The 57421-nt window shown below is 59.5% G+C and carries 54 protein-coding genes (1 of these 54 only partly in view); 27 read left to right on the plus strand and 27 right to left on the minus strand.

Annotation, left to right across the window (positions count from 1 at the left end; translation table 11 throughout):
• The 4 genes from V6607_RS11500 to V6607_RS11515 form a co-directional block, all read right to left on the minus strand.
• Positions 1–301: the start of an NAD(P)/FAD-dependent oxidoreductase gene (locus V6607_RS11500; protein ID WP_338743864.1), read on the minus strand. Its footprint begins 1388 nt before the window's first position; only the first 301 of its 1689 coding nucleotides appear in the window; its start codon is at positions 299–301; its stop codon lies beyond the left edge, outside the window.
• A gap of 26 nt (positions 302–327) precedes the next feature.
• Entirely contained in the window at positions 328–588 is a 261-nt protein-coding gene (locus V6607_RS11505) for a hypothetical protein (RefSeq protein ID WP_338743865.1), read from the minus strand.
• A 28-nt stretch (positions 589–616) separates the two neighbouring features.
• Positions 617–1531, minus strand: coding sequence for a transporter (locus tag V6607_RS11510; RefSeq protein ID WP_338743866.1), 915 nt, complete (start codon positions 1529–1531; stop codon positions 617–619).
• 63 nt (positions 1532–1594) lie between these two features.
• On the minus strand, positions 1595–2545 hold the full coding sequence (locus tag V6607_RS11515; protein WP_338743868.1) for an alpha/beta hydrolase: 951 nt from the start codon (positions 2543–2545) through the stop codon (positions 1595–1597).
• A 249-nt stretch (positions 2546–2794) separates the two neighbouring features.
• On the opposite strand from V6607_RS11515, the gene V6607_RS11520 reads away from it, so the two are divergent.
• From V6607_RS11520 to V6607_RS11560, 9 genes are all read left to right on the plus strand, one after another.
• Entirely contained in the window at positions 2795–4495 is a 1701-nt protein-coding gene (locus V6607_RS11520; protein WP_338743869.1) for a sigma 54-interacting transcriptional regulator, read from the plus strand.
• A 261-nt stretch (positions 4496–4756) separates the two neighbouring features.
• Positions 4757–5011, plus strand: a complete 255-nt coding sequence (locus V6607_RS11525) for a phenol hydroxylase subunit (protein ID WP_338743871.1) — start codon at positions 4757–4759, stop codon at positions 5009–5011.
• 47 nt (positions 5012–5058) lie between these two features.
• Positions 5059–6054 (plus strand): aromatic/alkene monooxygenase hydroxylase subunit beta, encoded by a 996-nt coding sequence (locus V6607_RS11530; RefSeq protein WP_338743872.1) that lies wholly within the window; start codon positions 5059–5061, stop codon positions 6052–6054.
• Positions 6051–6323 carry an MmoB/DmpM family protein gene (locus V6607_RS11535; protein WP_338743873.1) on the plus strand — a complete coding sequence of 91 codons (273 nt, stop codon included), beginning with the start codon at positions 6051–6053 and terminating at the stop codon, positions 6321–6323. Before V6607_RS11530 ends, V6607_RS11535 begins: the two co-directional genes overlap by 4 nt.
• Before the next feature lie 53 nt (positions 6324–6376).
• Positions 6377–7933: an aromatic/alkene/methane monooxygenase hydroxylase/oxygenase subunit alpha gene (locus tag V6607_RS11540; RefSeq protein WP_338743875.1), complete on the plus strand. Its 1557-nt coding sequence runs from the start codon at positions 6377–6379 to the stop codon at positions 7931–7933.
• Between the two features lie 74 nt (positions 7934–8007).
• Entirely contained in the window at positions 8008–8367 is a 360-nt protein-coding gene (locus tag V6607_RS11545; RefSeq protein ID WP_338743876.1) for a phenol hydroxylase subunit P4, read from the plus strand.
• Positions 8368–8377: 10 nt separating this feature from the next.
• Positions 8378–9439 carry a phenol 2-monooxygenase domain-containing protein gene (locus V6607_RS11550; protein WP_338743877.1) on the plus strand — a complete coding sequence of 354 codons (1062 nt, stop codon included), beginning with the start codon at positions 8378–8380 and terminating at the stop codon, positions 9437–9439.
• A 292-nt stretch (positions 9440–9731) separates the two neighbouring features.
• Positions 9732–11390, plus strand: a complete 1659-nt coding sequence (locus V6607_RS11555) for a tannase/feruloyl esterase family alpha/beta hydrolase (RefSeq protein WP_338743879.1) — start codon at positions 9732–9734, stop codon at positions 11388–11390.
• 460 nt (positions 11391–11850) lie between these two features.
• Positions 11851–13134 carry an OprD family porin gene (locus tag V6607_RS11560; RefSeq protein WP_338743880.1) on the plus strand — a complete coding sequence of 428 codons (1284 nt, stop codon included), beginning with the start codon at positions 11851–11853 and terminating at the stop codon, positions 13132–13134.
• 24 nt (positions 13135–13158) lie between these two features.
• Here V6607_RS11560 and V6607_RS11565 read toward each other — a convergent pair whose 3' ends face one another.
• Positions 13159–13719: a TetR/AcrR family transcriptional regulator gene (locus V6607_RS11565; RefSeq protein ID WP_338743882.1), complete on the minus strand. Its 561-nt coding sequence runs from the start codon at positions 13717–13719 to the stop codon at positions 13159–13161.
• 291 nt (positions 13720–14010) lie between these two features.
• On the opposite strand from V6607_RS11565, the gene V6607_RS11570 reads away from it, so the two are divergent.
• The 14 genes from V6607_RS11570 to V6607_RS11635 all read left to right on the plus strand — a co-directional run bounded on the left by V6607_RS11570 (position 14011) and on the right by V6607_RS11635 (position 26559).
• Positions 14011–14826 (plus strand): alpha/beta hydrolase, encoded by an 816-nt coding sequence (locus V6607_RS11570; RefSeq protein ID WP_338743883.1) that lies wholly within the window; start codon positions 14011–14013, stop codon positions 14824–14826.
• 4 nt (positions 14827–14830) lie between these two features.
• Positions 14831–15127: an extradiol ring-cleavage dioxygenase gene (locus V6607_RS11575; protein WP_338743884.1), complete on the plus strand. Its 297-nt coding sequence runs from the start codon at positions 14831–14833 to the stop codon at positions 15125–15127.
• A 7-nt stretch (positions 15128–15134) separates the two neighbouring features.
• Positions 15135–15992 (plus strand): protocatechuate 3,4-dioxygenase, encoded by an 858-nt coding sequence (locus V6607_RS11580; protein WP_338743885.1) that lies wholly within the window; start codon positions 15135–15137, stop codon positions 15990–15992.
• On the plus strand, positions 15985–16338 hold the full coding sequence (locus V6607_RS11585) for a non-heme iron oxygenase ferredoxin subunit (protein WP_338743886.1): 354 nt from the start codon (positions 15985–15987) through the stop codon (positions 16336–16338). The genes V6607_RS11580 and V6607_RS11585 overlap by 8 nt, the downstream gene beginning before the upstream one ends.
• A 39-nt stretch (positions 16339–16377) precedes the next feature.
• The gene (locus V6607_RS11590) at positions 16378–17721 is read left to right on the plus strand and encodes an aromatic ring-hydroxylating dioxygenase subunit alpha (protein ID WP_338743887.1); all 1344 of its coding nucleotides are present in this window, start codon (positions 16378–16380) and stop codon (positions 17719–17721) included.
• Positions 17722–17734: 13 nt separating this feature from the next.
• Positions 17735–18262, plus strand: a complete 528-nt coding sequence (locus V6607_RS11595; RefSeq protein ID WP_338743888.1) for a 3-phenylpropionate/cinnamic acid dioxygenase subunit beta — start codon at positions 17735–17737, stop codon at positions 18260–18262.
• A gap of 9 nt (positions 18263–18271) precedes the next feature.
• Entirely contained in the window at positions 18272–19063 is a 792-nt protein-coding gene (gene hcaB, locus V6607_RS11600; RefSeq protein WP_338743889.1) for a 3-(cis-5,6-dihydroxycyclohexa-1,3-dien-1-yl)propanoate dehydrogenase, read from the plus strand.
• Between the two features lie 51 nt (positions 19064–19114).
• Positions 19115–20128 (plus strand): nitronate monooxygenase, encoded by a 1014-nt coding sequence (locus tag V6607_RS11605; RefSeq protein ID WP_338743891.1) that lies wholly within the window; start codon positions 19115–19117, stop codon positions 20126–20128.
• Positions 20125–20913 carry a fumarylacetoacetate hydrolase family protein gene (locus tag V6607_RS11610; RefSeq protein ID WP_338743892.1) on the plus strand — a complete coding sequence of 263 codons (789 nt, stop codon included), beginning with the start codon at positions 20125–20127 and terminating at the stop codon, positions 20911–20913. Before V6607_RS11605 ends, V6607_RS11610 begins: the two co-directional genes overlap by 4 nt.
• Before the next feature lie 107 nt (positions 20914–21020).
• A complete protein-coding gene (locus V6607_RS11615; protein WP_338743893.1) occupies positions 21021–22886 on the plus strand; it encodes a feruloyl-CoA synthase in 1866 nt (621 codons plus the stop codon).
• Positions 22876–23823 carry an acetaldehyde dehydrogenase (acetylating) gene (locus tag V6607_RS11620; RefSeq protein ID WP_338743894.1) on the plus strand — a complete coding sequence of 316 codons (948 nt, stop codon included), beginning with the start codon at positions 22876–22878 and terminating at the stop codon, positions 23821–23823. Before V6607_RS11615 ends, V6607_RS11620 begins: the two co-directional genes overlap by 11 nt.
• 11 nt (positions 23824–23834) lie before the next feature.
• Positions 23835–24866 (plus strand): 4-hydroxy-2-oxovalerate aldolase, encoded by a 1032-nt coding sequence (gene dmpG / locus V6607_RS11625; RefSeq protein ID WP_338743895.1) that lies wholly within the window; start codon positions 23835–23837, stop codon positions 24864–24866.
• A complete protein-coding gene (locus V6607_RS11630; protein ID WP_338743896.1) occupies positions 24863–25864 on the plus strand; it encodes a CDP-6-deoxy-delta-3,4-glucoseen reductase in 1002 nt (333 codons plus the stop codon). Before dmpG ends, V6607_RS11630 begins: the two co-directional genes overlap by 4 nt.
• 29 nt (positions 25865–25893) lie before the next feature.
• Complete coding sequence (locus V6607_RS11635; RefSeq protein ID WP_338743897.1) at positions 25894–26559, plus strand: flavin reductase family protein; 666 nt, start codon at positions 25894–25896, stop codon at positions 26557–26559.
• A gap of 132 nt (positions 26560–26691) precedes the next feature.
• On the opposite strand, the gene V6607_RS11640 is transcribed toward V6607_RS11635, so the two are convergent.
• The 3 genes from V6607_RS11640 to V6607_RS11650 are packed head-to-tail and all read right to left on the minus strand — an operon-like array spanning position 26692 to position 29612.
• Positions 26692–27153 (minus strand): lipocalin-like domain-containing protein, encoded by a 462-nt coding sequence (locus tag V6607_RS11640; RefSeq protein ID WP_338743898.1) that lies wholly within the window; start codon positions 27151–27153, stop codon positions 26692–26694.
• 14 nt (positions 27154–27167) lie between these two features.
• Positions 27168–28658 carry a CoA transferase gene (locus V6607_RS11645; RefSeq protein WP_338743899.1) on the minus strand — a complete coding sequence of 497 codons (1491 nt, stop codon included), beginning with the start codon at positions 28656–28658 and terminating at the stop codon, positions 27168–27170.
• A 15-nt stretch (positions 28659–28673) separates the two neighbouring features.
• The gene (locus V6607_RS11650) at positions 28674–29612 is read right to left on the minus strand and encodes a 3-hydroxyacyl-CoA dehydrogenase NAD-binding domain-containing protein (protein WP_338743901.1); all 939 of its coding nucleotides are present in this window, start codon (positions 29610–29612) and stop codon (positions 28674–28676) included.
• A 140-nt stretch (positions 29613–29752) separates the two neighbouring features.
• Here V6607_RS11650 and V6607_RS11655 point away from each other — a divergent pair, with 140 nt between their 5' ends.
• The gene (locus V6607_RS11655) at positions 29753–30619 is read left to right on the plus strand and encodes a LysR substrate-binding domain-containing protein (RefSeq protein ID WP_338743903.1); all 867 of its coding nucleotides are present in this window, start codon (positions 29753–29755) and stop codon (positions 30617–30619) included.
• A 154-nt stretch (positions 30620–30773) separates the two neighbouring features.
• Here V6607_RS11655 and V6607_RS11660 read toward each other — a convergent pair whose 3' ends face one another.
• The 18 genes from V6607_RS11660 to paaF all read right to left on the minus strand — a co-directional run bounded on the left by V6607_RS11660 (position 30774) and on the right by paaF (position 50774).
• Positions 30774–32147 (minus strand): outer membrane protein transport protein, encoded by a 1374-nt coding sequence (locus V6607_RS11660; RefSeq protein WP_338743905.1) that lies wholly within the window; start codon positions 32145–32147, stop codon positions 30774–30776.
• Between the two features lie 132 nt (positions 32148–32279).
• The gene (styC, locus tag V6607_RS11665; RefSeq protein WP_338743906.1) at positions 32280–32789 is read right to left on the minus strand and encodes a styrene-oxide isomerase StyC; all 510 of its coding nucleotides are present in this window, start codon (positions 32787–32789) and stop codon (positions 32280–32282) included.
• 89 nt (positions 32790–32878) lie between these two features.
• Positions 32879–33391 carry a styrene monooxygenase NADH-dependent flavin reductase subunit StyB gene (gene styB / locus V6607_RS11670; protein WP_338743907.1) on the minus strand — a complete coding sequence of 171 codons (513 nt, stop codon included), beginning with the start codon at positions 33389–33391 and terminating at the stop codon, positions 32879–32881.
• A gap of 60 nt (positions 33392–33451) precedes the next feature.
• Positions 33452–34699, minus strand: a complete 1248-nt coding sequence (gene styA, locus V6607_RS11675) for a styrene monooxygenase subunit StyA (protein ID WP_338743908.1) — start codon at positions 34697–34699, stop codon at positions 33452–33454.
• Between the two features lie 176 nt (positions 34700–34875).
• On the minus strand, positions 34876–35505 hold the full coding sequence (locus V6607_RS11680; protein WP_338743909.1) for a response regulator: 630 nt from the start codon (positions 35503–35505) through the stop codon (positions 34876–34878).
• The gene (locus V6607_RS11685; RefSeq protein ID WP_338743910.1) at positions 35502–38390 is read right to left on the minus strand and encodes an ATP-binding protein; all 2889 of its coding nucleotides are present in this window, start codon (positions 38388–38390) and stop codon (positions 35502–35504) included. The genes V6607_RS11680 and V6607_RS11685 overlap by 4 nt, the downstream gene beginning before the upstream one ends.
• Positions 38391–38687: 297 nt before the next feature.
• Positions 38688–40739, minus strand: coding sequence for a phenylacetic acid degradation bifunctional protein PaaZ (gene paaZ / locus V6607_RS11690; protein ID WP_338743911.1), 2052 nt, complete (start codon positions 40737–40739; stop codon positions 38688–38690).
• 146 nt (positions 40740–40885) lie between these two features.
• Positions 40886–41962: a 1,2-phenylacetyl-CoA epoxidase subunit PaaE gene (gene paaE, locus V6607_RS11695; RefSeq protein WP_338743912.1), complete on the minus strand. Its 1077-nt coding sequence runs from the start codon at positions 41960–41962 to the stop codon at positions 40886–40888.
• Positions 41963–41983: 21 nt separating this feature from the next.
• Positions 41984–42517: a 1,2-phenylacetyl-CoA epoxidase subunit PaaD gene (gene paaD, locus V6607_RS11700; protein ID WP_338743913.1), complete on the minus strand. Its 534-nt coding sequence runs from the start codon at positions 42515–42517 to the stop codon at positions 41984–41986.
• Entirely contained in the window at positions 42504–43271 is a 768-nt protein-coding gene (paaC, locus tag V6607_RS11705; RefSeq protein ID WP_338743914.1) for a 1,2-phenylacetyl-CoA epoxidase subunit PaaC, read from the minus strand. Before paaC ends, paaD begins: the two co-directional genes overlap by 14 nt.
• An 8-nt stretch (positions 43272–43279) precedes the next feature.
• Positions 43280–43561, minus strand: coding sequence for a 1,2-phenylacetyl-CoA epoxidase subunit PaaB (paaB, locus tag V6607_RS11710; RefSeq protein WP_338743915.1), 282 nt, complete (start codon positions 43559–43561; stop codon positions 43280–43282).
• A 16-nt stretch (positions 43562–43577) separates the two neighbouring features.
• Positions 43578–44567: a 1,2-phenylacetyl-CoA epoxidase subunit PaaA gene (gene paaA, locus V6607_RS11715; RefSeq protein ID WP_338743916.1), complete on the minus strand. Its 990-nt coding sequence runs from the start codon at positions 44565–44567 to the stop codon at positions 43578–43580.
• Between the two features lie 96 nt (positions 44568–44663).
• The gene (gene paaK, locus V6607_RS11720; RefSeq protein WP_338743917.1) at positions 44664–45974 is read right to left on the minus strand and encodes a phenylacetate--CoA ligase PaaK; all 1311 of its coding nucleotides are present in this window, start codon (positions 45972–45974) and stop codon (positions 44664–44666) included.
• A gap of 43 nt (positions 45975–46017) precedes the next feature.
• On the minus strand, positions 46018–47223 hold the full coding sequence (gene pcaF, locus V6607_RS11725) for a 3-oxoadipyl-CoA thiolase (protein ID WP_338743918.1): 1206 nt from the start codon (positions 47221–47223) through the stop codon (positions 46018–46020).
• On the minus strand, positions 47220–47666 hold the full coding sequence (gene paaI / locus V6607_RS11730) for a hydroxyphenylacetyl-CoA thioesterase PaaI (protein ID WP_338743919.1): 447 nt from the start codon (positions 47664–47666) through the stop codon (positions 47220–47222). The genes pcaF and paaI overlap by 4 nt, the downstream gene beginning before the upstream one ends.
• Positions 47659–49176 carry a 3-hydroxyacyl-CoA dehydrogenase PaaH gene (gene paaH, locus V6607_RS11735; RefSeq protein WP_338743920.1) on the minus strand — a complete coding sequence of 506 codons (1518 nt, stop codon included), beginning with the start codon at positions 49174–49176 and terminating at the stop codon, positions 47659–47661. The genes paaI and paaH overlap by 8 nt, the downstream gene beginning before the upstream one ends.
• Positions 49177–49178: 2 nt before the next feature.
• The gene (gene paaG, locus V6607_RS11740; protein WP_338743921.1) at positions 49179–49970 is read right to left on the minus strand and encodes a 2-(1,2-epoxy-1,2-dihydrophenyl)acetyl-CoA isomerase PaaG; all 792 of its coding nucleotides are present in this window, start codon (positions 49968–49970) and stop codon (positions 49179–49181) included.
• Between the two features lie 33 nt (positions 49971–50003).
• The gene (gene paaF, locus V6607_RS11745) at positions 50004–50774 is read right to left on the minus strand and encodes a 2,3-dehydroadipyl-CoA hydratase PaaF (RefSeq protein WP_338743922.1); all 771 of its coding nucleotides are present in this window, start codon (positions 50772–50774) and stop codon (positions 50004–50006) included.
• 238 nt (positions 50775–51012) lie between these two features.
• On the opposite strand from paaF, the gene V6607_RS11750 reads away from it, so the two are divergent.
• From V6607_RS11750 to V6607_RS11760, 3 genes are all read left to right on the plus strand, one after another.
• Entirely contained in the window at positions 51013–52512 is a 1500-nt protein-coding gene (locus V6607_RS11750) for an aldehyde dehydrogenase family protein (RefSeq protein WP_338743923.1), read from the plus strand.
• Positions 52513–52593: 81 nt separating this feature from the next.
• Positions 52594–54777 (plus strand): PQQ-dependent dehydrogenase, methanol/ethanol family, encoded by a 2184-nt coding sequence (locus V6607_RS11755; protein WP_338743924.1) that lies wholly within the window; start codon positions 52594–52596, stop codon positions 54775–54777.
• Positions 54778–54791: 14 nt separating this feature from the next.
• Positions 54792–56153: a cytochrome c gene (locus V6607_RS11760; RefSeq protein WP_338743925.1), complete on the plus strand. Its 1362-nt coding sequence runs from the start codon at positions 54792–54794 to the stop codon at positions 56151–56153.
• 123 nt (positions 56154–56276) lie between these two features.
• Here the strand turns inward: V6607_RS11760 and feaR are convergent, their stop codons facing one another.
• Positions 56277–57191 carry a transcriptional regulator FeaR gene (gene feaR / locus V6607_RS11765; RefSeq protein ID WP_338743927.1) on the minus strand — a complete coding sequence of 305 codons (915 nt, stop codon included), beginning with the start codon at positions 57189–57191 and terminating at the stop codon, positions 56277–56279.
• Positions 57192–57421 lie beyond the last annotated feature (230 nt).

Below are 57421 nucleotides of genomic sequence, written 5' to 3' on the forward strand. Positions count from 1 at the left end.
GATAGCTAAGGATTTCCGGTTGTGCGGCGTACTTCTCGGACCAGGTCCAGTCCTGTTGAAGTTCTTCCGAGAACGAATACGAATAGTGGTGACTTGGGATATCGCATCGAGCCCCGGGGTAGCGGTTCCAGTACCAGGTTCCACCTACGCCATCAGCGGCTTCATAAACCTGGGTATCGAGTTCTAGTTTGTCGCGAAGCAGATGGAGCATATAGAGACCGGCAAAGCCTGCGCCTACAACCACGGCATCGATTTCTTTTCGAGGGTGGGGTATGTGGTGGGTTGGGTTGCTGATGGACATGGGACTCACCTTTTATTGTTGTGGGGTTATGTCTGCTTGCTCAACCACGGCGACCGATCGTTTTGCGGTTTACCGCAGCTGCGGTGAGTGGATTTTTTCACCGGCTGATATTGCGTTTGCAAACCCTGTGCCAGGCTTAATAAGTCATTAAATATCAGGCAGTTATATGGTTTTTTAGAGTGAGAAAATTCTGGCTGAGCAAAGTGTTTCTGAAATGATGGAATGAGCAAGCGCTGTTTTAACCATTTCATGAAGACCGCAGAAAAGTGGCGATAAAAAAAAGGCACCAAAGGCGCCTTAAAAAGGAGCCAAGATCTACAGCGGTACGGCGAACTCGAACCACAGTGAATTACCCTTTGGGCCATTCTTGACGGACGTTTCTGCCAGCCATTTGAATACGATGGCCGTCGCCGGATTGAAGTAGTAAACAGCCTGAGGGCCAACAGCGAATTTGCTCAGACGGCTTCCGCCAGGGACATCATGACCTTCAAACTGATCATCGGTGAACTGCTTGGTGTAGTGGCCGGCCAGGCCCACTTGCCATTTCGGATTCATCGGCAGCCGATAGCCGGCATTGAAGTCGATATCTAAAATATTGCCTGACTTATAGTGGGTGTCATCATTTTTCTGATTGAAAGAAACGGTAGGGGAAACCGAGAATTCCCAAGCCGGAGTGGGCAACCAGGTCAAGCCGAACTCCTGGACATAGGACGCGTAGTTGCTGGTGGTATTAATCAGGTCTTTTCGATCGTAATTTCCCACAGGAATGAACGCGCTGAAACCTGTAAGCAGATAGAATTCAGGCGTTGGCGACCACGTCAGATAGAGAGGGGTTAAGTAAAGCTGGTTAAGGCCGCTTTTATGATCCTTGAGACCTGCTACTTCCAAAGAATTGCGGCCTCCCGAGAGAATCGCTCCCGAACTGAACCCTACCCCGGAGTCGGTTTTCAGATTCCAGGTATGCACCACTCGCAATGCCTGGACAAATACATCCAGTTTGAAGTCGGGTAAGGATGACTTTCCGTCGTTGCCTCGAAAGGTATCGGCGAAATAATAAGCCGTGTAACTGTAGAGTTCAGTGGCACCTGGAGGTGGAAGTATCGCGGGAATTACTGTGTTCACTCCCAGGGGCCAGTTAGTTCCACCATTTTCGGAAGCAATACTGAGGCTGGTCTGGCCTAACGCCAGAAGGGTAAAAAAAACACGGCAGAATGTAATGAATCGAGTCATTTTTTTTATTCCTTATTCTTGGTAGACTCTGAGTGGCGTGCTAGATTGTGGGCAATCTGATGGTTATACCGTAATGGATTTCAAGCTTTTCAAACGTGCTTTTATGCCGTCGGTGATATACTTACGAGCGCAAACACTTTCCGGTAGCACATTCAAAAGCGTAAAAAATCCATGCATCTGCCCGGTGAATTGACGCCATTGGACGTCAATGCCGGCGTCCACTAGCTTCAATGCGTACGCTTGTCCTTCATCGCACAACACGTCATGTTCAGCCGTGATCAACAGCGTGTGCGGAAGTCCATTCACGTCCACCGCCAACAGGGGAGAGGCTTGGGGGGCATGACGGGCTTGCACGTCCGTCAGGTAATGATTCCAGAACCATTCCATGGACCGCTTACCCAACAGCCCTTGGTTTTCTGGGTTCAGGTAACTCTGGCCATTGGTGTCAGGCTGCACGACCGGGTAAATCAGAATCTGTTGCGCAAGTATCGGCTGCGCTGCTAGTCCAGCCTTTTGCGCGACGACTGCAGCCAGGTTGCCCCCGGCACTGTCCCCCATGACAAGCAACGGACAGTGGGTGGAGCCGCCCACGGCGAATCGATTGTTGTCGGCCCACACCAGTGCTGCCCAGGCGTCGTCAATCGCGGCCGGGTAGGGGTGTTCGGGGGCTAGCCGATAATCGACCAGTATTACCGTACACCCGGTTTCCTCAGCAAGAAAGCGACCTAGACTGTCATAATCTTCAATGCCCATCAGGCACCAGCCACCGCCATGGAAGTAGACGATAATACCTGTGGAAATGGCTGTTGGGCTCAGCATCCGCAGGCGTATTTCATGCCCAGCCGATTCGATGGTTGTCTCGCTGACTTGATATAGATCCGGGCCTGGCCCGATCGTTGCGCGCATGCCAGACATGAAGCCTCTGGCTTGTGAAATATCCATTTGATTAAATGGAGCGATCCCTTGATCAGCCAGTTGCCCAAGCAATGATAGGTTTGCAGCATCGAGTGTCATATGTCACCTCTACGGTTATTATTGTTGTTGAGGTGCACATAGCAACAGCTGTGCCATACGTGATCTCAAGTCTCCACCAAGTCCTAAATGATTGAAAAAACACAATAAAAATAACCGAATGAGTACAGATCAGCACCTTGGCCGAAGCTATCGAAGCGCGACTTCATGATTTGCGACACGCAGTTCAGCAAATCAGCAAATTCAGCCCGGATGCGCCGACGATCAGCACTCCTGACATGCAGGTTCTCGATGCCTACTGCCCTCGATCCAAAGTTTCCAACCAGTCGCGATCTGGTTTCGCAAATCAGCTTCGATACCGACCAGGGTAAAATCTGGATGCAGGAGCAACGGATGCTCCTGGTCCACAGCAGCCTGTTCGCCAACTTGCGCAAGGAATTGATCAACACTCTGGGAATCCCCCGCGCCCGAGGTTTGATGATGCGCCTGGGCTACCATTCCGGGTGGCGCGATGCCAATCTTGCCCGGGCATTGCGCCCCGACCTTTCGACGTCAGATTGTTTTTTCGCAGGGCCTCAATTGGCATTGATCAAGGGCATGGTCAATGTCAAGCCATTGAAGCTGGAGTTCGATATAGGCAAAGGAAGTTTCTATGCTGAGTTCCAATGGCAGGATGCCTGCGAAGCGGAGTTGCACTTAAAGGAGCACGGACCTGTCAACGATCCGGTGTGCTGGCTTCTCACCGGGTACTCCAGCGGTTTTACTACCTATTACATGGGACAGAGCATCTTCTACAAGGAGGTGGACTGTCTGGGATGCGGGGCCAGTCACTGCCGAATCGTTGGAAAGCCTGCCGGTGAATGGGAGGACCGGGAAGAGATCGAACGGCTTCTGCAACCCGACTCGATGGCCGATGAATTATTGGCTCTGCAGAGCCAGCTGAGTCACTTGCAAGATAACGTCCGCGACAACGCCGAGCATGACGCCCTGATCGCCAATTCAGTGGGTCGCTCTGCAAGTTTTCGTCAGGCCAGCAAGTTGCTTCAGCGTGCGGCCTCAGGCCCGGTCAGTGTTTTGCTGCAGGGCGAAACCGGGGTCGGCAAGGAAATTTTTGCCCGTGGCTTGCACCTGCAATCAACCAGGTCCTCCAAGCCATTCGTTGCCTTGAACTGTGCCTGTATCTCGCCTGAGTTGATAGAAGCTGAACTGTTTGGCGTCGAGAAAGGCGCCTACACCGGGGCGCACACCAGTCGTGAAGGCAAGTTCGAGCGGGCTAACGGCGGAACGCTGTTCCTCGACGAGGTGGCGGAACTGACGCCCCGCGCGCAGGCCGCGTTGTTGAGGGTGCTGCAGGAAGGTGAGTTGGAAAGGGTCGGGGCGACGAACACGATCAAGGTCGATGTCCGTCTTGTGGCCGCTAGCCATACCGATCTGGCCGAGGCAGTCAAACTGGGCCGTTTTCGCGCGGACTTGTTCTACCGTCTCAACGTGTACCCAGTCCACATTCCCGCGTTGCGTGAGCGCAAGGAAGACATCCCATTGTTGGTGGATCACTTCCTCGGCAAGTACCGGACACTTTACAACAAGCGAATTTCAGGGGTTTCCGACAAGGCGATGCTGGCGCTGATGGATCACGCTTGGCCGGGAAACATCCGCGAGCTGGAAAATATGATTGAACGGGGCGTCATCCTCACCGATAACAATCAGATGATAGATCTGCACGGGCTATTCTCGACGGTGCATGAGCCAGGCCGCTCAATGAATCATATCGACACCCAAGGGCACCTGAAGTCCGCACCTGCGCCGGTCTCGGCCGATGTCGATCCGATTTGCGATGCATTGCTCAGCGATGCCTTCAACCTCGAAGAGTTTGAGGCGCGTCTACTGCGCACGGCGATGAAAAAAGTGGATGGCAACGTTTCCAAGGCGGCTCGGGTGCTGGGGTTGACCCGTGCCCAGTTGGCTTACCGACTGGAGAAAAAAGACAGTTGAACAGGCACTCTTCCGGCATCGCGAGTTGGCGGGTGGCGTGCCGGGCCGGATAGAGCAAATGCTGAAAAACGCTTCATCAAATGCTGAAATACGCTGATGACTCACTTTGCTGTAAGCCCGCAGCGATCGCCATTCATCTGGTCAGGAAATTAAAATAAATTGTTGTTAATCAATGGTCTATAAATAACAACCTACCCCAGCAATGGACTCTGGCACAGCCATTGCTCTGTTCTGCATCAGCCCCAACCAGGAGCCAGATGCATGAACCCATCACCCACTGCTTTCAATGATATGCCGCGCTACGTTCGCGTGCGCAGTTCCAGCGTTGATCCTTTCGTCGAATTCGACTTCGCGATTGGCGATCCCGAGCTCTACGTCGAGCTGGTACTGCCGCGATTGGCCTTTGAACAGTTCTGCGCCAACAACCGCGTACAGCACATGAACGCGCAGATGTCCGCGGCCATTGATTCAGACATGCAGAAGTGGCGCTACGGCGAGACAGATCCGAGCTGTTGAGCCCTGGCACGTCGCCCCCTATAACAACAATGACAGGACGCACGCCCATGAGCGTTGAAATCAAGACGACTACCGCCCAGACCCTACGCAACACCTTCAGCCACACCCGTCGCCGGTTTGGCGACAAGGTTGCCAGTCGTTATCAAGAAGCCAGTTTCGACCTGGAATCGGCGACCAACTTTCATTACCGGCCATTGTGGCAGCCGGACAAACTGCTCAACGATGCCACCCGTACCGCAGTGGTCATGGCCGACTGGTACGCGGTCAGCGACCCACGCCAGTACTACTACGGCGCTTATGTGCAGGCCCGGGCCAAGATGCAGGAAAATGCCGAGCACGATTACGCCTTCTGCGAAAAGCGCGACATGCTCGCCGGTCTGTCCGGCGCCAATATTCAGCTGATCAGCAAGCTGTTGTTGCCGCTGCGCCACGCCGAGATGGGCGCCAACATGAACAACAGCAATATTGCCGCCGACGGCTTTGGTACCAGCGTCACCCAGATGCATATGTTCCATGCCGTAGACCGCCTGGGCATCGCCCAGTACCTGTCGCGAATCGGCCTGATGCTCGATGACGGCGACGTGTTGTTGCTGGCTCAGGCCAAACAGCAGTGGCTGAGTGATCCGGTTTGGCAGGGCATGCGCCGCTACGTCGAGGACACCCTGGTGGTGCGTGACTGGTTCGAATTGACCGTGGCGCAGAACCTGGTCAGCGACGGCCTGGTGTACCCGCTGCTGTTCCACAAGCTTGACGAGCAACTGTCGGCCAACGGCGCGGGCCAAGTCGGCATGCTGACCGAGTTCATGCGCCTGTGGTTTGCCGAAAGCCAGCGCTGGGTCGATGCGATGCTCAAGACGGTGATCATTGAAAGCGCGGCCAACAAGGACCTCGTGCAGGGCTGGATCGATCACTGGAGCCAGCGCTCGGTCGAGGCGCTGCAACCCTTGACTGCCTGGGGTCTCGATGAGTCGGCACTGGATGCCGTTTGCACTGAGTTCGCCGCGCGCTTGAAAAAAATCGGCCTGACAGGAGCCAACGTATGACGTCCCTCGTGTACATCAACCTGCAAGACACCGATTACGCGCGCTCGATCGTCGGTGCCATTGTTCAGGACAACCCCCATGCCGAGATCCAGCATCAGCCCTCGATGATCCGTATCGAAGCCCAGGGCCGCCTGGATATCCGCCGCGATACGGTGGAGCTGATCACCGGCAGCCACTGGGATATTCAGGAAATGCTGATGTACGTGATCACCCTGGGCGGCAACGTGGTGGAAGAGGACGACAGCTTCTCCCTGCACTGGAGCAACTGACCGCCAGCCGCCATTGATTGTTCGATGCATAACAAGAATTCGGGAGTGCCATCATGGCTATGAAAAAACGCCTTAATGCCAAAGAGAAATATCGCTGCATGACCCGTGACCTGGACTGGGAGCCCAGCTACCAGACCCACGAGGATATCTACCCGCATGAGCGCTTCGAGGGCATCAAGATCACCGACTGGGACAAGTGGGAAGACCCGTTCCGCCTGACCATGGACAGTTACTGGAAATACCAGGCCGAGAAAGAGAAAAAGCTCTACGCGATCTTCGATGCGTTCTCGCAGAACAACGGCCATACCACGCTCTCCGATGCCCGTTACGTCAATGCGCTGAAGCTGTTCCTGACGGGCATCACGCCGTTGGAATACCAGGCCTATCAAGGCTTTGCCCGGGTCGGCCGGCAATTCAGCGGCGCCGGTGCGCGGATCGCTTGCCAGATGCAAGCCATCGATGAACTGCGTCACGTGCAGACCCAGATCCACGCCATGAGTCACTACAACAAACACTTCAACGGCCTGCATGATTTTTCCCATATGCATGACCGACTGTGGTTCCTCTCGGTGCCCAAGTCGTTCTTCGAGGACGCACGCACGGCCGGCCCGTTCGAGTTCCTCACGGCGATTTCGTTTTCGTTCGAGTACGTCCTCACCAACCTGCTGTTCGTGCCGTTCATGTCGGGAGCGGCGTTCAACGGCGACATGGCCACGGTGACCTTCGGCTTCTCCGCGCAGTCCGACGAAGCCCGCCACATGACCCTGGGCCTTGAGGTAATCAAGTTCCTGCTCGAACAGCACGAAGACAACGTGCCGATCATCCAGCGCTGGATCGACAAGTGGTTCTGGCGCGGCTACCGTCTGCTGACCCTGGTGGGGATGATGATGGACTACATGCTGCCCAATAAGGTCATGTCGTGGTCTGAAGCCTGGAGTGTGTATTTCGAAGAGGCCGGCGGTGCGCTGTTCAAGGATCTGGAGCGCTACGGCATCCGTGCGCCCAAGCACGTCGAGGAGGCCAAGATCGGCAAGGATCACGTCAGCCATCAGGCCTGGTCGATCTTTTACCAATACAGCCAGGCAACCAACTTCCACACCTGGATGCCGACCGACGAAGAGCTGGACTGGCTGTCATCCAAATATCCCGACACTTTCGACAAGATCTATCGCCCGCGCTTCGAGCACTGGCGTGCACTGCAAGAGAAGGGCGAGCGCTTCTACAACCCGACCCTGCCGATGCTCTGCCAGATCTGCCAGATCCCGCTGTCGTTCGGCGAGCCGGATGACCAGACCACCCTTAGCCATCGCGCCACCGAGCACGAAGGCGAGCGTTATCACTTCTGCTCCCCGGGCTGCTGCGACATCTTCGCGTACGAGCCGGCCAAGTACATCCAGGCATGGCTACCGGTGCACCAGATCCTGCAGGGGAATTGCGGTGGCGATGATGTCGAGTCGGTGGTACGCGACTACTACAACATCAACCCCGGCGAGGATAACTGCGAATACTTCGGTTCCGCCGAACATCGACGCTGGCAGGACTGGCACCCGAACGACCGCAATAGTGTGCCGGCCTCTGCGGTTGACCCGGACTTGCGCAAGACCGGTTGAGCACTGACTTTGCGTGCCGAAGCAAGCCTGCGGGCTTGCTTCCCCCCAGACCCACAACAATAAGGGAAACTATCATGCCCGTGACTGCCATAGGCGCCTATGACGCCCAACCCCTAGACCGCCAGGAAAATTTCCGTGGCCTGCAACTGGTGTACCTGTGCTGGGAAAAACACCTGATGTTCTGTGCTCCTCTGACCTTCCCGCTGCCACCGACGATGCTGTTCGGTGATTTCATCGAGCAGGTGGTCAAGACCGCGATTGCCCAGCACCCGGATGCAGCGCGGATCAACTTCAGTCAAGTGCTGTGGCGCGTCAACGATCGGCCATTCACCCCGGACAACAGTGCGAGCCTGATCGCCAACGGCATCGACCACAAGAGTCTGTTGCACCTCAACACCCCTGGCTTGAACGGCATTGCCGGCAGTTCCAACTGAGGAGAACGCCATGAGCTACCAAGTAACCATCGAACCCACGGGCGAGCAAATCGAGGTGGAAGAAGGCCAGACGATCCTTCAGGCTGCATTGCGCCAGGGCGTCTGGTTGCCATTTGCCTGCGGCCATGGCACCTGCGCCACCTGCAAGGTTCAGGTGCTGGAAGGCGAGGTGGATCTTGGCGCGGCCTCGCCCTTTGCGCTGATGGATATCGAACGCGGGGAAGGCAAGGTCCTGGCGTGCTGTGCGATTCCGCAGAGCGACTTGGTGATCGAGGCCGATATCGACGCGGACGCGGATTTCCTTGGCCATCCCGTCGAAGACTACCTGGCGGTAGTCAGCGCTTTGGTGGATCTGTCGCCGACCATCAAGGGCGTGCACCTCAAGCTTGATCGACCGATGGCATTCCAGGCCGGGCAATACATCAACCTGCAACTGCCCGGTGTTGAAGGCACGCGGGCCTTCTCGCTAGCCAATCCACCGAGCCGCCCCGATGAAGTCGAATTGCACGTACGCCTGGTCGACGGCGGGCGGGTCACCGGCATGATCCACGATGGTTTGAAGGTGGGCGATGCAGTGGAACTGTCCGGCCCCTACGGCCAGTTCTTCGTGCGCACCTCTCAGCCCGGGGACCTGATATTCATCGCCGGCGGCTCTGGATTGTCGAGCCCGCAATCGATGATTCTAACCCTGTTACAGGCCGGTGATACTCGCCAAATCGTGTTGTTCCAAGGCGCGCGCAACCGTGCAGAACTGTACAACCGCGAACTGTTCGAGGCACTGGCCCGGGACCACGCCAGTTTCACCTATGTACCGGCCCTCAGTCAGGCGGTGGAGGATCCTGAATGGACAGGGTTCAAGGGCTTTGTGCATGACGCCGCGAAGCAGCATTTCGACGGTCGCTTCAGTGCCAACAAGGCGTATCTGTGCGGGCCGCCGCCGATGATCGACGCCGCCGTCACGTGCCTGATGCAGGGACGGCTGTTCGAGCGCGATATTTTCATGGAGCGTTTCTACAGCGCCGCCGACGGTGGTGATACCAGCCAGCGCTCGGCGCTCTTCAAACGTATCTGATCCCTCGGAAAACCATGCGCTGCCGGCCTCGGCAGCGCTTTGCCCGGCCCCATCATCGGGGGCATCACGCAAATCGACACGTCGCGTCCAGGCGCACCTTTGCGCATGTTGAAGCCCCGGCAAATGCCAATCGCGAATAGCAAAAGATTGCAAGCTCCAGACTCATGCCTATGAAGTATTGATTCAATCAGTCCAGGTATTGGAGTCGACGCATCAATCATATTATATTTCAAAGTTGGCTAGCTATTGCTGGTGTAATTAACTGATGCGAGCAACTGAAAAAGGATTGTAAATGAGTATTGCAACTAGGGCGGCTACCGCTCTGGCTCTGGCACTGGCCATCTGCGGCGTTGCCTCCGTGCCTGCGTATGCTAGCCCCGTTGTTGCAGGTGCAACTCAGTGTTCCGCATTGAAGGGGTTGTCCGACGAGCATCTGAAAATCGTGACTGCTCAAGTTGTGCCGCGTGGCCCTCAGCAAAGCAGTGGAAACGCCGCTTTGACCGGGAGTGCAGACAGTGGGGCATCGATTTTTCCAGCGCACTGCCTCGTCCAAGGCAAAATAGACGCCTACCTCGGAGCTGACGGAAAACCCTACGCGACCAATTTCGAAATGCGCTTGCCTCTTTCTTGGGATCATCGCTTATTGTTTCAAGGCGGAGGCGGCCTGGACGGATCGGTCGCGCCGGCCCTGGGCCAGATCGTTGTTAATGGGTCTGCAGCCAGATCAGCGTTGGAGCGTGGGTTCGCCGTTGTATCCATGGACGGCGGTCACGAAGGTCAGGGTGCAGATTTCGCCGCAGACCAGCAAGCAAGGCTTAATTTCGCATTCGGGGCAGTAGGGCAGGTAACGACCACTGCAAAGTTGATAATCGCCAAATTTTATCTGCGAGCCCCTGATAAAAGCTATTTCATGGGGTGCTCAAATGGCGGCCGCGAGGCGATGATCGCGGCTCAGCGTTACCCAACACAATTCGACGGGATAGTCGCGGGAGATCCCGCGTTTAACCTCAGTGATGCGTCAATGCTCTCTCATCACGGCCTAGCCACATTCGCTAAGGTTTCCCCTATTGGGCCGAACGGTATTCCCGTCACGACCAAGGCATTTAGCCCTCAAGAACTGAAACTTGTCAGCGATGCTGTCCTAAAAGCCTGCGATGGCATGGACGGTGTCAAGGATGGGCTTATCTTCAACCAGGAGCAGTGTCACTTTGATCCCTCTGTACTTAAGTGCAGGTCGTCCGCATCGGATCAGTGCCTAAGCCAGCAAAAAGTTGACGTCCTCAAGGAAGCATTTGCAGGGCCGCGGGATAATGCGGGGAACTCGATCGTCGGGAGTTGGCCCTACGACGCCGGTGTAATTGGCGAGGGTTACCGAGAATGGCGTCTTGGAGGAGTGGATGCTCAAGGCAATGCACAGACGCCCATGGCAGATATGAGTGACGCGGTGCTCACTCGCTATTTCAATTACCCACCGATCGCCTCGCAGAAATTCAAGCCCATGGACTATTCAAAAATGCGAGCGGACGTTGCGCCGATGGCCAATTTGAACAACCCAACTGGGTTGGATTTCCGTACGTTTGAAGCTAAGGGTGGAAAGCTTCTGATGTTTACCGGCTGGAGCGATCCGGTGTTTACGCCGATCGACCTCACACACTGGTATGAGCGGCTTCAGGCTGCTGATCAAGTGTCAGAAGGAAAGGCAACGCAAACCTACGCGCGTCTATTCATGGTGCCAGGGATGAACCACTGCGGCGGGGGGCCTGCACTTGATAACTTCGATCCGCTTACTACTGTTGTGAATTGGGTTGAGCACGGGAAAGCCCCGGACTCAATAATCGCGACAGGCAGTAGCTTCCCAGGTCAGACGCGCCCTCTGTGTGCTTACCCCAAAGCGGCGCAGTATAGCGGCGTTGGCTCGACGAACGATGCGACGAGCTACGTCTGCAAGTAAACCCAGGTGAAAGCGATTGCGGGTACGGCCAGGCTGACCCGTACGCCTTCGTCCATGGCTAGCGTCCACTCAACTGACCCACGTTGGCTGGCGCAGGTCGCGGTGAACAGGATCGATGGCAGCCTTGGAGGGGCTGCCATGAGCCCAACGGCATCTAACGTTGAATTGGCCTAGGGTGTGCCGGGAGTGCCGCCCGCCCGCCTGACTGACCTCATGGCGGCAGGTTCATCCTCCCGGCCCTCGCGCCATGCAATTTTCCCATTCCAACATGCACGACTGCATCTTTATGTGCATATCCATACCTGTCCGGCATTACTGCGACCAACCCATAAAAATTTGCCATTGACAGCCTAAGCGCGTTCTTGAAATCTATAGATACACATACGAATGTGTATGGTAGGTGTTGTGCAGGTTTGCCCACGCCAAACCCAAAAACAAGAATAATTTTCAGGAACTCCGTATGGCCTCAATGTACCGTCTTACCGGAGCGGGCTTAGCAGCCTGCGTGTGGATCAGCCTCCCTCAAGCCGTTCAGGCCGCTGGATTCATCGATGACAGCAGTGCCAACCTGACATTGCGCAACTACTACTTCGACCGTGACTACAAGGGGGCGTCTGTGCAATCGGCGGCAAGAGAATGGGCGCAAGGTTTCATCCTGAATTTCTCCTCAGGATTCACTAACGGCCCTGTCGGTTTTGGGTTGAATGCTCAAGGTCTACTCGGGGTCAAGCTTGACTCATCCCCGGATCGCTACGGCACCGGCTTGCTTCCCTACAGCATGAATGCGCATGAACCGGCGGACGAATATTCCAAGCTGGGACTGACGGCCAAGGTCAAGATTTCCAGGACGGAACTTCAGGCCGGCACGATTTCCACGCTGCTGCCGGTGGCCTTCGCAAGCCCCACGCGGCTGTTGCCCCAGACATTCCGTGGCGCGTATTTGCGGTCAAAGGATCTTGAGAACTTTACCTTCCACCTGGGGTGGCTTGATCGTATGAATCAGCGCGACTCCACCAATTACCAAAAGATGTCAGTGGCCTCCCCGAATGGCCGCTTCAACGGAGCCGCCACCTCGGATCAGTTTGAATTCGTGGGTGGGGACTACCAGTGGTCGCCAGCCCTTGTGCTCAAGTATTACCACGCTGAATTGCAGGATGTGTACAAGAAAAACTACTACGGCTTCGAGCATGTTCTGCTGATGGGCCAAGACAAGCTCAAGACAGATTTTCGCTATTTTGTCAGTGACGAGGCTGGAGCGGCCAATGCAGGAAAGGTCGACAACCGTAACTTGGGTGTGATGTTCAGTTACATCCATGGTCCTCATAGGCTTGGGGCTGGGTTCATGCAGCTTAGTGGCTCAACGGCCATGCCTTATCTGGCGGGAACCGAGCCTTTGGTCATCAGCGAAGGCGCGCTCAGTGCGGATTTTCTCAACGCTCATGAGCGAAGCTGGCAAACGCGCTATGACTACGATTTTGCCGCTTCTGGGATACCTGGTCTGAAAGGGATGGCGCGTTACCTGCACGGCAGTGACATTGATCTACCGGTGCGGCTGGGCGGAGGTGGGCTCACCGAAAGCGAGAAGGATATTGAGTTTTCCTATGTGGTGCAGTCTGGAACCTTCAAGGACGTGACCTTCCGGGTTCGCCACGCATGGTATCGCAATGACTTCGCGCCAACGGCGAGCTTTCGTGACGACAATGAGTTGCGGGTCAATATCGACTACACCTTGGCGCTTTGGTAATACACCGCGCGCGTAAGGTGTTGATCACGGTATCAGCATTCCTGCCATCCGGGTGGTACGCTCCAACCGGTTGGCAGGGCTACTGTCGTCGGACAGTAGCGACAGTCCCAGTTGGTAGGAGTAGATGAGGAATGCCCGGTCGCGCGCCTGGGTTTCATCGACTTCAAGCAGTATCAACAGTCCCTCGATGTAGCTCAAACGGTGCTTGTCAACTTCATCGATAGCCTGACGTGCATGACGATCAGCGCGTGCCCAGGCCCTAATCCCCAGTTCGATCGCAGCTGCCTCTTGGGCGGCGTGACCATGATAGGGCAGTTCCAGTAGACGCCTGATCTGTTGTTCTGCCGATGTCTGGGCGGTGCGCAGATGCATGATCACATCCTCGGTGGCCCGGGCTCGCCAGCTTGAAAGGATGCCCTGGAGCAACTCCTCTCGGTTGCTGAAGTGGTGATAGAAGCTGCCTCGAGTGATCTGCAGCTCTTTGGCCAGAGTGTCGACCCGCACGGCATCGACGCCGCTTTTGCTCAAGACCTGCTGGGCCGCGTGAATCCAGTCCTCGCGGTTCAGATTAGGGCGAGATGCCATAGGTGAAAAGCCTTAACTCTAGAGTGGGTATGAAATATTCATGCCGCAAGCGGCTTCAAATCCTGATTCTAACGCCATCTGCTCAGCCGCGCAGCAGCGGCAGCGCATGCCAAGCACTGCGAGCCTCCTACATACAGGTCTGCATGTAAATTTATTCAGACCTGGAAAGTATCAATCTATAGAAACAAAGCCTTGTTACCATGCAGAACTGTATTGACGACCGCGAACCTACTGCCTAGCATGGACATACGAAACTGTATGTCCACAAAAACAAGAATCGCGGAGGTCGTCATGGAAGGTCAAGGTAAGACGCTGCTGGCTGCAGGGCATGCCACCCATTATCACGAGTCAGGCGCAGGCAAGCCTCTGTTCCTGCTTCACGGATCAGGCCCGGGTGTTTCGGGCTGGAGCAATTGGGCCAAAAGCATGCCTGCGTTCGAGGATTCGTGGCGCGTCATAGTTCCGGATATCGCTGGCTTCGGCTTTACGCCTTACCAGGAAGGCTTGAAGTACGACATCAAGCTATGGGTCAACCACATCGTTGCCGTCATGGATGCCCTGGATATCCAGAAGGCCTCGTTTATTGGCAATTCCTTCGGCGGTGCGGTGGCAATCGGGCTTGCGATCTTCGCACCTGATCGTGTTGAAAAGCTGGTCTTGCTGGGGACACCAGCAGGCGAGTTTCTGCAAACGCCAGGGCTACGTGGTGCCTATACTTACGAGCCTTCGCTGGAGAACATGCGCTCCCTGATGGAGCTGTTCCCCTACGATCCAGCATTGATCACCGATCAACTCGTCCAGAGCCGCTACCAGGCCAGTGCTCGTCCTGGCGCTCAGGAAGGGCTGCGCAAACTGCTTCCCGCACCTGCCGAGCAAGGCGACACCATCGTTAAAGGTTTTCCCGCTACCGCGCTTACCAAAATCGTCGCACCGACCTTAGTCGTCCACGGCCGAGAAGATCGAGTCGTGCCACCTTCGTGCGGTCTGCTGATTGCCAATAGTGTCCCGAATGCTGACCTGCATTTGTTCGGGCGATGCGGGCATTGGGTGCAAAGCGAGCAGTCGACCCGCTTCGTATCGCTGGTGCGTCATTTCCTGAGCGAGTAATGCCATGAGCCGTAATGTACTGGAAAGGGTGCTGTGGCAACTGTCTGTTGATCGGTCGGCCAAGGAGCGCTTTCGCTGCGATGCAAATCGCTTCCTATCGCGCTTCAGCCTGAGCGACGAGCACAAGCAGATGGTGCTGGGTTTTGATGTTGCCGGTCTGCAGCGCCTGGGCGTCAACCCGATGCTCACGATGGGCTTCTGGCAGGAACTGGCGCCTGATCGCGACATGGCCACCTACAAGCGTTGTCTGGGCGCTACCGAAGAACACATCGCGGCGTTCAGCGCTGCGCTTAAAGGTTGACTGAGCCATGGGCAAAATAGTTGGCGGCTTCTGGATGCCGCATGACCCGGTAATGTTCGTGGCGCCTGATGCGCCTAGCGAATCGGTCAGAGAAAAGATCTGGGGGGCGTTCGACCTCTGTGCACAGCGACTGGTCGAGCTTGAGCCCACCAGCGTCATCATTGTCGGCTGCGATCATTTCATTTTGTTCGGCCCTCACTGCTTGCCCAAATATGTCATCGGGACAGGCGATCTGGACGGGCCAGTCGAGAGCCTTCCTGGGCTGACCCGAGCGCCCGTCAGCAACCATTGCGCGCTGGCGGAGCACATTGTCGCAGAGGCTGAAACCCAAGGAATAGACTGGACGGTCGCCCGCAGTTTCACCGTCGATCACTCGTTTTCCATTCCTCAGCAACTGGTTGTCCAACCCGCCGAAAAGATGCTCGGGCGCACACTGCCATGTGTACCCGTGTATCTGGCCTGTGGCGCCGACCCGTATATCTCGCTGCCTCGAGCGGCGCAACTCGGCCGCCAGATACAGGATGCAGTAGCGTCATTCGATGCCAATGAGCGCGTAGTCATTATCGGTAGCGGCGGCATCAGCCATTGGGTCGGGACTGCGCAGATGGGGCAGGTATCAGAAGACTTTGACCGGGAAATTCTGGCCTTGGGCGTCGAAGGCGACGTCGCCGCCCTGACGGCCTACACAGATGAAGAAATCATTGAGCGCGCGGGTAATGGCGCTATGGAAATCCGCAACTTCGCCTGCGCCTTGGCGGCGGTACCTAATGCGCATGGTGAGGTATTGGCCTACGAGCCTGTTCCTGAATGGGTAACCGGGCTGGGCTTTGTGCAACTGCATAGTGGGAGTGCCCGACATGAGTGAAGTGTTGCTGTGTCAACGCGATGAGCTAGCGCCAGGCTGCAAGAAGAAGGTGGTCAATGATCAGGTCGGGGACATTTGTGTTTACAACCTGGACGGCACGTTCTACGCCACCGCAGACATGTGTACCCACGCCACCGCATCCCTGGCTGAGGGTGACATCGAGGATGAACTCATCACCTGTCCAGTGCATTGGGGGCAGTTTGACATTCGTACGGGGCAGGCAGTGACGTTTCCTTGCGAACGGCACCTGCGTACCTACCGGGTGATTGTCACCGATGGCGGCGTGTATGCCGACACGGCAAGCGAGTCGGTCGAGGCCGAAGCCATTGCAGACAGCCCTGTCTGAAGTGCGGTAACCCCCAATAAGAAAAACCGTGAGGCTCCCATGACGGAAATCATCAAGCTTAGGCCCATCGAGGCCAGCGAACCCTTGCGTAATCTGGATCGAATTTGTGACATGGAAAGCGGCCGCATGTCCGGCAAGATTTTCTGGGACAAGGACATCTACGAGCAAGAGCTTGAAAAGGTCTTCGCTCGCTGCTGGTTGTTCGTGGCCCACGAATCCCAGCTTCCCAAGTCCGGTGATTACCTGACGACCACGATGGGCGAAGACGAAGTCCTGGTTGTGCGTCAGAAGGACAAGTCCATCAAGGTCATGCTCAATGCCTGCCCGCATCGCGGCAACAAGGTCTGCTTCGCAGAAGCCGGCAATGCCCGCGGCTTTATTTGCAACTATCACGGCTGGTCATTTGGCGCCGACGGCGGCCGGCTGATGGGCATGCATGAGTCAAAATGCTACGAGGAAAGTGGCTTCGACAAGACTGAGCATGGCCTGCGGCAGGCCCGGGTAGCCTCCTATAAAGGGTTGGTCTTCGCCACCTTCGGTGCTGATGCTCCATCCCTTGAAGAATACCTGGGGCCAATGACCTGGTACCTGGACGTCATGCTCGACATGGATGAGGGGGGCAGCGAGTTTTCGGGCGGATGTATCCGCTCGACCATCGAGTGCAACTGGAAAATCGCCGCTGAGAACTTTGTCGGAGACATCCTTCACGGCGGCTGGACCCACGACTCTGCTGCGAAAGCGATGCTGGGTGGGCCAGTACTCAATGTGGGTGAGCTCCCCGAGTCATATTCGGTCAACTGGAACGGCCACGGCTACGAGTTTGCCACTGACGTGGTTGGCAATGCAGCGACACTGGGCGAAAGGGATATCAACAAATACCTCCACGTTCTGCGCCCTAAGGTTGCCGAGCGCCTGGGTGAGTTTCGCTCCAAGCTTATCGGCTCCGTCTCATCCTTCACGGTCTTCCCGAATTTCTCGTTCCTGCCAGGGCAAAACACGGTACGGGTGTGGCACCCCCGTGGTCCCGACAAAATCGAGCTCTACACCTGGGTGATCGTCAACAAGAGCGCACCCGAGGACATCAAAGAGAAGTGGCGCCGTGGCGCAATGATGACGTTTTCCCCGACCGGCGTATTTGAAATGGACGACGGGGAGAACTGGGAATACTGCACCAAGACCAGTCGCGGCATGGTGACTCGCTACCAGGATCTCTATGTCGGTCTAGGGATGCACACCCGCCTTGATGACACTGAACTGCCCGGCAATGTGTTCAAGGGACAGTTGAACGAGTGCAACGCGCGTGCGTTCTACCAGCGCTGGAAAGACCTGCTGCAGGCGCCGACCTGGGCGGATGTGCCCGACCGCAATGGCACGATGCGCTGAGGAAGTGATGAGCATGGAACTGACTAACGAACGCAACGTAACGGTGGACGAGGCGCGCCAGGTTCAGGCGTTTCTGCTTCGCGAAGCCCGCCTGCTGGATGATGAGCGCTGGGACGACTGGCTACTGACCGTGTCTGAAGCCATCCATTATTGGATGCCCGGCATTGAAAATCGCCGCCGTGAGGACAAGTCCGGCCCTTATACGCTGGAACACATGGCGTACTTCGATGACAGCTTGCGTGACTTGAAACGCCGAGTCGCGCGGTTCAAGCAACCCTCAGCGTGGGCTGAAAATCCACCCACCCGCAACGTGCACCTCATCAGCAATATCGAGGTATTTGCGGGTGAGGAGCCTGGCGACTATCTGGCGTATTCATGCTTCATGAATGTGCGCAGTCGAGGCCTGAATGAGTCAGCTCAATTGGTCGGCCGCAGGGAGGACGTGTTGCGTCAGGAGGCAGATGGGCTGAAATTGCTCAAGCGCAAGATCCTGATTCCGAACGCGATGCTGCTCTGCAAAAACATCAACACCTTTCTCTAGGAGACGAATATGGGTTGGCTCGAAGGGCAGGTCGCGCTCGTCACGGGCGGTACCGGAGGGATCGGTAGCGCAATCGTTAGACGGTACGTGGAGGAGGGCGCGCGCGTGGCGGTCATGGCGCGTGATGCAGGTCAGCTCTCAGCCCTCCAGGATGAGCTAGGCGACAGCATCATCACCGTCCGCGGCGACGTATCGAAAGCGATCGATAACCAGGCAGCCGTTGCAGCAACGCTTGAGGCATTCGGCAAGCTCGACACCTTTGTCGGTAACGCTGCTGTGTTCGATTACTTCACGCGCCTGGAGCGGATTGCTCCTGAGTCTTTTGAAGAGTCGTTTCAAAAGCTTTTCGCAATCAACGTGCAGGGCTATCTGCTGGGCGCACGTTGCTGCATCGACGCGCTAAGAGAAAGTCGTGGAAGCATGATTTTCACGCTGTCCAACAGCGCCTTTTATGCAGGTGGCGGCGGCATTCTCTACGTGACGGCCAAGCATGCGCTGGTGGGCATGATTCGCCAGTTGGCATATGAGCTGGCGCCTGACATTCGCGTCAATGGCGTTGCGCCCGGTGCGACGAATACCGCAATGAAAAGCCTGGATGGGTTGAATAAGCGCAGTACCCCGCTCAATCAGATCCCCGGCTTCGAGCAAGCTGCAGCTCATGCGGTGCCTCTGAAGTCCATCGCCGAGCCTGAGGATCATACGGGGCACTATGTGCTGCTGGCGTCGCGACGAAACGCGAGCCAGACCACCGCGAACATTATTCATAGCGACGGTGGTTGGGAGGTTAGAACCCAAGCGTGATCGTGGCTGCGTGTGCAATACGTCCAATAACTACAACAATGAGGCTGGCCGATGAGCCTGAAGAATTTACCTGCTGGTGCCACTACACCTGCACGTTTGACTGCGCTGCTCAATAGCCTGCGCATTCCCGTGATGGCGGCCCCGATGTTCCTGGTTTCGGGGCCCGATTTGTTGAAGGCCTGCTGTCGTGCAGGTGTGATCGGTAGTCTTCCGGCACCCAATGCGCGAACGATTGAAGTTCTCGAATCCTGGTTGCTAGGTGCCTGTGAGGATTTCAAGGCGGCAGAGGAGGAGGGGGTCGAGTTGGCGCCTTGGCTGTTCAATATGATCGTGCATAGCACCTACGATCGTTACCCTGCGGAGCTTGAACTGGTTCGCCGCTTTCAGCCGCCGATTGTCTCAACCGCACTGGGAAGCCCCAAGCGTGTCACCGACACCGTCCACGGCTACGGTGGGCAAGTCATCTCTGATGTCATCACCCCGGCCATGGCTCGCAAGGCAGTTGACGCAGGCGTTGATGGGCTGATTCTGGTTTGCAATGGCGCCGGCGGCCATACGGGGCACTACAACCCTTTCGCCTTCATCGCCGAAGTGCGCGAATTCTGGGATGGCCCACTGGGCCTGGCGGGTGCTATTTCCACAGGCCGCGATGTCCATGCTGCGCAGGTAATGGGTGCTGATTTCGCCGTGGTAGGCACTCGCTTCATTGCCACGACCGAAAGCCTTGTCAGCGATGATTACCGAGACATGCTTGCTCAGTGCTCCATGGACGATTTGGTGCCTACCAAAGCCGTGAGCGGAGTGCTGGCGAACTGGATGAAGCCTTCCTTGGATAAAGCCCAGATCGACCCTACGACTCACCAGGTCGGCGCTATCGACTTTTCCGGGAACATCGCGAGCGCGAACAAGGCCTGGAAAGATGTCTGGTCAGCCGGGCACGGCGTGGGTCAGGTCAAGCGCCCGATGACTGCTCGACAGCTGGTCATGGAGCTTGAAGCGGGTTACCGCGCCAGCCTGGACCACCCAATCGCCCATCCTCTTGATTGCCTTGGAGCCCACGCATGAGCCAAATAACCGAACGATTGAAAGACGCAGCGAATGCCTTGCACTCGTCGCGAGAAACCGGTGTGCCTGTTGGAAGGATTTCCGAGCGTTTTGATATCCATACCGTGGAAGATGCATACGCGGTGCAGGAGTTCAACACTGAGCGGGCGTTGCAGGCTGGCCGACGCTTGTCCGGGCGCAAGGTTGGTTTAACGTCGGCAGCCGTGCAACAGCAACTGGGTGTTGATCAGCCCGATTTTGGCATGTTGTTCGCGGATATGGAGGTCGTCGACGGCGGCCAGATAGATCACAGTCGACTGATTCAGCCCAAAGCTGAAGGTGAAATCGCTTTCGTCCTCAAGCGTGATCTGCGTGCGACCGACACGACTTTGGCTGAGCTGCTAAGTGCCGTTGACTACGTGCTGCCTGCGCTGGAAATCGTCGACTCGGCCATTGAAGACTGGAAAATTACCATCGTGGATACCGTCGCGGACAATGCCTCCAGCGGATTGTACGTCCTGGGCAAACACCCGGTGCCCCTGGCCGACCTTGATTTGAGCCTTGAAGGGATGACCTTGAGTAAAAACGGCGACCAGGTATCGATGGGCGTGGGTGCAGCCTGTTTGGGCAACCCGTTGGATGCTTGCCTCTGGTTGGCCCGCAACATGGCTAGAGCAGGAAGACCTTTGCTGGCGGGTGACGTACTCCTCTCTGGCGCCTTGGGCCCGATGGTGCCTGTTAGCGCGGGCGATCGCCTGCACCTGCGGTTGACTCGCCTGGGCGAGGTCAGCTGCCAATTCGTATAGCCCTTGCAACGATCTGATTCCAGCTCGCCTTGAGTGCGGCGAGCAGCACCTGAAGCAACAACAAGAACAATGAAGCGCCGCAGTTAGGCGCTCAGGAGGCTGTAAACGTGACTGACCTATTCAATGGCCAGCTATTGGCCCCCGCGCGCGTGGAATTTGAGGAGCGCGCCGATGGCGGCTTCGTTCTGCGCTCGCCCGTAGCCCTGCAACCTTACGCACGCTGTGTCGGTGAGTGGCTCGAGCATTGGGCTGTGGTACGACCTGATCATACCTTCCTGGCCGAGCGCCGGGAGGGCGTCTGGCATCGTCTCTCCTATGCCGACGCTCGCCTGAAAGTTGGAAAACTGGCTCAAGGATTGCTCGAGCTTGATCTGCCAGGCGGTTCGCCCCTGGTGGTGCTGTCCGAGAATGACATCGACCACGCCTTGTTATCGTTGGCCGCCATGCACGTGGGTATACCCGTATCGACCATTTCGGTCGCGTATTCCCAGTCTGCAGGTGATTGCGCAAAGTTGGGCGCAATCCTGGGCGCCCTGAAACCAGGGGCAGTTTTCGTCACCGATGGTCAACGCTATGCCAGAGCCCTGTCCCTGACACAACTGGCATGCCCCGTCATCGTGGGCCGTCATGCAAATCAAGTGCAGGGCGCCATCGCTCTGGAAACGTTACTGGCAAGAAATGAGACGCCCGATGTCATGGCTGCATTTGGACGTTTGGGGCCTGATCATCATGCACGCTACCTGCTGACATCAGGCTCCACCGGCGTGCCAAAGGTTGTTGTTACCACCCACCGCATGCTCTGCGCCAATCAGCAAGCGATTGCGCAGTGCTGGAAGTTCTTGGAGCGCAGTGAAATCGTGATCCTGGATTGGTTGCCATGGAGCCATGTGTTTGGAGGAAACCATAACTTCAACTTGGTACTGCGCAATGGGGGAGCCCTTTATATCGACGACGGAAGGCCAATGCCGGGGTCGATTGAGCGCACGCTCGAAAACATTCGAACAGTCAAACCGACGCTTTTCTTCAACGTACCGAAGGGGTACGAGGTCATGCTTCCCCACCTGGAGGCTGACGCGGATCTGGCGCAAGCCTTCTTCGAGCGCCTGGATATGGTTTTCTACGCTGGCGCAGCGTTGCCGGCGAGCGTGTGGCAACGTTTGAAAGCAGTTGCCGCCCAGGTTCGAGTCTCTCCTTTGTTCTTCGCATCAGAATGGGGCTCCACAGAAACTTCACCTGTACTGACCAGCGTGCACTATCCCATCGAGATGTCCGGCAATATCGGTTTGCCGGTGCCCGGGGTCGAGATCAAGTTCGTGCCCAGCGCAGATAAGCTGGAAATGCGCGTGCGTGGGGAATCGGTCTTCAAGCAATACCGAGACAGTGCTGAGCTCACCGCGCAGGCTTTCGACGAAGAAGGTTATTACCGTATCGGCGATGCGGGGGCATTGATCGATCCTGCTGCGCCAGAAAAAGGCATCCGGTTCGACGGGCGTGTTACCGAAGACTTCAAGCTCACCAGCGGTACTTGGGTATCGGTAGGCACATTGCGCCTGCGGGTTCTGAGCGCGTTGTCGCCTTACGCTCAAGACTGCGTCATCACCGGCCATGATGGAGATGCCATTGGTGTCCTGTTGTTTGCAGCGCCGGCCCTGCGAGCGCTTGCAGGAGAGCGTGGCCATGCGATGTCTGCCGATGAGCTAGCGGCCTCGATTCTGGTACGTGAAGTTCTGTTGGCAGGGCTCGTGCGCCTGGCGCAAGAAAGTCCTGCCTCCTCTCAACATGTCAATCGACTCATCATTCTTGACACCCCGGCAGACCTCGAAGCCGGTGAGATCACCGACAAAGGTTACATCAATCAACGCCAATCACTGACTCTGAGGGCCGATCAGGTCGCGCGTCTGCACGCCGATCGGCCCGACAGGGCGGTCATCTTGCTCGAAGAAGCCAGAGGAGCACTTTCCCATGCCAGCTAAACGTAAATCCAAGGTCGCCATCATTGGTTCCGGCAATATCGGCACCGACTTGATGATCAAGATTCTTCGCAATGCACAACACCTTGAGATGGCGGTGATGGTGGGCATTGACCCTGCTTCGGATGGTTTGGCACGGGCTCAGCGCATGGGCGTTGCGGTCACCCACCAAGGGGTAGAGGGGCTTTCACGCATGCCTGAGTTTGCCGACATCGACTTCGTTTTCGATGCGACGTCAGCCGGTGCGCACGTCAAAAATGACGCCTTCCTGCATGCATTGAATCCCGGCATACGCTTGATCGACCTGACGCCTGCGGCGATCGGCCCCTACTGCGTGCCTGTTGTCAACCTGGAGCAGAACCTGGCGCAGTTGAACGTGAACATGGTGACTTGTGGCGGGCAAGCCACCATTCCCATGGTGGCAGCAGTCTCGCGGGTCGCCAAGGTGCACTACGCGGAAATTGTCGCCTCCATTGCGAGCAAGTCAGCCGGGCCTGGCACCCGCGCGAACATTGATGAATTCACGGAAACGACCTCCAGGGCTATCGAGGTCATTGGTGGCGCTCGTAAAGGAAAGGCAATCATCGTGATGAACCCCGCCGAACCACCGCTGATGATGCGCGACACGGTGTTTGTATTGTCCGAGGCTGCTGATCAAGGTCGGGTCGCAGCTTCCATCGAGGAAATGGCTCAGGCGGTTCAGGCATACGTTCCTGGTTATCGCCTGAAGCAGAAGGTTCAATTCGAGGTTGTTCCTGAAGACGCTCCGCTGACGATTCCAGGATTGGGGCAGTTCAGCGGTCTCAAAACCTCCATATTCCTGGAGGTCGAAGGCGCTGCTCACTACCTGCCGGCGTATGCCGGAAACCTCGACATCATGACCTCCGCGGCGCTGGCCACCGCTGAACGTATGGCCCAATCCCAACATAACGCCGCTTGAGGAGAGCAGACATGAACCCAAACAAAAAGCTCTACATCAGTGACGTGACGCTGCGCGATGGTAGCCATGCCGTCCGTCATCAGTACTCGCTGCGCAATGTCCAGGACATCGCCCGAGCACTCGACAAAGCCCGTGTGGATTCGATTGAAGTTGCGCACGGTGATGGCCTGCAAGGCTCAAGCTTCAACTACGGCTTTGCGGCACACACCGACCTTGAGTGGATAGAGGCGGCGGCTGACGTCATCAGCCATGCCAAAATCACGACCTTGCTGTTGCCCGGAATCGGCACGGTGCATGACCTCAAGGCTGCCTACAACGCTGGAGCCCGAGTGGTTCGGATCGCGACCCATTGCACCGAAGCGGATGTCTCGAAGCAGCACATTGAATTCGCACGCGAACTAGGTATGGACACTGTGGGCTTTCTGATGATGAGTCACATGATCCCTGCCGAGCAGTTGGCGGCGCAGGCCGGGCTCATGGAGAGCTACGGCGCCACGTGTGTGTACATGGCTGACTCCGGCGGCGCCATGAACATGCAAGATGTGCGTGACAGATTTCGAGCCTTCAAGGCGGTGCTCAAGCCTGAAACCGAGACAGGTATGCACGCCCATCACAACCTGAGCCTGGGGGTGGCGAACTCCATCACTGCCGTTGAGGAAGGGTGCGATCGCATTGACGCAAGCCTCGCAGGGATGGGGGCAGGTGCAGGAAATGCACCTCTGGAGGTATTCATTGCTGCGGCCGATCGTCTAGGCTGGAACCACGGCACCGACCTTTACACCTTGATGGATGCCGCTGATGACATCGTTCGGCCGTTGCAGGATCGCCCGGTACGGGTCGATCGCGAAAGCCTTGCGCTGGGTTATGCAGGCGTCTACTCGAGTTTCCTGCGGCATGCAGAAATGGCGGCTGCCAGGTACGGGCTGAAAACGGTCGACATTCTGGTGGAGCTGGGCAAACGGCGCATGGTCGGTGGCCAGGAAGACATGATTGTCGACGTCGCATTGGACTTGCTGGCAGCAGGTCGTGGAGGCGCGGTATGAGTTTCCACGTTTCGATCCAGCCGTCGGGACAGTCCTATGGCGCGGCGCCAGGCCAGACCATTTTGGATGGCGCATTGGCCCAGGGACTGATCCTCAAACACAGCTGCCGTGAAGGTACTTGCGGCAGTTGCAAGGGGAGAGTGGTCAGCGGTGAGGTTGATCACGGTGAGAGCCCTCTGGAAGTTCTCTCGCTGGCAGAGCGAGAACAAGGTTTGGCATTATTCTGCTGTGCCACCGCTTGCTCTGAGTTGGTCATTGATGCACCGGAGGTTACTGAAATTCGGGGAATCTCGGTTCAGCAGACGGCGGGGCGTGTCGCGAGCATCGAGAAGGTCAGTAATGATGTTGCTATCTTGCGGCTGATGCTACCGCCTCAACATAGCTTCAACTATTTACCGGGGCAGTACGTCCAGGTGCTCCTGAAGAATGGCGAGCGGCGCAGCTACTCCATGGCTACCAGCGTCCTGCACGATAATCAGCTTGAGTGGCATGTCCGGCACATGCCCAACGGGGTATTCAGTGGGCACGTGTTCAATGCCCTTAAGCCTAAGGAGTTACTGCGCCTGGAAGGGCCTTTCGGCGGCTTTTTCCTCAGGAACACGGATCGTCCAATGGTGTTCCTGGCCAGCGGTACCGGGTTTGCCCCGATCCAAGCGTTGTTGGAGCAGTTGCAGCAGCAGGACAACCGCCGCCCGGTTTATCTTTACTGGGGAGGGCGCAAGCGTGCTGACCTGTACCGCCATGCCGAGCTTCTAGCGTTGGAAAAAGAGTTGACCTGGTTGCGCTACACACCCGTGCTTTCCGACCCGGGTCCCGAGTGCGCGTGGGATGGCGCGATCGGGTTCGTGCACAAGCAGGTCATGAAGGAGTTCAGCAGCCTGCGTGATTTCGAAGTGTATGCCTGTGGTGCGCCAATCGTCGTGGACTCGGCGCGGGCTGAGTACGTCAAGGAGCGCGGGTTGGACAGTGAGCGTTTCTATGCCGATGCTTTCGTGTGAATCACTTTTCTGGATCTAAGGTGCCGCCTATGTTCTATGAACCTGGTATTACCCCTCACGGTTTACCTTTCGACCCCTTCAAGTCCTGCGTCGTACCGCGCCCAATTGGTTGGATTTCAACACGCAGCGCTAAGGGGGTCGATAACCTGGCCCCCTACAGCCAGTTCACCAACGTTAGCTTTGATCCGGCAATGGTCATGTTCTCTTCGAATCAGACTACCGACGGCCACCGCAAGGATAGCGTGATCAACGCGGAGCAGACTGGGGTGTTCATCTGGAACATGGCTACCTGGGCGCTCAGAGAAGCGGTCAACGTGTCGGCGCAGGAACTTCCCTTCGGCGTTGACGAATTTTTGCATGCTGGCCTGCACAAATCCCCAGGGCGATGCGTAGCAGCGTCTCGGGTGGCGGCGTCTCCCATTCAGTTCGAATGCCAATACCTGCAAACCGTTCGGCTGCCCGGCAACGGCCCCATGGGCACGGTAGATGTAGTGTTCGGCAAGGTGGTTGGCGTGCACATTGCCGACGCAGCGTTGACGGCAGATGGCAAGGTCGACGTGGTCGCACTGCGGCCGTTGGCGCGAATGGGCTATTTTGATTACACGACCGTGGAGTCACGGTTCGAAATGGTCATCCCTGACTCGACGAAGTTGTTGGCCGGCCTTGAAGGCTCGTCGCTAGGCAACGTTCGTTGATGTCCGGCGCGATGAGTGCGATCGGAGCTCATCGTCCTGAACGTAGATGACGTGCTCAGGAACATTCGAAACAGCGGCCTTAGGTCGTTGGTCAGGTGCTCACCGAGCAATAGCTCGGTGAGCACGTACAGGTCAGTTGCGTTTATGTTTCGCGCGGTGCCACGTCAGGTACGACATGACGACTTTTCCTTTGGAGTTGATAGGGGTAGCGGTGCTGAGTTTCAGTACTTCACCATCTGTTTCTACTACACGGGGCTGGGTCTGGCCCGTCCAGTTGGGGAACAGGGAAACCGTCATGGAATGGGTTAGCGTCTGAGCACTTTCATCAACTTCATAGGGGCCGGAATAGGCGATGTAGGTTGACGCTTCGGCCTGGTATTCCTCCGGGGAGCCATTGAACCAATCCCCGGATGCAAAGTTTTGTCTTTCAGGCAGCATCAGCTGCGCGGACATGAAGCCATCGTGGGTGTAGAGGATAAGCCCCTTGGGTGCATTTCCTAGCGGGTAGGAGTCTGGGGAGCCGTCCAGTGGTTTCTCAACATAGGAAACCAACTCCCACGCGCCCATCAACTTCTCTCCTAGTGACTTAATCATGCAACGTTCTCCAATTAACGATCGAGCCATTGCGGGGCGCTTGAGCCGCGCGGCACGAGGGGGATTTCGTAGTGACCGGGTGTCGCCGACATCTGCACCTGGTCAGTGACACCTTGATAGAAACCACAGGGTGTCTGGGCGCTGAACAGCTCTGGGGCGCGGTAGGCATGGTCACCCTCCGTGCCCGCAACTTCGTAGGCGTAATCCTTGTCGAAGATCCCCATTTCCAGAAGCCAGATCGATAGCCTGGCCAGGGAAACCCTGACTCGATAGCTGCCGCCTTCTGTGGCGCGACGCTTCAACGCGATTGCAGTGCCGACGGTTGCCAGCCAGGACATGACGTAGTCATTGACGACAAAGATTTCTGTCAGCTTAGGATTTTCAGGAGTGCCTTCAAGAGCGAAGACGCCACTGACGCCGCCAGCATTTTGATCAAACCCGACTCGATTCGCCCAGGGGCCTTCGTGCCCGTATAGCGACATGTCGACATGAATGATGCCTGGCTTGATCTGGGCCATGGCATGGGCTGAGAGGTTGAGCTTATCGAGATACCCCGGGCGCCGATTCGAGAAGAAGACGTCCGCCCCCTTCAGCAGCTCGCGAAACTTTGCCATGGCATCGGCCTGGCCGATGTCCAAAGTGCAGGAGCGCATGCCTACGTTCGCGGTGTAGTAGACGAGATCCATTTCAAAATCCAGGGGGCGCCAGACGTTGAGCACATCGGCGCCGTGGTACGCGAGGGCGCGACCAAGACCTGATCCGGCGATGACATGGCCAAGCCCGAGGGCCCGAATCCCGTCCAACGGCGTTTTTGGATCAGCCGTGAAAGGAATGGGATCGCAGTCGGCGATCTTTTCGATTTCGATCAGGGGCAGTGCTTCCAGGTAGGGGAATTGCTCACATTCGAGAAATTCCTCAACTGTACGAACCATCGTGGCCTGCAGGCCTGCACTGTTAGCGGCTTCCTCCAGGTCACGCGCATCCCATTTTCGCACTTGCTCAGCGATCGCCTGCGGGCTGTCGCAGCAGCCTAGGAAGGATAGCGCAGAAGATTTCGACCGCGGGTAAATGTTCATCAGCTGCATCCAGCGCCCATCGCGGGTCTTGTACATGTGGCTGGGCATGAATGGGTTGCCGGGATCAGATGGCACGCCAGGCGCGTAGCCGTTGAGCAATTCCCATTTCTTGTCGTAAAAAGGGCAAAGTCGGTGAAGCACTTGTCCCAAGTCGACTGACAGGTCTTGGCCTTCGCCTGTGCGGGTGCGCCAGAGATCAGCGATTGCCACAGCTTTGGCCATCAGCCCTACACCTGCCATGGTTGCCAAGGGGAGGGGGCTTTTAATGATCGGGTCTTTGCCCGAAAAGGCGACTTTGCCACCTGCTGACTCGATACTGAGACCGACGCTTTTCAATACCTTGGCGAGCTCATGCAGCGGGTCAAGTACATCATCGCTGCGCATGGGCGTGGTGAGGGCAGAACGAATATTCTCTTTCAAAAATGACATGGCAAATGCCCCCCTTCAAGGCAATAGCGGTGCGTTCTGCTTCAAATTCAGCAGCTGGATAAGTACGTCGTCGCGTTGCACATTGACGTCCGTGACTGAACTGCCCTGAAGCTCTTCATCTACGCCTTGAGCGAACAGCTTGTTAAGCGACGGCGAAAGTCCAAGCTCGCCCAAGTCTTTCCACCAGCTCTCGATGGGGGGGCCCAGATGCTCCAGTACATGGGCGATCCCACCGGCACCGCCCGAAAGGTGCAGGTTCATGAATGGGCCAAGGAGCGCCCAGCGCAGGCCTGGCCCATGGGCGATAGCGGTGTCGATATCGCTGACTGAGGCGACGCCTTGCTCTACGAGATAAAAGGCTTCACGCCACAGTGCTGCCTGCAAGCGGTTAGCAATGTGCCCGGGTACTTCACGCCGGATATGAATCGGTTTTTTGCCTATCGAAGTATAAAAATCCAAAGCGCGCCGGATGGCGTCCGGTGAGGTCAGTTTGCCGCCGACGACTTCGACCAGAGGAATGAGGTGAGGCGGGTTGAACGGGTGACCTAGCAGAATGCGTTCTGGATGCTTGGCTGCATCTTGTACTTCACTGATCAGGATGCCGGAGGAGCTGGTGGCTATCAGCGTATCGGTTGGTGCCGCCGCGTCAATCTGGGCAAACAGATCACGCTTTATATCCACGCGCTCCGGTCCGTTCTCCTGAATGAAGGTCGCGCCTTTTACGGCCTTGGCCAAATCACTCTCAAAGTGCAGGCGTGCTTTTGAGGCATCGGGTGCCAGTCCGATGCGCTCAAGGGCGGGCCAGTTGTTTGCTACCTGCTCACGCAGGCGCGATTCGGCATTTGGCGCGGGGTCTGTTGCCACTACGTCATAGCCCTGAGCCAGAAAGTACGACGCCCAACTAGCACCGATGACACCGGTTCCAACCACCGCAATGGAATGGGGTGACTGCATTTAGATATCCTCCTAATAGCGTAGCCGCTATGTGATTCAGGTATTGTGTGCTTGTTTGCCTGATCACATTAGTCCCGCATGGTGGACATCATCCAATATTTTGTTTACCTTGATTCATGCTTTCAAGGTATAGGTATAACATGGAGCTTCGTCATCTGCGCTACTTCGTCAGTGTTGCTGAGGCAGGCAGCTTTACTCAGGCCGCAGTGCGACTGCACACTGTCCAGCCCTCGCTTAGTCGTCAAATAAAGGACCTCGAAACCTACCTAGGTGTAACACTCTTCGAACGTAGCACCCGTCAGATGTCCCTGACGCCCGCCGGGCTTGTATTTCTTGACGAAGCACGGCTGGTGCTTTCGCAGGCCGATCGGGCAGTGGCCCGAGCTCGGCAAACGGCACGAGTGCAAGCCGGATCGCTGGCATTGGGGTTTCTCTTCGGCGTCGAGATGGAGTTGCTGGTACGCGTTATGAAGGCGCTCAACAGTGACCTCAACTCGGTCACCCTGACCATGCACAACATGTCATCGCCCGAATTGATCAAGGCGCTCCATAATCGTGAGATTGATGCCGCTTTCGTCCGCCCCTCGCCAGACTGCGAAGGCCTTAACCTGAAAAGCTTGCACCACGAGCGGCTCGCTGCGGCCGTGCCTGCCGACCACCCCTTTGCATCGTTGGGCGCCGTGACCGCACAGGAACTGGCTCTACAGCACTTCATCACCGTCGCCCATCAGCATGCTCCAATCTTGAGGGAGCTCGTGGATGGATATTTCGAAACAGCACAGGTTTCCTTGGCCTCTAGCTATGAGGCAGAAAATCTCATGATGGCGCTTTCGCTCATCAGTTCGATGGGAGGCGTTACCTTGCTGCCGGAGTATGCGCAGCGACTCTATCCTGCTGGCGTGGTCTCCGTCCCCTTGAGCGGGCAGTCGCCGACGATTGAGTTGGCTCTGGCGTATCACCCGGATAACCGAACTCCAGCATTGGAAGCTTTTCTCCAGGTCTTCTGAGCGAGTGGGGTTGCTCTACCCAACCGTGAGTAGAGGGTAGCCGCCTTCGAGGCAGGCCTCGGTGGATGTGTCAGGTTGTGTAATATTCCCTGAGAGCGTGGGGGCCAATAGGCCAGGGAAACAAGACAATTGGCCGGTGCATGCCCCCGCGTTACTAGAAATCATAGGTGTAGCCCAATACAAAATTGTCCTGGGAGTGCGTGTTTTTGATCGGTACGGCTGTGTTGGGTAAAACGCTGTTATAAGTCGTTTCCTGGAGGGCATGATCATAGGCAAAATCAACACGGCTGGAGGCGCTCACCTGGTATGAAAAACCTGTGGTGATATGTTTGGTGGGCGTCACTGGCAAGGTCGCGAACAACTGCGAGCCCTGTGCAGCCTTCGTCCCTTGTCTATAGCCTGCACGCAACGTCCAATTGCCGATTCGGTAGCTGGTACCCAAGGCTCCAATCGTTTGATCCCTGTAGGTCTGTGGGAACTGCAGATTCAGGTCTTGTCCCTGAGAATCGACAAAGTTGACCTTGATATCCTTCATGGCGTCTCTCCAAAAGACGCGCGATACATCGGCTGTGACAAGCCAGCGATCAGTTATCGCGTGGCTGACGCCGATGCTTAGCGACGCCGGCATCTGGAAATCGCGAACTTCGATCTTTCCGTTGATCGGGATCTGACCTGCGATTCGATCCACCGCAGTGACAGTGGCGTTGCCCTTGAGATCGGCCATTTGGCTTTTGAAGTTGTAGGCAACCCCTACGTGCGTGGTTTCTGTGGCTTTCCACAACAGCCCAATACGCCCACCGATTCCCCAAGCGTCGGCGCCGCTGGCCAAAGGCTGATCTTTACTGAAGCCTATATGGGCCCCGTCCAGGGCAGGCAGGCTGCCTATCACGGGTACGAGGCTACCAGTGGAGCGGCCACTGCCTATCAGCGAACCGACTTGGTTTGCGCCAAACATCATGTTGATGTTCATGCCCATCCACATGGCATCTACGCTTGCGCCGACCGTGAGTTGATCGTTGATATCAAAACTGAATGCCAGTGGTATGTTCAATACAAGGAGCCGGCTGCTGTTGTCGAGACCGGTAGGCGCGCCGCTGACGCCGTTGGACAGAAAGCTGTCCTTGCCGTACTCAGTGCCTAGCCCGCCTTGAGCGAATGCTCCGATGCCTACTGCCCAGCGATCAGCGCGGTAGCTGTAAGAAAGCTCGGGCGCGTAGTAGGGGCCGCGATTATTGGACTTATCATGGCTATTGGCGGTCTCGCCCGTATCCTGATTACGTGTCTTGATGTCGGTGGTGACCACGTCAGCGCCAATGCTGAAGTGGCTTCCAGCGCTTTGCAGTGAGAGAGTCGCCGGGTTGCTCATCATGCCGGCGTTCCCGACGTCATAACTCATGGCAGTGCCACCCATGGCCCGGGATACAGGGCCGAAGCCCTCCATACGCAATACGTCGGTGGCAGCAGCGTAATTGCACAGCACTGCTAACGGCAGGCAGCTAGCTGCACAAACAAGCGATTTATTGTTCATCTTCTTGTCTCGTTCATTGTTGTTATTGTTATTTGGCTAGGCGGTGGATCATCAGCACGATAAAGAGTAGGGCCACGGCGTGGCCCTCCTTGATTAGTAAGCGAGCACCATCTAGTTCATGGCAATACCTCATCATTCGGCCACGGCGCGGCCGATCGTCTTGGCTGTCTGGGGAGTTTTAAGGGCTTGGTAACCGATCACAAAAAGTGCGGCGAGGGCAAGTACGCCAAAGAGGTATGCCGGTGCTAGGGCGATAACGCTGAAAATATCGCCAGGCCCGAAGTGATTGGCGCCAAACGTCAGGCCGCGGTTGGGCGAGAGGTTGGAAAAGAAGTAGAAGCAGACGTTTGACCAGCCGTCTAGCACGATTGTCCATCCCAACAAACGTGCGGTTTTTTCTGCAAATCCCAGGCTGGGCAGTACAAATGCAACAGCGATCACCATCATCCCGTTCAACGCGGGGCCTGCGTGGGCTTTAGCCCAGCCCTCAGGAGACCCTGGGATATGAAATTGAATGATGTAGCCAGGGATGATTTCAAAGCCGCCTACCAAGTGCATCCATAGGCCGACGCCGAATAGCAGTGTGCAGAAAATCATCAAAATGCCGTGGCCGGCCATCTTGCGAGAAAACGTACTGAGCATAATCGATCTCCTTTGCACGACTCGATTACGAGTGCTGGCAACGCGAGTCGTAGTTTCTTGTTATTGGGGGGCGCGGATGGATCAGGTTGTCATCCTAGCGGGGAGGGATTGCGGTGGTAACGGCTGGCGAAGAACAACAAAGGTTGAGGGGCTTCGTGGCTGATCAGGTCGCACGCCATGACGCGTGAAATCAACAGCGTGTGATCGTGCACCACCAATGTGTCTTCAACCTCACATTCAAACCATGCCAGTGCTCCCTCCAGCGTGGGCAGTTCGTTGCGCACACTAAACGCGGGTAAGACGCTATCCTCAAGCACTCTCTTGCTGAAGTAGGCTGATGAAGCCTGCTGATGCTCAGCCAGGATACTGACGCCGTACCGGCCGCATTGGGTGATTAGATCCAGCATGCGTCCAGGCTTGAGCGAAACCATGACAGTGGGAGGATCCAGGCTGATCGAGGTAAAGCTGTTCACGGTCATGCCGTGTACCTGTCCATCGTCAGCTTGCGCGCTGATGACGGCGATCCCGGTTGCAAAGAGCGAGATCGATTGGCGGAAGCACTTCGCATCCGTAGCAGGGAGTGAACTAAGGGCGACTGACATAGATATTCATCCGAGTGAGCTGTGTAATGCCGACCGCTTGTGCAGTCGGCGGCCGAAACTTCAGGCGGCTACCTTAGGGGCGTGCCGTGCGCACCAACTGCCGAGCCGTTGCGCGCTCGAGAAGTAGTCCCATTGCTGTTCGGGGTAGTTGAAGTTGTCGGTGAACTCATCCGCCATTTCGCGGCTTTGGCTCAGGATAATGAGGAAGTCCACAAACTCCTGCGGGACTTGTGAAAGGCTGGTGAGCATAAAGTTCGTCCATCGCGTAGCGCACAGCACGCGGTCGGTGCGCCGGCGCTCCAGATGCTCGCAGAACCGTTGGTCATACACTGATTGAGCGACAATTTCCTCTCCCAAAATCCAGGCTGCGTGTGACGCCACGTTGGCGCCTTGGCCAAGAACCGGGTCAACGGTCGCTTGCACGTCTCCCAAGCCGATAACGGTTTTGCCGTTCTTCAACTGGATGCTGCCATTGCGAAAAGCCGGTACGACACCCCCTTGAAGGATGTCCAGGGGGCCGTTGGCGAGGTCGAATTCTTCGGGGTCAATGCGTTCAGCTACGGATGGATGATGCTTGCGAAGCTTCTCTAGCAGTAGTGCCATGAATGCCTTCGGATCGTCATCGTATTTAGTGTTGGAGAGCACCTCCAGATCTGCCCCGAAGTGGTTTTCCATCACCAAGGCCGTCACCATGCCGTTGAACGACAGCGTTGGAATCTCGATGAGCTCGCCATGCCCAGGTGAGAAAGACATGGTAACCGCGCGAATCGGCGCCTCTTTGATGCCCTTGAAAAGTCCCACGCAGAGCGCACGCTGCGGACGTTCGAAAGGAGAGTTTTCAAGCTGCTTGTCGAACAGAAAGCCCAGTGATGCTTTGCCCGTGCAAACCACCAGAAGATCAAATTCTTCAGAGAGCGCTTCCAAGCCCTCTGCCGACACCGCGTCGTACTTGATAACGCCGCCGCGAGCCAGGAAAGCATTCATCAGCATTGGCTGGTAAAGCCGATAGTCGACCGCCCGGCTTGGAGCCTTCAGGTCGCCATAAAAGTGCATCGGCTGAGGGGTGCCGACGTAGTAGTAGTGGCCAAAGTAACCATACTGCTCTGAAGGCCATTCGTTGACCTCGAGTGCCTCCTCGCGGCTTACCGTGACCGCATGGTGCGCCACCGTATTAAGCAGCCGCATCGAGGCATATTCTTCAGGTTTGCGATCGGTAAACACCGTCACATCGACATCGTGCTGGCGGAGGAAAAGACCTAGGTGCAAGCCGGCAGTGCCAGCGCCGATGATTCCAATACGCTTTTTCATGGTTAGATCCTTATTTTTGTTTTGCTTGGACACGACCTAAGCTTAAAGGCGCGACGGCATCCTCACCATAAACCATGGTTTAGAAATGCAATTTACAACGAATTTTCTCGATGTGCAGGCCACGCAGGTGCGCAGCCAGTCGGAAGGGATAGGGAAAGAAGGAGAATAGAGAGATGTCACTTTACGCTACGGTAAATCTTTGAGTCGCTAATTAGTTGTATCAGGTCAGGCAGCGATTTCGCCTCTATTTTTTGCATAATGTTGTGCCGATGGACTTTTACGGTGACCTCGGCAATACCCAGCAAAGCGCCTATCTGCTTGTTGAGCATGCCCTTCACGGCAAAATTCATTACCTCATGCTCACGGGCGGTGAGGCGTTCGAACCGTGCCTGCAAGCCCATGTGAAACTCATCGCTGCTTCTGCGCTGCGCGTCCATTGCCAGACCCTGGGCGACTGCATCCAGCAACGCCTGCTCCTGGAAGGGCTTGGGCAGGAACTCGAGAGCACCAGCCTTGACTGCGCGTACCGCGCTTGGAATATCCCCATGAGCGCTGATAAAAATGATTGGGATCAGGTCGCTCATGGCCAGAAGATGCTGTTGCAGCTCCGGCCCGCTCATGCCGGGCATTCGCATATCCAGAATCAAGCAGCAGGGGCAGTCAGGACGGCGATACTCAAGGAATGACGATGCGCTCTCGAAGGTTTGCACAGATCGACCGGCTGAACGGAGCAGGCTACTCAAGGCCTCCCTCATGGAAGGGTCGTCATCCACGATGAATACACAGGGCTTTGGCGGTTTCATCATGCTACCTCAGAGCCCGTGGGGAGGTTCAGTCGGAAAGCCGTAGATACGCCGCTGGGAGGCTCGGCCAGGCATTCGAGGAGACCGCCGTGCGCCTCGGCGATGGACCGGCATATCGCTAGGCCCATTCCGAGCCCCTGTTCCTTGGTGGTGTAGAAGGCGTCGAACAGCTGATTTCTCTGGTCGGAGACGATCCCTTTGCCAGAATCCTCCACTTGCAAATAGACGGAGCCTGGCGAAGCAGGCCGCCCTACAAGCGAGAGATTGTGTGGCCTTGGGCAACTCTGCATTGACTCAAGCGAATTCAACAGCAAATTCAAGATGACCTGTTGCAGCTGAATCCGATCACCTGAGACGCAAGCAAGGCTATCCGGTACGTCCACGCGCAGCGTGATGTCTTGCATGCGCAGCGGCTCACTGATGAATTCAAGCACCTGGTTCACCAGTTCAGCGAGTTTCAGCGGCTGCACATCACGCTCTCCACGCTTCAAAAACTCGCGAATTCGCACAATTACCTGAGCAGCTCTCAAACTATCCCGGCTGATACTGCGCAGGCTGCTCATCGCCTCTGGATGGTTGGGGGGATCTGCTTCAAGCCAGCGTCGGCAGGCATTGCTGTTGGTTGAAATGGCTGCGAGTGGTTGGTTGACCTCATGTGTGATGGATGCAGCGAGTTCGCCCAGAGTCGTCACCCGCATGACTCTGGCCAGCTCCTCCCGAGACTCCTGAAGCGCGTGCTCCGCCATTTTTCTACGGTCAATATCCTCCACTACACCAATTAGCGAAGGAGGGCTGTCCCCCGTAGCGGGCATCAACGACACGCTCGATTGAGTCCAGAGCGAGTGGCCGTTTTTGTGCACAAACCTTTTTTGATAGCGATATTCGCAAATGTGGCCATCCAGCAGTGACTGCAGGCGCTCATCGGTGACGTCGCGGTCCTGAGGATGAGTGAGGGCTAGAACGCTGACGCCTTTGAGCTCCTCCGGGGTGTAGCCCAGCATCTGACAAAAAGCGGGATTGGTGGTAAGAAAACGCCGTTGATGATCGACCACGGCAATACCGATGGCAGAGCGTTCATAGATAGCTCGCCATCGTGCCTCCGATTTGCGCCTGGCTTGCAGGCTTCGCTGAAGCGCCTGGCGGCCGTGGATCAATTCGCTCGCGAGCTGAACCAGGTCAGCGTTGTGGGTTTCCAGTTCATTCTGCAAGGCGACCCGTGCCCTGCGCATCATGACCAGGTTGCGAACCCGGCTGACCAGCTCGGGGATGAAAAAAGGCTTGGTGACATAATCCTGAGCCAGATCGGTCAGAAGGGATAGCCTGAGCTCCTCGTCGGCACGAGCCGAGAGAACCAGGACGGGCACTTGGGCGAGTGCAGGCAAGGCGCGCATCTGGTGCAGCATCTGATCACCGCTCAACTGCGGCATCATCAGATCGGTGATGACTAGATCAGGCGTGCGTTGCTGCATGGCAATCAGGCCTTGATGCCCATCGTTAGCCGTCCTGACATGAAACTCGCTCCCCAGCACACGGGAAATCAACTGACGCATGTCGGGGTTATCCTCCACCACCAATACATCGGCGCCTGTATTCTCGCTTTCGGCCAACTCGACACTCTCCGGCACCTGAGGATCGCGCCAGCGGAAGGGTGCCGGGGATTGCAATACTCGGGCTTCGGTGGGGGCGAAAAGGGGAAGTTCCACTTGGAAAAGAGCACCTGAACCCGGTGAGTCGGCGACTGCAACGATACCTCCGTGCAATTCGACGAATTCCTTGACGATGGCCAGCCCTAGCCCAGTTCCCGATTGGGAGCCTTCGGCATCACCCTGCTGAAAACGCTCGAAAATTTTGTCGCGTAATGAGTGGGCGATGCCGATGCCGCTGTCCTGCACGGTCAGCAAAAGTCGATCTCCCATTTTTCGTGCACTGCAGCTGATCCGCCCACCATCGGGAGTTGCTTTGAAAGCATTGGAGAGCAGGTTGAAGATGACCTGATTAACCTTGTCCGCATCTAGCTCTGCCGTAATTGGCTCCGGGACGAGCGCCACGCAGCTGATTTTATGCAGCGCCGCGTGGGCGGCGAAATGAGATGTCACGTCCTCTATGAGCGTGCCAACATCGGTTCGAAAATAATTTAACGTCATCTTCCTTGCATCCAGCTTGGCAAGGTCAAGCAGCTCGTTGACTCGGCGCAATAGCGTGACGGCATTGCGCCGGATGCTTGCCAGGCCGGTGAGCTGTTGGGGGGCCAATCCTTCGGGGTTAGCTAGCAGCTCGTCAAGCGGCGCCAGAATGAGCGAGAGCGGAGTGCGCAGTTCATGGCTCAGGTTGGAGAAAAATCGGCTTTTACCCATGTCCAGCTCCTGGACCTGGCGAACCAGTTGCTCCAATTCCTCTCGCTTGCGGCTGACCTCAAGCTCAATGTGCTTCTTCTCCGTGATGTTTCGCCCTTCGGCCACGAGGAACACAACTTCACCATCGTTATCCCTCACCGGGGTCAGCGAGTAATCGACAGTGATTGTTACTTCACCACTTGCCTCACCATAAATCTCCATATCGCAGCGAATGAATTCGCCGGCTGCAACACGTTGGACGTATTCCTGCTGCTGCGCCCGGCTGTCCCTGGACAGAGCAAACCAGCGGGCTTCCCAGAATGGAACCCCACGCAGGTCTTCGATCCTTTGGCCCGCGCCCGCCAAGGCGGGTAGATTGATTTCCAGAATGGTGCCGTTTTTGTCGAGAAGGCCGGCGAAGTGATACATCTGATCGAGAATAATCCTCGCCATTTTTTCCCGTTGGCTCTGCAGATCGTCATGCTTGCTCAGCGTCACGGAGCCTACATAGAGTTGCGATGTGTGGCGGAACAGCACGTCATTTATTCTCAGCATGAAGGCACGCCTTGATGGGTTTCTAATTGTTATGGGTATTCTAGCCGGCCAGGCTTGCGGCGGCTTTCGACCATCCTCACTCAGACATCCATCAAGGCTGCTAAAAAATACCAACGCAGGGTCGAGGTGTAGGCTTTGGCCGCCCGTCTTGACGGGAACGGGCTGTTTGGTCTCGTCAGGGGCGTCACCGGCTGCTTTCTGGTCGGCGTACAGCGATGGCATGGGAGTCATCGCCAGCGAGCGGCGGGTGCGCAGGTATCTGCGCAAGCTCCATCGCTGGGATGACGGCTATCCCTATCAGGCTCCGCGTTTGACCACCAGCGTCAGAATGTCGTAACTGGCCACCACCTCGTCATTCTGATTGGTGACCTCCACGTCCCAAGCCACTACCCCCTGCGGATCGCCCAACGGGCTGGCCTTGCCCTGGTCTATCTTGCGCTTGCAAGTCAGCCGCGCGCGAATGGTGTCGCCGATGCCCACCGGGTTGATGAAGCGCAGGTTGTCGAGGCCATAGTTGGCCAGCACCGGACCCTCGCCAGGGTAGACGAACAGCCCGGCCGCCGCCGACAGCACGAAGTAGCCGTGGGCGATGCGCTTGCCGAACTGGGAGTTTTTCGCGGCGATTTCGTCGAAGTGCATGTAGAAGTGGTCACCCGACAGGCACCCGAAGTTCACCAGGTCGGCCTCGGTCACGGTACGCCGGTGGGTCAACAGCGATTCGCCAATCTGCACGTCCTGGAAGTAGCGGCGGAACGGGTGCACCTCGGTCTCGATGACCTTGGCGCCGCGCACGAACTCGCCGGTCACAGCGCTGAGCATGGTCGGCGAGCCTTGCACGGCGGCGCGTTGCAGGTAGTGCTTCACCGCGCGCAGGCCGCCCAGTTCCTCGCCGCCGCCGGCACGGCCGGGGCCGCCGTGCTTGAGTTGCGGCAGCGGCGAGCCGTGGCCGGTGGATTCGGCGGCGGCGTCGCGGTCGAGAATCAGCAGGCGGCCGTGCCACGCGGCGATGGCCGGGGCAGCCTTGGCGGCGGTGGCGGGGTTGTGGGTGACCAGGCTGGCGACCAGGCTGCCTTTGCCGCGGGCGGCCAGGGCGAGGGCTTCGTCGAGGTCGTCGTAAGCCATCAGGGTGCTGACCGGGCCGAAGGCTTCGATGTCGTGGGCGCCGCCTTCGGCATGGGGATCGCGGGCCTGCAGCAGGGTCGGGGCGAAGAACGCCCCTTCCTCGACACCTTCGCCGCGCGGGGCGAAACCGTCGCGGGCGCCGAACAGCAGGTCGCTGCTTTGCAACAGCATGTCCAGGCGTTCGCCGACGTCTTTCTGTTGCGCGTGGGAGGCCAGAGCGCCCATGCGCACGCCTTCCAGCGCGGGGTCGCCGACCACCACCTTGGCCAGCCGTGAGCGGATGCCCTCGGCGACCGCATCGAGGTGCAGGCGGGGCACGATGGCGCGGCGGATGGCGGTGCATTTCTGCCCGGCCTTGGTGGTCATCTCGCGCACCACTTCCTTGATGTACAGCTCGAATTCCGGGTCGCCCGGAGCAACGTCCGGGGCGAGGATGGCGCAGTTCAGGGAGTCCGCCTCGGCGGTGAAGGGCACGCTGTGGCGGATCAGGTTGGCGTTGACCCGCAGCTTGGCGGCGGTGTCGGCGGAGCCGGTGAAGGTCACCACATCCTGGCCCTGCAGGCGGTCGAGCAGGTCGCCGGTGCTGCCGATCACCAGTTGCAGGCTGCCCGGTGGCAGCAGGCCGGATTCGTCCATCAGCCGCACCACGGCTTCGGTCAGGTAGCTGGTGGCGGTGGCCGGCTTGACTACGCAGGGCATGCCCGCAAGGAAGCACGGCGCGAATTTTTCCAGCATGCCCCAGATCGGGAAGTTGAAGGCGTTGATGTGCACCGCCAGGCCGCCGCGTGGCACCAGAATATGGGTGCCCGCGAATTGGCCGAGCTTGCCCAGCGGCATGGCCGGGCCTTCGTGTACCACATTGCCGGACGGCAGCTCGCGGCCGCCAATGCCGGCGTAGCTGAACAGTGTGGCGTTGCCGCCTTCGATATCGACCCAGCTGTCGGCGCGGGTAGCGCCGCTGTGGTGGGACAGGGCGTAGAGCTGTTCCTTGCGCTCGGCCAGATACAGGGCCAGGGCCTTGAGGCGCTGAGCACGCTGCTGGAAGTCGAGGGCGCCGAGGCTCTTGTTGCCCTCGCGGCGGCCATGGTCGACGGCTTCGGCGAAGTCGATGGGCTCTTCATGGGTGCGCGACAGGGGCTGGCCGTTGAGGGCGCTGCGCAGCACGGTGGCGCCTTGGCTACCGATCCAGCGGCCGGCGATGAAGGATTGCAGGGTAGGGGGCGACATAGGGGGTGGCTCCGAGATTTTTGTTGTTTGTGCGGGCCTCATCGCGAGCATCGCTCGCTCCAACAAAGTCGCGCGTATCCTGTTGGAGCGAGCGATGCTCGCGATGAGGCCGGTGAGTTCAATACAAATTCAATACAAGGCGCGACTCAAACCTGATCGAAATCCAGCACCACTTTCTGGCTAAGCGGATAGGCTTGGCACGACAGCACATAACCCGCCGCCACCTCGTAATCCTCCAGCGCGTGGTTGCTGTCCATTTCCACCTCGCCTTCAATTACCTTGCATTTGCAGGTCGAGCACACCCCGGCCTTGCACGAATAAGGCAGCTCGGCGCCGATGGCGTTGCCGGCGTCCAGCACGCTGACGGTGTTGCGCGGCAGGTCGAAGGCCAAGGCGCGGCCGTCGCTGATCACGGTGATCTGGCTGACCTCCGCATCCAGTTGGCGAGCCGCCTCGCGGGCCTCGCGCTTGCGGCCGTCGTTGAGCGCGCCAAACAGTTCGAAGTGGATGCGCTGGCTGTCCATGCCCTTGGCCTTGAGACTGTCGCGCACGGTTTCGGTCATCTCTTGGGGGCCGCAGATAAAGGCAGCATCGAGGGTTTTCACGTCCAGCCAGCGGGAGAACAGCTGGTCGCACTTCTCGGCGTTGATACGGCCGTTGTACAGCTCCACATCTTGTTGCTCGCGGCTGAACACGAAGATCAGGTTTAGGCGTTGCAAAAAGCGATTTTTCAAGTCTTCCAGCTGCTCGCGAAACAAGGCCCCGGCGCTGGAGCGGTTGCCGTACAGCAAGGTGAAATGGCTGTGGGGCTCGGCGTGCAGGGTGGTCTTGATGATCGACAGGATCGGCGTGATGCCGCTGCCAGCCGCCACGGCCAGGTAGTTGCCATGGCGGGCCGGGTCTAGCGCGGTGCTGAATTCGCCGGCCGGTGGCATCACCTCCAGTTGGTGTCCGGGTTGCAGTTGTTCATTGGCAAAGGCCGAGAAACGCCCGCCTGCGACCTTCTTGATCGCCACTCGCAGTTCGTTGTCGGCGACGCCGGTGCAGATGGAATACGAGCGGCGAACCTCCTCGCCGTCGAGCAGGGTGCGCATCACCAGATGCTGGCCCTGGGTGTAGCGAAATTCGTCCCGCAGTTCGGCCGGCACGTCGAAAACGATGGACACCGCGTCGCGGGTTTCCGGGCGAACCTGCTTGATGGTCAGGCTATGAAAACGGCTCATTTTATTGTTCTCCGCAGCGCATCAGATGCACTTGAAATAGTCGAACGGCTCACGGCATTCGCAGCAGCGGTACAGCGCCTTGCAGGCGGTGGAGCCGAACTGGCTGAGCAGCTCGGTATGGGCGCTGCCGCATTGCGGGCAGAGCACTTCGGGCGCCTCGCCCAGCAGGCTGCGCTTGCTGGTGCTGTGGGCCGGCGGCGCGATGCCGTAGGCCTGCAGGCGCTGGCGGCCGCTGGCGCTGATCCAGTCGGTGGTCCAGGCCGGGGTCAGCTTGCGCAGCAGCTGCGGCGCGGCGAACCCGGCGCTTTCCAGGGCGCTGCGAATGTCGTCCTCGATCACCTCAGTGGCCGGGCAGCCGGAGTAGGTGGGGGTGACCACCACCCGCAGATGGCCGGCGTGCCAGTCCACGTCGCGGACGATGCCCAGCTCCACCACACTGACCACCGGCACTTCCGGGTCCATGACCCGGCTCAGCACCTCCCAAGCGCGCGGCAGGTCGGCGCCCAGCGACACGCGGGCGCCGCGGTCGCTGCCGATCAGCTCACCAGGTTGCATCGGGATAGGCCCTTGGCAGGTACTGCATTTCGGCCAGCAGCATGCCCAGGTGCTCGGTGTGCAAGCCCTCGCGCGCGCTCAGGTAGAACGGCACGGCGGCGGCCGGTACGGGCAGGGTGGCGCGGGCGAACACGTCGGCGACCTTGCTCTGCCAGGCGGCGACGACGTCGTCCTGGTTGCCCAGCACCCCGCTGGCGCGCAGGCGTTGCTCGCTCTCGTGGCTTTCCAGCAGTTCGACGCTGTAGCGCCACAGCTGCTCGATCGCCTTGAGCATGCGTGCATGGCTTTCCTCGGTGCCGTCACCGAGGCGCTCGACCCACTCGCTGGAGCGGCGCAGGTGGTAGGTGACTTCCTTGAGGCCCTTGGCGGCGATACCGGCAATGCGTTCGTCGCTAGAACTGCTCAGGCCGTGCAGCACCTGAAAGTGCCAGGCGTCGTAGAGAAACTGCTTGAGCATGGTCACCGCAAAGTCGCCGTTGGGCTGTTCCACCAGCAGCAGGTTGCGATACTCGCGCTCTTGGCGCAGAAACACCAGGCGGTCCGCGTCGCGGCCGTCGTCCAGCAGTTCGGCGGCGTACTCCAGCCAGTTGCGCGCCTGGCCGATCAGGTCGAGGCCGACGTTGGCCAGCGCCAATTCCTCTTCCAGCGCCGGCGCGTGACCGATCCACTGGCTCAGGCGCTGGCCCTGGACCACGGCGGTGTCGCCCAGGCGCAGCAGGTATTCGATGAGGTCGTGCTGTTCGTTAGCTGGCATGGCGCACCTCACATGTGGCCGACTTCGGGCGGCAGCTCGTAGAAGCTGGCGTGGCGGTAGACCTTGTCGTCGGCGGGGTCGAACAGCGGGTCCTTGTCGTCCGGGGACGAAGCGGTGATCAGCGCCGAGGGCACCACCCACAGGCTCACGCCTTCGCTACGGCGGGTGTACAGCTCGCGGGCGTTCTCGATGGCCATGGTGGCGTCGGCGGCGTGCACGCTGCCCACGTGCTTGTGGTTCAGGCCGTGCTTGCTGCGCACGAACACTTCGAACAGGGTCCAGTCGGACATAACGGCTTCTCCAGCGTCAGGCGGCATTCTTGTTGTGGTGTTTGCGGGCATGGGCCACGGCGGCTTCGCGGACCCAGGCGCCGTCCTCGATGGCTTTTTTACGGGTGGCGACTCGGTCCTGATTGCATGGGCCGTTGCCCTTGAGCACTTCGTAGAACTCGTCCCACTGGATCTCGCCGAAGTCGTAGTGGCCGGTTTCGGCGTTCCACTTCAGGTCCGGGTCCGGGGCGGTGCAGCCCAGCAGTTCGAGCTGTGGGATGGTCTGGTCGACAAAGCGCTGGCGCAGCTCGTCGTTGCCCTGGCGCTTGACCTTCCAGGCCATGGACTGGGCGCTGTTGGGCGAGTGCTCGTCGCTGGGGCCGAACATCATCAGCGACGGCCACCACAGGCGGTTGATGGCGTCCTGGACCATGTCCTTCTGCGCCTGGGTGCCGTGGCGCATCATGGTCAGGAGAATTTCGTAGCCCTGGCGCTGGTGGAAGCTCTCCTCCTTGCAGATGCGCACCATGGCCCGGGCGTAGGGGCCGTAGGAGGTGCGCTGCAGCACCACCTGGTTGACGATGGCGGCGCCGTCGACCAGCCAGCCCACCGCGCCCATGTCGGCCCAGCTCAGGGTCGGGTAGTTGAAGATGCTGGAATATTTCGCCTTTCCGGCGTGCATCTTGGCGATTTCCGTATCGCGATCGGCACCCAGGGTTTCCATGGCGCTGTAGAGGTAGAGGCCGTGGCCGGCTTCGTCCTGGATCTTGGCCATCAGCTGCAGCTTGCGCTTGAGGCTGGGGGCGCGGGTCACCCAGTTGGCCTCCGGCAGCATGCCGACGATTTCCGAGTGGGCGTGCTGGGAAATCTGGCGGATCAAGGTCTGGCGGTAGGCGTCGGGCATCCAGTTCTTGGCTTCGATCTTGATCTCGGCGTCGATCTTTGCCTGGAAGGCGCGCTCCTGCTCGGACATTTCGTCCAGAGTCTTGAGTCGTTTGACGCCGGTGTCGACGAGTTGCGCGTACATGGCGGTTCTCCGCAGTCGGGGCTTGCAATATGTATAAGTGATACAGAAATAAATATCAAACTGAATTTATATGTATCGTGTAATTTGCGTATCGCTTCAGCCGCGTTTGTCGAACACGTGGCAGGCCTTGCCTTCGGACCGCTTGAGCGAGAACGCCGGCTGCAGCACCACCCGCGTGCTGATGCCGATATAGGTCTTGATCTGCTTGCTCAGCTCGCCACACACCGCCTGCTGCTCGGCCGCTGTGAGGTGCTGGTGGTCGGCCTTGAGCTCCACGTGCACTTCCACGGTGTCCAGGTTGCCGTCGCGCGACAGGTGCATTTCGTAGCACTCGCACAATGCCTTGCTCTTGAGCACCTGTTCTTCCACCTGGGTGGGGAACACGTTGACGCCGCGGATGATCAGCATGTCGTCGCTGCGCCCGGTGATCTTGTCCATGCGCCGCATCGGCCGGCCGGCGCCGGGCAGCAGGCGGGTGAGGTCGCGGGTGCGGTAGCGAATCATCGGCAGTGCCTCCTTGCTCAGGGAGGTGAACACCAGCTCGCCGAACTCGCCGTCGGGCAGCACCTCGCCGGTCAGCGGATTGATGATCTCGGGGTAGAAGTGGTCTTCCCATATCGTCGGGTGGCCCTTGCTGTCGGCGCACTCCATGGCCACACCCGGGCCCATGATTTCCGACAGCCCATAGATATCCAGCGCGCTGATGCCCATGCGCTGCTCGATGGCGCCACGTAGTTCGTCGGTCCAGGGTTCGGCGCCGAAGATGCCCAGGCGCAGCTTGAGGCTGTGCGGGTCGATGCCCTGGCGTTCGATCTCGTCGGCGATGTTGAGCATGTAGGAGGGCGTGACCATGATGATGTCCGGCTGGAAGTCACGAATCAGCTGCACCTGCTTTTCGGTCTGGCCGCCGGACATGGGAATCACCGTGCAGCCCAGGCGCTCGGCGCCGTAGTGGGCGCCCAGGCCGCCGGTGAACAGGCCGTAGCCGTAGGAGATGTGCACTTTGTCGCCCTTGCGCCCGCCGGCGGCGTGGATCGAGCGGGCGACGATATTGGCCCAGGTGTCGATGTCGTTCTGGGTGTAGCCGACCACCGTCGGCTTGCCGGTGGTGCCGCTGGAGGCGTGCAGGCGCACCACCTCGTCCATGGGCACGGCAAACAGCCCATAGGGGTAGTTGTCGCGCAGGTCGGCCTTGCCGGTGAAGGGGAACTTGCTCAGGTCTTCGAGGCTTTTCAGGTCGTCAGGGTGCACGCCCAGGGCATCGAAGCGCGCGCGGTAGGCGGGCACATTCTGGTAGGCGTGGTTGAGGCTCCAGCGCAGGCGTTCCAGTTGATGGCTGCGCAGCTGATCGACGCTGGCGTGTTGCAAGGGGTCCAGCAGGGCTTCGCGGTCTAGGTACATGTTCATGGCTTCACTCGATTATTGTTGTTCGGAGCACGCAGTGTTGCAGTCAGATTCGTTCGATGATCAGGGCGATGCCCTGGCCGACGCCGATGCACATGGTGCATAAAGCGTAGCGGCCCTGTATTGCTTCCAACTGGTGCAGGGCGGTGGTTACCAGCCGCGCGCCGCTCATGCCCAGCGGGTGGCCGAGCGCGATGGCACCGCCGTTGGGGTTGACCCGCGGATCGTCGTCGGCCAGGCCCAGTTCGCGCAGCACGGCCAGGCCTTGGGCGGCGAAGGCTTCGTTGAGCTCGATCACGGCCATGTCCGTCAGGCTCAGGTTAGCCAGTTCCAGCACCTTGCGCGTGGCCGGCACCGGGCCGATGCCCATGATGCGCGGCTCGACGCCGGCGGTGGCCATGGCCAACACTCGGCCACGGGCCTTGAGGCCGTAGCGCTGGGCCACTTCCGGGCTGGCCAGCAGCAAGGCGCAGGCGCCGTCGTTGACGCCCGAGGCATTGCCCGCAGTGACGCTACCGTTGGCGCGGAATGGTGTGCCAAGTTTCTGCAACTGCGCGAGGGTGGTGTCGGCGCGCGGGTGTTCATCCTGCTCGACGCGCACAGGGTTGCCTTTGCGTTGCGGGATCAGCACCGGGACGATTTCTTTCGCCAGGCGCCCGTTGGCCTGGGCCGCTGCGGCGCGCTGCTGGCTGCGCAGGGCAAAGGCGTCTTGGTCGGCGCGGGAAATGTTGAACTGGGTGGCGACGTTTTCGGCGGTCTCGGGCATCGAGTCGATGCCGTATTGTGCCTTCATCAGCGGGTTGATGAAGCGCCAACCAATGGTGGTGTCGTACAGTTCGGCCTGGCGCGAGAAGGCGGTTTCAGCCTTGCCCATCACCAGCGGCGCGCGCGACATGGATTCCACCCCACCCACTAGCATCAGCCCGGTCTCGCCGCTGCGAATGGCCCGCGCGGCGCTGCCCACCGCATCCAGGCCTGAGCCGCACAGGCGGTTCAGGGTGGTGCCGGGTACGCTGACCGGCAGCCCGGCCAACAGCGCTGACATGCGTGCGACATTGCGGTTGTCTTCGCCAGCCTGGTTGGCGCAGCCGTAGAACACGTCGTCGACCTCGCTCCAGTCCACCTGTGGGTGGCGTTCGAGGAGCGCGCGCAGAGGAATGGCGCCGAGGTCGTCGGCGCGCACGCTGGACAGGGCGCCCGCGTAACGGCCAATGGGGGTGCGCACGGCGTCGATGATGAGGGCGTCTTTCATGTCGGGGTCTCCTGCGCCAGCACGGTGCCGCGCACTTTGTAGGATTTGCCATGGAATAGGGCGATCAACTGGCCCTGCTGGTTTTCGATGCGCACGTCGTAGTTGCCGGTGCGGCCGCTGCGGCTTTGCTCGCTGCATTGGGCGCTGAGCACATCGCCTTCGAAGGCGGGGGCCACATAGTCGATGCTGCAGCCCTGGGCCACGGTGGCGTCGTTGTAGGTGTTGCAGGCCATGGCGAAGGCCGAATCCGCCAAGGCGAACAGAAAGCCGCCGTGGCAGGTACCGTGGCCTTGCAGCATGTCGGTGCGCACGGGCATCCGCATGTGGGCGCGGCCGGGGCCGGCTTCCAGCAGTTGCATGCCCAGGGCCAGGCTGGCGTTGTCGCGGGCCATCAGCGCCTGGGCGCAGCGTTCGGCGAGTTGCTGGGCAGGGAGGTCATTCATGCAGGCTTCTCCCTTCGGCCAGGCGCCGGCGCAGCAGCAGCGAAGGGCGGTAGCGTGCTTCGCCGTAGGCGGCCTGGAGGTTGTGCAGGGTGTGCACCACGGTCGCCAGGCCCAGGGCGTCGGCCCAGGCCAGTGGGCCTCTGGGGTAGTTGACCCCGGCGCACATCGCCAGGTCGATGTCGGCTGGGCTGGCGACGCCTTGCAGCACGGCATCGGCGGCTTCGTTGGCGAGCATGGCGACGGTCCGCAGCACCAGCAGCGCTGGGGTGTCGCTCAATGGCGTGACGTGCAGGCCGGCTTGACTGAGCACGGCCACCACCTGGTCGATGGCTGACTGGCTGCAGTCCGCGGCCCAGCTGAGGCCGACACGGGTGGCGCTGGTGTAGTCGAGGGCCAGGTCGAGCAGCAGCAAATTGTCGAGGCCTTCGTCGCGGGCGCGTTGGGCGGCGAGGCGGCCATCGCTGAGGGCCAGGGTGGCGTCGCCGATGCGCAGCAGGCCGGCGCCGGGGCGCTGAATCACTGTGATGCCCCTTGCTTCGAAGCGTTGCAGCAGAGGCTTGAGCAGAGCGCCCACGCCCTCGGCCACCACTGGCTCAATGGCGCTGGTGCTGGTCAAACGGGCCGGCTGTGTTTTTGCTGCCGCCTCGCGGTAATCGTAGAAGCCCTGACCGCTCTTGCGCCCCAGGCGCCCAGCATCCACCAGTTCCTTCTGAAGCAACGACGGCTGAAAGCGCATGTCGTGGTAGTAGGCGTCGAACACCGAGCAGGTCACTGCGTAGTTCACGTCGTGGCCAATCAGGTCGGTGAGCTCGAACGCGCCCATGCGAAAGCCGCCGGCGTCGCGCATCAGGGCATCGAGGCTGGCGCAATCGGCGGCGCCTTCCTGTAGCAGTCGCAAGCTCTCCGCGTAAAACGGACGGGCGACGCGGTTGACGATAAAGCCCGGCGTCGAGCGGGTGTGCACTGGCTTCTTGCCCCAAGCCTTGGCGGTGTTGTACAAGGCTGCGGCAACTGAAGCCGAGGTCGCCAGGCCGCTGACCACTTCCACCAGCGCCATCACTGGCGCCGGGTTGAAGAAGTGCAGCCCGGCCATGCGCTCGGGGCGCTGCAGTTCGGCGGCCAGGGTGGTGATCGACAGCGACGAGGTGTTGCTGGCAAGGATGCAATCCGGCCGACACAGCGCTTCCAGCGCGGCGAACAGCTCACGCTTGACGGCCAGGTTCTCGACGATGGCCTCAATGATCAGCCCGCAATCGGCCAGGCCTTCGAGGCTCGCGCAGGGCTGCAGCCGGGCGATGCAGGCGGCGTGCTGATGGGGCGCCAACTTGCCAGCCGCGACGCGCTTGGCCAGCTGGCTGTCGATGTTGGCGATCGCCTGTTCGGCTGCACCGCTGCGGCTGTCGTGCAGCAGCACCCCATGGCCCGCCTGGGCCGCGACCTGGGCGATGCCCGCGCCCATGGCCCCAGCGCCGATTACCGCGACGGTGGTTTGCGTGGTCAATGCGCTCATGCTCAATGCCCCTTGAACACAGGTGTGCGTTTTTCCATAAAGGCGGCGACGCCTTCGCGGTAGTCATCGCTGCGCCCGGCCAGGCGTTGCAGGTCGCGCTCGAGGTCCAGCTGCTGATCGAAGCTGTTGTCGAAACTGGCATTCAGCGCGCGCTTGATCAGCGCCAGGCCGGCGGTAGGCTGGGTGGCCAGTTGGCGGGCCAGCTGCAGCGCGGTTTCACGCAGGGCTTCATCGTCCACGCATTGATAGATCAACCCCCATTGCACAGCCTGCTCGGCGCTCAGACGGTCGCCCAGCAGCGCCAGGGCCTTGGCCCTCGCCATGCCCACCAAGCGTGGCAGCGCCCAGGTGCCGCCGGAATCCGGCACAAGCCCGAGCTTGCAGAAGGCCTGAATGAATTTCGCCGAGCGCGCCGCCAGCACCAGGTCGCATGCCAGCGGAATATTCGCGCCGGCACCCGCGGCCACGCCGTTGACGGCGCAGATGACTGGCATCGGCAGCTCGCGCAACGCCCGCACCAGCGGGTTGTAGAATTTCTCGATGGAGGCACCCAGGTCGGGCATCTGCGCACCGGGCGCCACGTTGCGGTCGGCGAGGTCCTGGCCGGCGCAGAAGCCGCGGCCTTCGCCGGTCAGCAACAGCACGCGCACGTCGCTGCGCTGGCGCACCTGCTTGAGGGCTTCGCGAACTTCGCCGTGCATCTGCGCGTTGAAGCTATTGAGTTGCTCGGGCCGGTTGAGGCTCAACAGCGCCACGCCCTGATCGATGGAAAACAGGATGGTCTCGAATTGCATGATGGCAGCAGCCCTCTGGCAGTAATGGTCGGGTCAGGCCCCGGTGAACCGTGGCTGGCGTTTTTGTTGGAAGGCGGCGATGCCTTCGGCGCGGTCCTGGGTACCGGCCAGAAGGGTAAAAGCGTGGCGCTCGAAGCGCAGGCCGCTGGCCAGGTCGGTGTCCTGGGCCTTGAGCAGCGCTTCCTTGGCCAGGCGTACCGCCAGCGGCGCCTTGGCGGCGATGCGCTGGGCGATGGCCAAGGCGCGCTCGACCGTCAGCTCTGGCTCGGTGACCTCACTCACCAGCCCGGCCTGCTGAGCCTGGCGGGCGTCGATCGGCTCGCCGGTGAGCACCATCTGCATGGCCATGGACTTGCCCACGGCGCGCAACAGGCGTTGGGTACCACCGGCGCCGGGCATGATCCCGAGGTTGATTTCTGGCTGGCCGAAGCGTGCGTCGCTGCCGGCGATGAGGATGTCGGCGTGCATCGCCAGCTCACAGCCGCCGCCCAAGGCATAGCCGTTGACGGCGGCGACCAAGGGTTTGCTGAAGGCGGTGATGCGCTGCCAGGCGGCCAGGCGCGGGTCGTTGAGGATGCCCACCAGGTCGCGCTCGGCCATCTCGTTGATGTCGGCGCCGGCGGCGAAGGCCTTGCGGCTGCCGGTGATGACCACCACGCGGGTGGCCGAGTCGGCCTCGGCGATGCCCAGTTGCTCGGCCAGTTCGCTCAACAGCTGGGTGTTGAGCGCATTCAGGGCCTCGGGGCGCTGGAGGGTGATCAAGCGTACTTGTTCAAGTACCTCGACCGTTAACAGCTGCGGCATGGCGCGGGTCCTCATGGAGCGGGCTCGGCATCGGGGCGAGCTCATTGTTGGAGTGGCTGGGGTGGCCTTTGCGATGAAGTATAGTCATAAAGCGATACGGAAAAACAATATAAAAAATTAAAATAGTGTCTCTATCTGCGGAGTGGCACGGCCAGCAAGGTGACTGGCGCGCAGGCAAAAGTGCGCCAGTGACGGATTAGATAAGCTCTGGCCATTCACTCTCCGAAGGAAAACAACAATGAGCACGCAGATAGTCAAAACCCTGGACAGCGTGAGCGCCTTTCTCAAGCGCAGCCACGGCCTGTATATCGATGGCGGCTGGGTGGCTTCGCAAGCCGCAGGCAGCCTGCCGGTGTACGATCCCGCCAGCGGCGAGCGGATCGCCACCACCGCCGATGCCAGCGCTGAAGATGTTGACCGTGCGGTGCGCTCCGCCCATCGGGCCTTCACCAGTGGTGTGTGGTCACGGCGCCTGCCGGCCGAGCGCGAGCGCATCCTGCTGCGCTACGCCGACCTGCTGGAGCAGCACGGCGAAGAGCTGGCGCAGCTGGAAACCCTGGAGCAGGGCAAGTCGATCAATATCGCCCGCGCCTTCGAAGTGGGCAGCACGCTGAACTGGATGCGCTACACCGCCGGCCTGGCGACCAAGATCAGCGGCCGCACCTTCGACCTCTCGATCCCGGTGCCCGAGGGCGCGCGCTACACCGCCTATACCCGCAAGGAGCCGATCGGCGTGGTGGCGGGCATCGTGCCGTGGAACTTCCCGCTGATGATAGGGATGTGGAAGGTCATGCCAGCGCTGGCGGCCGGTTGCTCTATCGTGATCAAGCCCTCGGAGATCACACCACTGACCCTGATGCGCATGGCCGAGTTGGCCACCGACGCCGGCGTGCCTCCAGGCGTGTTCAACCTGGTGACCGGTAGCGGCCAGGTCTGCGGCCAGGCCCTGACCAGCCACCCACTGGTGAGCAAGATCAGCTTCACCGGCTCCACGGCCACCGGCAAGGGCATCGCCCGCAGCGCCGCCGACCGTCTGACGCGCATCAGCCTAGAGTTGGGCGGCAAGAACCCAGCCATCGTGCTCAAGGACGCCGACCCCCAGCAGGTGGTCGAAGGCCTGTTGCTGGGCAGCTTTCTCAACCAGGGCCAGGTGTGCGCGGCCAGTTCGCGGATCTATATCGAGGCGCCGATCTACGACAGCCTGGTCGCGCAGTTCGAAAGCGCGGTCAAGGGCATGAGCGTGGGGCAGGGCATGGACCCGACCACGCAGATCAACCCGGTCGCTTCCAAGGCTCAGCAGCTGAAGATTCAAGGCTTTCTGACCAACGCCCGCGAGCACAACGCCGAGCTCATCAGCGGTGCCTCCGGCCCCGATCCGCAGGGCTACTACATCGCCCCGACCCTGGTGCTGAACCCCGACGAGGCGCTGCACCTGACCCGCGAAGAAGTGTTCGGCCCGGTGCTCAGCCTGACCCGCGTCGCCGACGCCGAAGAGGCCCTGGCGCTGGCCAACGACTCTGACTACGGCCTGACTGCCAGCCTGTGGACGACCAATTTGGCGGCGGCCATGAACCTCACTCCGCGCATCGAAGCCGGTACGGTATGGGTCAACAGCCACACCCTGATCGACGCTAATATGCCGTTCGGCGGCTTCAAGCAATCCGGTACCGGGCGTGATTTTGGCGTGGATTGGCTGGATGCGTTTACCGAAACCAAGTCGGTGTGTATTCGCCACTGAAGCGACTGAATACCGTTGCACCGGCCAGGGTCCGATGCGCTGGCCGTCTAATAAAAACAAGACGATTGCCTGGACATCACCATGAAGCTTTTGAAGCCCCTTACTGCCATGGCGGCCTGGCTGTTATCAGGCCTGGTGCTGGCCACGCCCGCCACCGAAAATACCGGCCAGGCAATCATCGACGCCGACCAGCACCCGGAAAACTGGCTGAGCTACGGCCGCACCTATTCTGAACAACGCTACAGCCCGCTGGAGCAGATCAACACCGGCAACGTCAAGAATCTGAAGATCGCCTGGTACTACGACATGGACACCAACCGCGGCCAGGAAGGCACGCCGCTGGTGGTCGATGGGGTGATGTACGCCACCACCAACTGGAGCAAGGTCAAGGCCTTCGAGGCGGCGACCGGCAAGCTGCTGTGGGAGTTCGATCCCAAGGTGCCGGGCGACGTGGCCGTGCGCGGTTGCTGTGACACCGTCAACCGTGGCGCCGCCTACTGGAATGGCAAGGTCATCGTCGGCACCTTCGACGCCCGCCTGATCGCCCTCGACGCCAAGACCGGCAATGTCGAGTGGAGCGTCGACACCGTGCCCAAGGACGCCGCCCTCGGCAAGATCCGCAGCTACACCATCGACGCCGCACCGCGGGTCGCCAAAGGTGTGGTGATCATCGGCAACGGCGGCGCCGAGTTCGGCGCCCGGGGCTTCATCTCCGGTTTCGACGCCAATACCGGTGCGCTCAAGTGGCGCTTCTATACCGTGCCCTCGCCAGACAATCAGCCTGACCACCAGCCTTCCGATAAGCCTCTTTCCGAACTCGCGTACAAGACCTGGGGCCCCAACGGCACCTGGCGCGAATCTGGTGGCGGCGGCACCGTGTGGGATTCGGTGACCTACGACCCGGTCACCGACCTGCTGTATATCGGCGTCGGCAACGGCTCGCCCTGGAACTACAAGCTGCGCTCCGAAGGGGTGGGCGATAACCTGTTCCTGGGCAGCATCGTCGCCGTGCGCCCGGAGACCGGCGAATACGTGTGGCACTTCCAGGAAACCCCGCAGGACCAGTGGGACTACACCTCCACCCAGCACATCATGACCGCCGACATCGAGGTCAACGGCAAGCCGCGGCACGTGATCCTGCACGCGCCGAAGAACGGCTTCTTCTACGTGCTTGACGCGGCGACGGGCGAATTCCTGTCCGGCAAGCCCTACGTGACCGTCAACTGGGCCACCGGGCTGGACCCGAAAACCGGGCGGCCGAATATCGTCGACGGCGCGCTGTATTCGCTGACCGGCCAGCCGTGGCTGGGGCTGCCCGGCGACCTCGGCGGGCACAACTGGCAGCCCATGGCGTACAGCCCGAAAACCAATCTGGTGTATATCCCGGCGCAGCAAATCCCCTTCGGCTATGTGCCCAGCGACAACCCGCAACTGCACCAGGTGGGCCTGAACCTGGGTCTGGACATGGCCAAGATCGGCCTGCCCGACGACCCCAAGGTCAAGACCGAGGTGGCCAAGGTGCTGCAGGGCTGGCTGCTGGCGTGGGACCCGGTCAAGCAAAGGGAGGTGTTCCGCGTCGACCACAAAGGCCCTTGGAATGGAGGGGTACTGGCCACTGGCGGCGATCTGGTGTTCCAAGGCCTCGCGACCGGGGATTTCGGCGCCTACGACGCGCGCACCGGTGAACGCCTGTTCGGCGAGTCGCTGCAAAGCGCGGTCATGGCGCCGCCGATCAGCTACGCGGTAAACGGCAAGCAGTACATCGCCGTGGAAGTCGGCTGGGGCGGCATCTATCCGCTGCTGATGGGCGGCATCGCCCGTACCGCCGGCTACACCACCAACAAGTCGCGCATCGTGGTGTTTTCCCTGGACGGTGACAAGACGCTGCCGCCGTTGGTGGACAAGGGCTTCATGCCGGTCAAGCCGCCGGCCCAGTTCGATGAGGCGCAAGCGGGGCCGGGTTATGGCCGCTACATGCAGTTCTGCGCCGCCTGCCATGGCGACAACGGCGAGTCGGGCGGCGTGTTGCCAGACCTGCGCTGGTCGGGCGCGTTGCACAGCGCTGATGCCTTCGATCGCGTGGTCGGCAAGGGCGCGCTCACGGCCTATGGCATGGATGCGTTCCAGCAGGCGATGTCGGCCCACGAGATCGAGTCGGTGCGCCAGTTCCTGCTCAAGCGCGCCAATGCTACCTACGAACGCGAGATGAAGGCGCGGGACAACCCCTCGGGCATTCCGGACAACACCGGGCCGGTGTTCAAATGAAGGGGGTATCGCGTATGAAGACGCCGTTTCTATTGAGCGTTGGGCTGGCTGTGGTTGCCAACGCCAGTGCGGCATCGGTCGATGACGGCGCCACGGGCATGAGCAAGGGCCAGTACCTGTCGCGCCTGGGCGATTGCGCCGCCTGCCACACGGCCATCAAGGGCCCGCTGTACGCCGGCGGCCTGGCGATCGAGGCGCCGGTCGGGACCATATTTTCCAGCAATATTACCCCGGACAAGGCCACCGGCATCGGCAACTACTCCCTGGAAGATTTCCAGCAGGCCGTGCGCCATGGCATTCGCCAGGACGGCAGCACGCTGTACCCGGCCATGCCGTATCCGTCGTACTCGCTCATGAGCGATGGGGATATCGCCGCGCTGTATGACTACTTCATGCATGAAGTACCGGCCGTGGCGGCGCCGAATCGCAGCGCCGACATTCCCTGGCCGCTGTCGATGCGCTGGCCGTTGGCGCTGTGGCGCAAGCTGTTCGCGCCCACCCCTGCGCCGTTTTCGGGGGCGCCCGTCAAGGATGCGCAACTGGCCCGCGGCGCTTATATCGTCGAAGGGCCGGGGCATTGCGGCTCGTGCCATACGGCGCGGGGCATGGCCATGCAGGAGCTGGCGTTGAGTGATCGCGACGGCAAGGCGTATCTGGCGGGCGGCTCGATCATCGACGGTTGGTCGGTGCCCAACTTGCGCGGCAATGCGCGGGGCGGTTTGGGCAACTGGAGCGAAGAGGATCTGGTGCTGTTCCTCAAGACCGGGCGCACCGACCATACCGCGGCGTTCGGCGGCATGAGCGATGTGATCGCCTGGAGTACCCAGTATCTAAACGACTACGACCTGCAAGCGGTGGCGCGTTATCTCAAGACGCTGCCGGCCGACGGCCCGTTGCCCGCGGTTCGGGCGCCGGTCGCGGCGGTGGCGGGGCTACCGGGGCACAAGGCTTATCAGGACAATTGTGCGCTGTGCCACGGCGCCGACGGGCAGGGGATTGTGCGGATGTTTCCGCCGTTGGCGGGCAATGCGATGATCATTGCCGACCAGCCGCAGTCGCTGCTGAAGATCATCCTCGACGGCGCGCAATTGCCGCCCAGCCACTGGGCGCCGTCGACGGTGCAGATGCCGGGGTACCGCGGGCAGCTGGGTGATCAGCAGGTGGCGGATATCGCCAACTATGTGCGCCAGGCGTGGGATAACCATGCTGCGCCGAATGTAGCCGCCAAGGATGTGGCGGCGGTGAAGGCGGGGAGTGATATCGAGATCGGCAAGACGCGTAGCGATATTGGCTGGCAGACGATGCGGGCGCAGCCGTATGGGCCGAACTGGACGTTTTCGATGCAGTCCCATGAGCGCCGGGATGCCGCGCAGTAGCCCTAGGCAAGCCGCACCGGCCTCATCGCGGGCCACGCCCGCTCCCACATGGGCCCGGGCGCGGCGCCGCCCTGTGGGAGCCGGTAACGCCCGCGATGGGGCCCTCAAGAACCCGACATTCACTCAATGGCAACGCTTGCGATACTCGCTCGGCGACACCCCGAACCGCGCCTTGAACGCCGTGGTGAAATAGCTGCTGTTGCTGAACCCCCAGCTATACCCGACCACTGCGAGCTTCTCGCCACCGCCACCCTGGCGCAACGCCTGGGCGCATAGGTCCAGGCGCCGATGCTTGATGTATTGCGCCACCACCAAGCCATGCTTGGCGAAAATACGATACAGCCCACGCATCGAAACCCCAATCTCCTGTGCCACGAATTCCGGGCTCAGCTCAGCCTCGCGAATATGCCGCTCAATCAACTCCAGCCCTTTGCGGAAAATGCGCTCGTGTGGGTCGACTTGCTGAGGGCTGGCATCCAGCGCCGGGCGCAATAGGTTCAACGTGGATTCCAGCACCGCTTCACTCTCCGGCACCGACAGCTCGCCCTGTGCCCGAGTCGCCAGCAGCAACTGCGCCGCCAGGCCCGCCACCGCCATCCCGGCGGCGATCTTGTGGCCGCCGGCGATGCGCCGGTGGGGCAGGGTATGGCCCACCAGGTCATAGGGCAGGATCAGTGACAGCTGGCGGGAAGCATCGCTGTAGGTGAAAGCACTGGGGCGGGCGTTGTCGATGAACATGATTTCGCCAACGCTCAAGGTTTCCCGGGCTTCGCCCTGGGCCATGCAGGCGCTGCCGGCCAACTGGAACACGGCGTAGTAATGATGGCTGCTGACCTGCGCCACTTCGCGCTGCTGGCGGCGCAGGCACAGGTGGCTGGCGTCTACCACGCTCATCTTCAGCGCGCCTTGGCAATATTCCTCGATGCGGGCACTGAAGTTCGGCGCGCTGGCCTCCCCGTCGAAGGCGCCGCAGATCTGGTTGATGTCGGATAACCAGCCGGCGAAGCTCTCGCGTTGGCTGCGGTTCAGGTCACTCATGGTCGCACCTCATCCATTGTTCTAATTGTCATGAGTCGCACAGGCGTGGCTGCGCAGGGCGGTTTGTCGATAATAGCGTCGAATGTTCATTTTGTGTATCGCTTGTGAGGGCCGCAGTCAGGCACGCGTTCTAAACCATCTGGCAGCGCCACGACGCAAGCGGCGCTGGCGTTTTGATTTAATCCCGGCAACTGGCTCGCGCCTGCCCTGGGTTTTTCCGCGGCCACCAT

Origin of the sequence: Pseudomonas sp. KK18 (assembly GCF_037094675.1) — a bacterium.
GTDB lineage: Bacteria > Pseudomonadota > Gammaproteobacteria > Pseudomonadales > Pseudomonadaceae > Aquipseudomonas.

Coding starts and splice junctions, on each gene's coding strand:
- V6607_RS11535 (WP_338743873.1), top strand. CDS start 6,051: ATGACGTCCCTCGTGTACATCAACCTGCAAGACACCGATTACGCGCGC.
- paaZ (WP_338743911.1), bottom strand. CDS start 40,739: ATGTCGCCCCCTACCCTGCAATCCTTCATCGCCGGCCGCTGGATCGGT.
- feaR (WP_338743927.1), bottom strand. CDS start 57,191: ATGAGTGACCTGAACCGCAGCCAACGCGAGAGCTTCGCCGGCTGGTTA.
- V6607_RS11510 (WP_338743866.1), bottom strand. CDS start 1,531: ATGACTCGATTCATTACATTCTGCCGTGTTTTTTTTACCCTTCTGGCG.
- V6607_RS11540 (WP_338743875.1), top strand. CDS start 6,377: ATGGCTATGAAAAAACGCCTTAATGCCAAAGAGAAATATCGCTGCATG.
- V6607_RS11630 (WP_338743896.1), top strand. CDS start 24,863: ATGAGTTTCCACGTTTCGATCCAGCCGTCGGGACAGTCCTATGGCGCG.
- V6607_RS11570 (WP_338743883.1), top strand. CDS start 14,011: ATGGAAGGTCAAGGTAAGACGCTGCTGGCTGCAGGGCATGCCACCCAT.
- styB (WP_338743907.1), bottom strand. CDS start 33,391: ATGTCAGTCGCCCTTAGTTCACTCCCTGCTACGGATGCGAAGTGCTTC.
- dmpG (WP_338743895.1), top strand. CDS start 23,835: ATGAACCCAAACAAAAAGCTCTACATCAGTGACGTGACGCTGCGCGAT.
- V6607_RS11680 (WP_338743909.1), bottom strand. CDS start 35,505: ATGATGAAACCGCCAAAGCCCTGTGTATTCATCGTGGATGACGACCCT.
- V6607_RS11755 (WP_338743924.1), top strand. CDS start 52,594: ATGAAGCTTTTGAAGCCCCTTACTGCCATGGCGGCCTGGCTGTTATCA.
- V6607_RS11645 (WP_338743899.1), bottom strand. CDS start 28,658: ATGTCATTTTTGAAAGAGAATATTCGTTCTGCCCTCACCACGCCCATG.
- V6607_RS11575 (WP_338743884.1), top strand. CDS start 14,831: ATGAGCCGTAATGTACTGGAAAGGGTGCTGTGGCAACTGTCTGTTGAT.
- V6607_RS11750 (WP_338743923.1), top strand. CDS start 51,013: ATGAGCACGCAGATAGTCAAAACCCTGGACAGCGTGAGCGCCTTTCTC.
- V6607_RS11530 (WP_338743872.1), top strand. CDS start 5,059: ATGAGCGTTGAAATCAAGACGACTACCGCCCAGACCCTACGCAACACC.
- V6607_RS11650 (WP_338743901.1), bottom strand. CDS start 29,612: ATGCAGTCACCCCATTCCATTGCGGTGGTTGGAACCGGTGTCATCGGT.
- paaC (WP_338743914.1), bottom strand. CDS start 43,271: ATGCCAGCTAACGAACAGCACGACCTCATCGAATACCTGCTGCGCCTG.
- hcaB (WP_338743889.1), top strand. CDS start 18,272: ATGGGTTGGCTCGAAGGGCAGGTCGCGCTCGTCACGGGCGGTACCGGA.
- V6607_RS11655 (WP_338743903.1), top strand. CDS start 29,753: ATGGAGCTTCGTCATCTGCGCTACTTCGTCAGTGTTGCTGAGGCAGGC.
- styC (WP_338743906.1), bottom strand. CDS start 32,789: ATGCTCAGTACGTTTTCTCGCAAGATGGCCGGCCACGGCATTTTGATG.
- V6607_RS11585 (WP_338743886.1), top strand. CDS start 15,985: ATGAGTGAAGTGTTGCTGTGTCAACGCGATGAGCTAGCGCCAGGCTGC.
- paaF (WP_338743922.1), bottom strand. CDS start 50,774: ATGCCGCAGCTGTTAACGGTCGAGGTACTTGAACAAGTACGCTTGATC.
- styA (WP_338743908.1), bottom strand. CDS start 34,699: ATGAAAAAGCGTATTGGAATCATCGGCGCTGGCACTGCCGGCTTGCAC.
- V6607_RS11545 (WP_338743876.1), top strand. CDS start 8,008: ATGCCCGTGACTGCCATAGGCGCCTATGACGCCCAACCCCTAGACCGC.
- V6607_RS11555 (WP_338743879.1), top strand. CDS start 9,732: ATGAGTATTGCAACTAGGGCGGCTACCGCTCTGGCTCTGGCACTGGCC.
- pcaF (WP_338743918.1), bottom strand. CDS start 47,223: ATGAAAGACGCCCTCATCATCGACGCCGTGCGCACCCCCATTGGCCGT.
- V6607_RS11685 (WP_338743910.1), bottom strand. CDS start 38,390: ATGCTGAGAATAAATGACGTGCTGTTCCGCCACACATCGCAACTCTAT.
- V6607_RS11660 (WP_338743905.1), bottom strand. CDS start 32,147: ATGAACAATAAATCGCTTGTTTGTGCAGCTAGCTGCCTGCCGTTAGCA.
- V6607_RS11565 (WP_338743882.1), bottom strand. CDS start 13,719: ATGGCATCTCGCCCTAATCTGAACCGCGAGGACTGGATTCACGCGGCC.
- paaI (WP_338743919.1), bottom strand. CDS start 47,666: ATGAATGACCTCCCTGCCCAGCAACTCGCCGAACGCTGCGCCCAGGCG.
- paaA (WP_338743916.1), bottom strand. CDS start 44,567: ATGTACGCGCAACTCGTCGACACCGGCGTCAAACGACTCAAGACTCTG.
- V6607_RS11595 (WP_338743888.1), top strand. CDS start 17,735: ATGGAACTGACTAACGAACGCAACGTAACGGTGGACGAGGCGCGCCAG.
- V6607_RS11520 (WP_338743869.1), top strand. CDS start 2,795: ATGCCTACTGCCCTCGATCCAAAGTTTCCAACCAGTCGCGATCTGGTT.
- paaH (WP_338743920.1), bottom strand. CDS start 49,176: ATGAGCGCATTGACCACGCAAACCACCGTCGCGGTAATCGGCGCTGGG.
- paaG (WP_338743921.1), bottom strand. CDS start 49,970: ATGCAATTCGAGACCATCCTGTTTTCCATCGATCAGGGCGTGGCGCTG.
- V6607_RS11605 (WP_338743891.1), top strand. CDS start 19,115: ATGAGCCTGAAGAATTTACCTGCTGGTGCCACTACACCTGCACGTTTG.
- V6607_RS11635 (WP_338743897.1), top strand. CDS start 25,894: ATGTTCTATGAACCTGGTATTACCCCTCACGGTTTACCTTTCGACCCC.
- V6607_RS11525 (WP_338743871.1), top strand. CDS start 4,757: ATGAACCCATCACCCACTGCTTTCAATGATATGCCGCGCTACGTTCGC.
- V6607_RS11515 (WP_338743868.1), bottom strand. CDS start 2,545: ATGACACTCGATGCTGCAAACCTATCATTGCTTGGGCAACTGGCTGAT.
- paaE (WP_338743912.1), bottom strand. CDS start 41,962: ATGAGCCGTTTTCATAGCCTGACCATCAAGCAGGTTCGCCCGGAAACC.
- V6607_RS11590 (WP_338743887.1), top strand. CDS start 16,378: ATGACGGAAATCATCAAGCTTAGGCCCATCGAGGCCAGCGAACCCTTG.
- V6607_RS11640 (WP_338743898.1), bottom strand. CDS start 27,153: ATGATTAAGTCACTAGGAGAGAAGTTGATGGGCGCGTGGGAGTTGGTT.
- paaK (WP_338743917.1), bottom strand. CDS start 45,974: ATGAACATGTACCTAGACCGCGAAGCCCTGCTGGACCCCTTGCAACAC.
- V6607_RS11760 (WP_338743925.1), top strand. CDS start 54,792: ATGAAGACGCCGTTTCTATTGAGCGTTGGGCTGGCTGTGGTTGCCAAC.
- paaB (WP_338743915.1), bottom strand. CDS start 43,561: ATGTCCGACTGGACCCTGTTCGAAGTGTTCGTGCGCAGCAAGCACGGC.
- V6607_RS11580 (WP_338743885.1), top strand. CDS start 15,135: ATGGGCAAAATAGTTGGCGGCTTCTGGATGCCGCATGACCCGGTAATG.
- paaD (WP_338743913.1), bottom strand. CDS start 42,517: ATGCAACCTGGTGAGCTGATCGGCAGCGACCGCGGCGCCCGCGTGTCG.
- V6607_RS11620 (WP_338743894.1), top strand. CDS start 22,876: ATGCCAGCTAAACGTAAATCCAAGGTCGCCATCATTGGTTCCGGCAAT.
- V6607_RS11560 (WP_338743880.1), top strand. CDS start 11,851: ATGGCCTCAATGTACCGTCTTACCGGAGCGGGCTTAGCAGCCTGCGTG.
- V6607_RS11610 (WP_338743892.1), top strand. CDS start 20,125: ATGAGCCAAATAACCGAACGATTGAAAGACGCAGCGAATGCCTTGCAC.
- V6607_RS11550 (WP_338743877.1), top strand. CDS start 8,378: ATGAGCTACCAAGTAACCATCGAACCCACGGGCGAGCAAATCGAGGTG.